37 protein-coding genes (1 of these 37 running past the window's edge) are annotated in these 57,671 nt (G+C 41.4%); 22 read left to right on the top strand and 15 right to left on the bottom strand.

All coding sequences use genetic code 11. The features are described 5' to 3' along the window. On the bottom strand, nt 1-831 hold the 5' portion of the coding sequence (locus tag AB6735_RS20580; RefSeq protein ID WP_370997935.1) for a putative sensor domain DACNV-containing protein. The gene continues 330 nt to the left of window position 1, outside the view; 831 of the gene's 1,161 nt are visible here — the first part of the coding sequence; it begins with the start codon at nt 829-831; the stop codon falls past the left edge of the window. 222 nt (nt 832-1,053) lie between these two features. On the opposite strand from AB6735_RS20580, the gene AB6735_RS20575 reads away from it, so the two are divergent. The 7 genes from AB6735_RS20575 to AB6735_RS20545 all read left to right on the top strand — a co-directional run bounded on the left by AB6735_RS20575 (nt 1,054) and on the right by AB6735_RS20545 (nt 11,898). Then, nucleotides 1,054-2,223 (top strand): MFS transporter, encoded by a 1,170-nt coding sequence (locus AB6735_RS20575; RefSeq protein ID WP_370997934.1) that lies wholly within the window; start codon nt 1,054-1,056, stop codon nt 2,221-2,223. Nucleotides 2,224-2,439: 216 nt separating this feature from the next. Further along, nucleotides 2,440-2,964: a DinB family protein gene (locus tag AB6735_RS20570; RefSeq protein WP_370997933.1), complete on the top strand. Its 525-nt coding sequence runs from the start codon at nt 2,440-2,442 to the stop codon at nt 2,962-2,964. A 191-nt stretch (nt 2,965-3,155) separates the two neighbouring features. Next, nucleotides 3,156-3,761: a TetR/AcrR family transcriptional regulator gene (locus AB6735_RS20565; RefSeq protein WP_370997932.1), complete on the top strand. Its 606-nt coding sequence runs from the start codon at nt 3,156-3,158 to the stop codon at nt 3,759-3,761. 290 nt (nt 3,762-4,051) lie between these two features. After that, nucleotides 4,052-5,194, top strand: a complete 1,143-nt coding sequence (locus AB6735_RS20560) for an efflux RND transporter periplasmic adaptor subunit (RefSeq protein WP_370997931.1) — start codon at nt 4,052-4,054, stop codon at nt 5,192-5,194. A 24-nt stretch (nt 5,195-5,218) separates the two neighbouring features. Continuing rightward, nucleotides 5,219-8,416 carry an efflux RND transporter permease subunit gene (locus tag AB6735_RS20555; RefSeq protein ID WP_370997930.1) on the top strand — a complete coding sequence of 1,066 codons (3,198 nt, stop codon included), beginning with the start codon at nt 5,219-5,221 and terminating at the stop codon, nt 8,414-8,416. A 136-nt stretch (nt 8,417-8,552) separates the two neighbouring features. Next, the gene (locus AB6735_RS20550; protein WP_370997929.1) at nt 8,553-9,974 is read left to right on the top strand and encodes an efflux transporter outer membrane subunit; all 1,422 of its coding nucleotides are present in this window, start codon (nt 8,553-8,555) and stop codon (nt 9,972-9,974) included. A 205-nt stretch (nt 9,975-10,179) separates the two neighbouring features. Next, nucleotides 10,180-11,898: a beta-N-acetylhexosaminidase gene (locus AB6735_RS20545; protein ID WP_370997928.1), complete on the top strand. Its 1,719-nt coding sequence runs from the start codon at nt 10,180-10,182 to the stop codon at nt 11,896-11,898. Between the two features lie 34 nt (nt 11,899-11,932). On the opposite strand, the gene AB6735_RS20540 is transcribed toward AB6735_RS20545, so the two are convergent. Continuing rightward, nucleotides 11,933-12,274: a hypothetical protein gene (locus AB6735_RS20540; protein ID WP_370997927.1), complete on the bottom strand. Its 342-nt coding sequence runs from the start codon at nt 12,272-12,274 to the stop codon at nt 11,933-11,935. A gap of 440 nt (nt 12,275-12,714) precedes the next feature. Here AB6735_RS20540 and AB6735_RS20535 point away from each other — a divergent pair, with 440 nt between their 5' ends. After that, complete coding sequence (locus tag AB6735_RS20535; protein ID WP_370997925.1) at nt 12,715-14,442, top strand: glycoside hydrolase family 9 protein; 1,728 nt, start codon at nt 12,715-12,717, stop codon at nt 14,440-14,442. 157 nt (nt 14,443-14,599) lie between these two features. Beyond that, entirely contained in the window at nt 14,600-14,788 is a 189-nt protein-coding gene (locus tag AB6735_RS20530; protein ID WP_370997924.1) for a hypothetical protein, read from the top strand. 51 nt (nt 14,789-14,839) lie between these two features. On the opposite strand, the gene AB6735_RS20525 is transcribed toward AB6735_RS20530, so the two are convergent. From AB6735_RS20525 to AB6735_RS20510, 4 genes are all read right to left on the bottom strand, one after another. After that, a complete protein-coding gene (locus tag AB6735_RS20525) occupies nt 14,840-15,232 on the bottom strand; it encodes an iron chaperone (RefSeq protein ID WP_370997923.1) in 393 nt (130 codons plus the stop codon). 31 nt (nt 15,233-15,263) lie between these two features. Then, nucleotides 15,264-15,740: a VOC family protein gene (locus tag AB6735_RS20520; protein WP_370997922.1), complete on the bottom strand. Its 477-nt coding sequence runs from the start codon at nt 15,738-15,740 to the stop codon at nt 15,264-15,266. Nucleotides 15,741-15,946: 206 nt separating this feature from the next. Further along, entirely contained in the window at nt 15,947-16,168 is a 222-nt protein-coding gene (locus AB6735_RS20515) for a hypothetical protein (RefSeq protein ID WP_370997921.1), read from the bottom strand. A gap of 146 nt (nt 16,169-16,314) precedes the next feature. Further along, on the bottom strand, nt 16,315-17,184 hold the full coding sequence (locus AB6735_RS20510) for an alpha/beta fold hydrolase (RefSeq protein WP_370997920.1): 870 nt from the start codon (nt 17,182-17,184) through the stop codon (nt 16,315-16,317). A gap of 179 nt (nt 17,185-17,363) precedes the next feature. Here AB6735_RS20510 and AB6735_RS20505 point away from each other — a divergent pair, with 179 nt between their 5' ends. Further along, complete coding sequence (locus AB6735_RS20505) at nt 17,364-18,218, top strand: LysR family transcriptional regulator (RefSeq protein ID WP_370997918.1); 855 nt, start codon at nt 17,364-17,366, stop codon at nt 18,216-18,218. Between the two features lie 66 nt (nt 18,219-18,284). After that, entirely contained in the window at nt 18,285-20,852 is a 2,568-nt protein-coding gene (locus AB6735_RS20500) for a M1 family metallopeptidase (RefSeq protein ID WP_370997917.1), read from the top strand. On the opposite strand, the gene AB6735_RS20495 is transcribed toward AB6735_RS20500, so the two are convergent. The 3 genes from AB6735_RS20495 to AB6735_RS20485 all read right to left on the bottom strand — a co-directional run bounded on the left by AB6735_RS20495 (nt 20,847) and on the right by AB6735_RS20485 (nt 27,306). Next, nucleotides 20,847-22,406 (bottom strand): MFS transporter, encoded by a 1,560-nt coding sequence (locus AB6735_RS20495; protein WP_370997916.1) that lies wholly within the window; start codon nt 22,404-22,406, stop codon nt 20,847-20,849. The two genes, AB6735_RS20500 and AB6735_RS20495, sit on opposite strands and share 6 nt — an antisense overlap. Nucleotides 22,407-22,524: 118 nt before the next feature. After that, entirely contained in the window at nt 22,525-24,927 is a 2,403-nt protein-coding gene (locus tag AB6735_RS20490; protein WP_370997915.1) for a glycoside hydrolase family 127 protein, read from the bottom strand. A 27-nt stretch (nt 24,928-24,954) separates the two neighbouring features. Then, nucleotides 24,955-27,306, bottom strand: a complete 2,352-nt coding sequence (locus tag AB6735_RS20485; RefSeq protein WP_370997914.1) for a beta-L-arabinofuranosidase domain-containing protein — start codon at nt 27,304-27,306, stop codon at nt 24,955-24,957. Between the two features lie 363 nt (nt 27,307-27,669). Between AB6735_RS20485 and AB6735_RS20480 the strand changes: the two genes are divergently transcribed. The 6 genes from AB6735_RS20480 (at nt 27,670) to AB6735_RS20455 (ending at nt 36,996) form a co-directional block, all read left to right on the top strand. After that, nucleotides 27,670-30,705 carry a SusC/RagA family TonB-linked outer membrane protein gene (locus tag AB6735_RS20480; RefSeq protein ID WP_370997913.1) on the top strand — a complete coding sequence of 1,012 codons (3,036 nt, stop codon included), beginning with the start codon at nt 27,670-27,672 and terminating at the stop codon, nt 30,703-30,705. A gap of 26 nt (nt 30,706-30,731) precedes the next feature. Continuing rightward, nucleotides 30,732-32,117 carry a SusD/RagB family nutrient-binding outer membrane lipoprotein gene (locus AB6735_RS20475; RefSeq protein WP_370997912.1) on the top strand — a complete coding sequence of 462 codons (1,386 nt, stop codon included), beginning with the start codon at nt 30,732-30,734 and terminating at the stop codon, nt 32,115-32,117. A 441-nt stretch (nt 32,118-32,558) separates the two neighbouring features. Next, nucleotides 32,559-33,497 carry a dihydrodipicolinate synthase family protein gene (locus AB6735_RS20470; protein ID WP_370997911.1) on the top strand — a complete coding sequence of 313 codons (939 nt, stop codon included), beginning with the start codon at nt 32,559-32,561 and terminating at the stop codon, nt 33,495-33,497. A gap of 8 nt (nt 33,498-33,505) precedes the next feature. Then, nucleotides 33,506-34,507: a 4-hydroxyproline epimerase gene (locus AB6735_RS20465; RefSeq protein WP_370997910.1), complete on the top strand. Its 1,002-nt coding sequence runs from the start codon at nt 33,506-33,508 to the stop codon at nt 34,505-34,507. Nucleotides 34,508-34,554: 47 nt separating this feature from the next. After that, complete coding sequence (locus AB6735_RS20460) at nt 34,555-35,796, top strand: NAD(P)/FAD-dependent oxidoreductase (RefSeq protein ID WP_370997909.1); 1,242 nt, start codon at nt 34,555-34,557, stop codon at nt 35,794-35,796. 297 nt (nt 35,797-36,093) lie between these two features. Then, nucleotides 36,094-36,996, top strand: coding sequence for an AraC family transcriptional regulator (locus AB6735_RS20455; protein WP_370997908.1), 903 nt, complete (start codon nt 36,094-36,096; stop codon nt 36,994-36,996). A gap of 56 nt (nt 36,997-37,052) precedes the next feature. On the opposite strand, the gene AB6735_RS20450 is transcribed toward AB6735_RS20455, so the two are convergent. From AB6735_RS20450 to AB6735_RS20440, 3 genes are all read right to left on the bottom strand, one after another. Continuing rightward, the gene (locus AB6735_RS20450) at nt 37,053-37,205 is read right to left on the bottom strand and encodes a hypothetical protein (RefSeq protein WP_370997907.1); all 153 of its coding nucleotides are present in this window, start codon (nt 37,203-37,205) and stop codon (nt 37,053-37,055) included. A 110-nt stretch (nt 37,206-37,315) separates the two neighbouring features. Then, nucleotides 37,316-39,328: a cellulase family glycosylhydrolase gene (locus AB6735_RS20445; RefSeq protein ID WP_370997906.1), complete on the bottom strand. Its 2,013-nt coding sequence runs from the start codon at nt 39,326-39,328 to the stop codon at nt 37,316-37,318. A 294-nt stretch (nt 39,329-39,622) separates the two neighbouring features. After that, nucleotides 39,623-40,408: a response regulator gene (locus AB6735_RS20440; RefSeq protein WP_370997905.1), complete on the bottom strand. Its 786-nt coding sequence runs from the start codon at nt 40,406-40,408 to the stop codon at nt 39,623-39,625. Between the two features lie 190 nt (nt 40,409-40,598). Here AB6735_RS20440 and AB6735_RS20435 point away from each other — a divergent pair, with 190 nt between their 5' ends. Beyond that, nucleotides 40,599-41,066, top strand: a complete 468-nt coding sequence (locus tag AB6735_RS20435) for a CAP domain-containing protein (protein WP_370997904.1) — start codon at nt 40,599-40,601, stop codon at nt 41,064-41,066. A gap of 185 nt (nt 41,067-41,251) precedes the next feature. Next, complete coding sequence (locus AB6735_RS20430; protein WP_370997903.1) at nt 41,252-42,007, top strand: hypothetical protein; 756 nt, start codon at nt 41,252-41,254, stop codon at nt 42,005-42,007. A 68-nt stretch (nt 42,008-42,075) separates the two neighbouring features. Here the strand turns inward: AB6735_RS20430 and AB6735_RS20425 are convergent, their stop codons facing one another. From AB6735_RS20425 to AB6735_RS20415, 3 genes are all read right to left on the bottom strand, one after another. Continuing rightward, nucleotides 42,076-43,671, bottom strand: a complete 1,596-nt coding sequence (locus tag AB6735_RS20425) for a RagB/SusD family nutrient uptake outer membrane protein (protein ID WP_370997902.1) — start codon at nt 43,669-43,671, stop codon at nt 42,076-42,078. A 26-nt stretch (nt 43,672-43,697) separates the two neighbouring features. Next, nucleotides 43,698-46,781, bottom strand: a complete 3,084-nt coding sequence (locus AB6735_RS20420; RefSeq protein ID WP_370997901.1) for a SusC/RagA family TonB-linked outer membrane protein — start codon at nt 46,779-46,781, stop codon at nt 43,698-43,700. A gap of 558 nt (nt 46,782-47,339) precedes the next feature. Beyond that, on the bottom strand, nt 47,340-48,227 hold the full coding sequence (locus tag AB6735_RS20415) for a helix-turn-helix domain-containing protein (protein WP_370997900.1): 888 nt from the start codon (nt 48,225-48,227) through the stop codon (nt 47,340-47,342). A 595-nt stretch (nt 48,228-48,822) separates the two neighbouring features. On the opposite strand from AB6735_RS20415, the gene AB6735_RS20410 reads away from it, so the two are divergent. From AB6735_RS20410 to galA, 3 genes are all read left to right on the top strand, one after another. Then, the gene (locus tag AB6735_RS20410; RefSeq protein WP_370997899.1) at nt 48,823-52,995 is read left to right on the top strand and encodes a two-component regulator propeller domain-containing protein; all 4,173 of its coding nucleotides are present in this window, start codon (nt 48,823-48,825) and stop codon (nt 52,993-52,995) included. 299 nt (nt 52,996-53,294) lie between these two features. After that, nucleotides 53,295-54,497 (top strand): glycoside hydrolase family 5 protein, encoded by a 1,203-nt coding sequence (locus tag AB6735_RS20405; RefSeq protein ID WP_370997898.1) that lies wholly within the window; start codon nt 53,295-53,297, stop codon nt 54,495-54,497. A 100-nt stretch (nt 54,498-54,597) separates the two neighbouring features. Beyond that, nucleotides 54,598-57,468: a beta-galactosidase GalA gene (galA, locus tag AB6735_RS20400; RefSeq protein ID WP_370997896.1), complete on the top strand. Its 2,871-nt coding sequence runs from the start codon at nt 54,598-54,600 to the stop codon at nt 57,466-57,468. Nucleotides 57,469-57,671 lie beyond the last annotated feature (203 nt).

The following is a 57,671-nucleotide window of genomic DNA, read 5'->3' as shown; positions in this document are numbered from 1 at the left end:
ATCTACAGCCCGGCGTAGTTTTTCCTGCCAGGAGGTATGGTATTTTTCAATCCCTTCGTGTATCATCAGATCGGTGAGACCAGAGAAGGCAGGAGATACCGGGTATGATATCGGCGTAATGATCGACTCCATCCAATCGTCGTTGCCGGAAGGAACTACCAGTAAGATCCCTCCACGACGGTGTGCCTGCATCGAAGCTGCCAATTGTACCAAAACATTCACCGGATCGTTCCAGGATGATGGTAAAGTAAAATCGAGCATAGAGGTGAGTATAGTAGGGCAGTCGGATAGGGTTGAACCTTGTTCGTCGACCACTTTAATATCATCGCCTTTTAAAATAGCGATGTTCAAAAATTTACCGAAGCCGTCAACCCTGCGGTGTTTGATCACCAGTAAGCCCGGTTCTATCACTTCCAGTACAAAGCAATAAGCAGGTATAGCCAATGTAGTACCCCAAACATAAAGCTCGCCATCCTCAATCCAAACACCTAAATGTATGCCTGGTTGTTGAACGGCAGAGGCAAACTTGGTGAGAATATTAGGTGCAAGCGGTATTTTATGACCAAATAACAGGGGTTGCCCGGCACTTTCGGGCGGCAGGAATGCCAAAGTAAACTTTGGCGAATACCCTTCTTCCCGGCGCAAACTCGCCCAAAAGGCTATATCGATTATATTTTCAATGATACTGATGTCTGGTGTGGGGGCAGCAACATCGGCATCAGCTTCGGCATTAACCAAAGAGTGAAAATGTTTAAAATGTCTTTCAATGGAGGGTGCTACAACCCGGGCAGCTTTATAAGTAGGTTCAGAAGTTGTGCTGCTGGTTTTCATTTTTCTTATACGAGGCTTGTTGTGTTACCAAAAATAACGCTATTTACCTGCTGACACAAACAAATAGGTCAAAATTGCAATTGGAGGATAATTCTGTTTTAGTAAAATATTAATTTATAATATAGGGGGGTGTTGCCTTTATATGGTTATTTGTTTACTATATACCAGGCAAAGTGCCCCCACTTATAAATTATCCATACTTTTGCCATTTTAAATACAAATATGAATCAGGTTACAGCTCCCGGGAAATTGAAATTGCGAATTGCCTGCGGGGTATTCTTTTTTATTTCGGGCTTTGGGTATTCATCCTGGGCATCACGTATACCCTCCATACAGCAACAGTTACATTTGAATGAAGGTCAGTTAGGGGCGGTGTTATTTGCTTTACCCATTGGTTTGATGCTTACCATACCTATAACCGCAAAAATGTTGAAACACTTTAGCAGCCGGAGCATTATGCTGGTGGGAGCTATAGCTTTTAATCTTTTACTCTGCTTACCTGGCTTTACTGCTTATATATGGCAACTGATTGTGCTGCTCTTCTTCTTTGGTTCGGCACGTAACATATTTAACCTTTCGGTTAATGCACAAGCCGTGAGTGTACAGGGTTTTTATGACCGGTCTATCATGGTTACGTTTCATGGTATCTGGAGTATGGCCGGCTTTGCGGGTGCTGCTGTGGGGTATTTGATGGTATCCTTAAACGTGGCTCCATCTTATCACTTACTATTTGTAGGAATCAGCATGATCATTATTACAGTGATCTTTTATCCTCATGCTTATTATGAAAAACCTGTAAATAAAATAAATCGGTCGGTTTTTACCCTGCCCGATAAACACCTGATCAAATTTTCATTGATCTGCTTTGCATCCATGGCCTGTGAGAATACCATGTATGACTGGAGCGGTATCTATTTTCAAAAAGTACTCCATGCTTCAAAACCCGCAGCTACAGCAGCATTTGTTGTATATATGGTGTCCATGACCATTGGTCGGTTTGCCGGCGATAAGCTGGTGGCATCGGCAGGTATCAAAAAGGTGCTCAGCTTTAGTGGTATTTTAATATTTACAGGATTACTGTTTTCTGTCGTTTTACCATACAGCTATACCGTGTATGTTGGTTATGCTATGGTGGGGATGGGAGTATCCTGTGTGGTGCCGTTAGTATTCAGCATGGCTGGTAAATCACAAAGTATGAACACCGGACAGGCATTAGCCGCTATATCAACCGTAGGTTATCTTGGCTTTTTGATCATTCCGCCGGCGGTAGGTTTTATAGCCCAGGCTGCCGGGCTACGTTGTGCATTCGGCATTGTAGCCGGTTTTGGGGCCCTGATCATTATCATGGTATCAAAACTTAAACCGCAGGCTGAGGCTGTGGTTACACCATAAAAGCCCAAACATTTGCTCAATATGGTCATATAAATATTGGGGTGAATAACGCTGTATAACCGGCTTTGGTGTAACCTAATATACAGATCATGGGTTTGTAAAATCTCGTGCAGAAATCAAGAACAGATGGGTAAAACTACGGAGTTAGCTTATAATTGTATCAAAATTAAAAGTCTGGCAAAAAGGCCGACCCTTAATCATCAAAACCACCACAATATGAGCAATACAATAACCGAAACCAATGCGCTATCAATGCTGAATACAGCAATTAAGGTGGCCATATCTAATTGGGAACTGCAAAATACCCGCCTTAATACTTTAGTAGATAAATTGAGCGATGAGCAACTGGTTGCACAAACAGCACCCGGTCGTAACAGCGGTGTGTACCTGTTGGGACACCTGACCGGTGTAAGCGATGGTATGTTTACTTACCTGGAGCTTGGTGAAAGGCTTCACCCCGAACTGGATGACTTGTTTCTGAAGAATCCGGAAGCTGCAGAATTGGAAAGACCATCAATTGTAGAACTGAAAGCTTATTGGAATGAAGTGAATACCCTGCTTAAACAAAAGATGGAAGCGTTACCGGCCGAAGCGTGGTTTACCAAACACAGCGCCGTATCTGCAGAGGACTTTGAGCGTGAGCCACATCGTAATAAATTAAATATTCTGATCAACAGAACGATTCACCAAGGCTATCATTTAGGGCAATTAGTTTACCTATTAAGTAAAACAAACGCTTAAAGCACTTTACCTGACAATTCAATGAAATGAATTTGACAAAAAGATGGTAAATAAAGTTTAGAACCTTTATACTTTTGCCTAACGCTGTTAAATAAATTAACAAGCGTTAAAATAAACCGGGAACTGAAATAAAACCCGGTTGTTTTTGTAAAATAATTTAACGCTGTTAAATAATTTAATTAAGTAAAAAAGTGGCAAGCAAAGAACGGATACAACGCTTAAAAGAAGAAACCAGGATCAACATCCTGGATGCTGCTCTCCATATTGTAAAAGAGGAGGGTTGGCAAGCTTTGAGCATGCGTAAAATTGCCGATGTGATTGAATATACCGCACCCATTATATACGAATATTTTGCCAACAAAGAGGCCATCCTGTTAGAACTTACCCGTAAGGGGTACCTGATATTGACCAGGGACTTACAGGAGGTGAGAGCCAAGCATGAATCGCCGGCAAAACAGTTGGAAGCCATGTGGTTGGCTTATTGGGATTTTGCGATGGAGAACAAGGAGCTTTATCAACTGATGTTCGGGGTGGAGATGAATTGCTGCTGTGATATGGTGGCAACTCTCGAGGAGTCAGAAGGCCCTTATAACGAATTCAGTCAGGCTATTATTGAACTCATGCACATTAAAAACCCAACCAAAGATATGGTATGCTTAAAATACTACACTTTTTGGTCGGTAGTACACGGATTGATCTCGATCAATATCCTGCGCCGGGGTTACTCGGACGAAATGAATCAACAGGTATTAAAGGATGCTATCGGCACAATCATTAAATCAATAGAACGGGCTTAAAATTTTGTCCGTATAAAAACAATGTTAAATCATTTAACACTGTTAAACATATAAAGTTTAAACATCTATTATCAAACATATAAATACATATATCATGGACATCAATTTTTACATACTACTCATTAACAGTATTAAGAAGCATAAGGCTGTTAATGCAAACACAGCTTGCCAGGAGGGTTAGCTGTTTATAATCAGATCATATACACATGAACATAACTCAATCAACATATATACAGACCGCAAGGTCATTTAAATCTCTATCATTTATCATCATCAAAAATTAATTATTTATGAAAAGTTTCATTTTAGCGCTTTTAGCACTTTCATTATATGGTTGCTCTTCAAAGCCTCAAACACAACAGGCTCCACCGCCACCATCTTTACCCGTAACTGCTGTTACAGCAGGCACACAAACTACTTACCAGGAATACCCTGCATCAATAGAAGGGGTTGTTAATGTAGAAATTCGTCCGCAGGTAAGCGGAACTTTAGATAAAGTTTTTGTTGACGAAGGTGCTTTTGTAAGTGCCGGTCAGCCAATCTTTAAAATTAACGAGCAACCTTACCGTGCAGCTTTAAATAACGCGATCGCTACTTTACATGCTGCCGAAGCAACCCAGCTCAATTCACAACTGGAAATTGATAAGTTAACTCCATTAGTTGAAAACAAAGTAGTTTCTGACTACCAGTTAAAAACAGCAAAAGCAACCAACCTGGTTTCCAAAGCAAATATTGAACAAGCAAAAGCAAACATTGCAGCTGCTCAAATCAATTTGGGTTATACGCTGATCAAAGCTCCGGTAAGCGGTTATATTGGCCGGTTGCTTAAAAAACAAGGTAGCCTTGTAGGTCCAACTGATGCTGAGGCACTTACCCAACTATCAGATGTACATGACGTACGTGTTTATTTCTCATTAGGCGAAAAGGATTTTATAAACTTTAAAGAACAATATCCTGGTCAAACCTTAAGTGAAAAATTAAAACAATTACCATCAGTGTCACTACTATTAGCAGATGGTACTGAATATGCCAAACAAGGTAAAATAGATATGATTGATGGCCAGTTTGATAAAAACACTGGTTCTATCACCGTACGTGCAAGTTTTGCTAACCCACAAGGTTTAATACGTTCTGGTAATACCGGTAAAGTTCGTTTAAGCCTGGAACATAAAGATGCTTTAATAATACCTGAATCAGCAACTGTTGATATGCAGGATAAGGTGTTTGTATTTACCGTAGGCGATAGCAGCAAGGTGAAAAAACAGGAAATTAATATTGTTGGCAAAAACGGCGACAATTACCTGGTTAAAGACGGCGTAAAAGTAGGCGACCAGATTGTGTTAAGCGGTGTTGATAAATTACAGGAGGGTATGGTGATCCAACCTCAAAAAGCTACAGGTAAAGTAGCCGACGCCGCTGTAACAAAAAACTAATACATACACTTAAACTTTAAAGTCATGTTTCAGAAATTTATAGAAAGACCGGTACTCTCAACTGTTATCTCCATATTATTGGTGATAGTTGGTGTGCTTGGTTTAACAAAATTGCCCTTAGAGCGGTTTCCAAATATCGCACCTCCGTCGGTATTGGTTTCAGCTGTGTATCCGGGCGCTAATGCCGAGACTATTTTACGTTCCGTGACCCCGTCATTGGAAGAAGCAATTAATGGTGTGGAAAACATGACGTACATGACTTCCACCGCCAGTAATGATGGTACATTGGGCATCACGGTTTACTTTCAACAAGGCACCAACCCCGATCAGGCAGCGGTGAACGTTCAAAACCGTGTTTCACAAGCAACAAGCCAGTTACCCGCAGAAGTTGTACAATATGGTATAACTACTACCAAACAACAAAATAGCTTTATTGGAGCTATGGGTATTTACTCAGAAGATCCAAAAAAATATGACGCGACCTTTGTAAATAACTATGCGCAGATCAATATTATTCCCGAGATCAAACGTATTCCGGGCGTAGGTTCTGCCAGTGTATTTGGTGGTATTAAGGATTACTCCATGCGTGTTTGGTTAAATCCTGCTCAATTGGCAACTTACAAAATTACACCCGCCGAAGTGATGGCAGCCATACAGGACAAAAACCTGGAAGCAGCGCCTGGTAGATTAGGTGAGCGCAGTAATGAAGCATTTGAGTATGTAATTAAATATAAAGGTAAGCTTACCACGCCAGAGGAATATCAAAATATCGCTATCCGTGCAAATGCGGATGGTTCTGTGTTACGTTTAAAAGATGTAGCACGTGTTGAACTGGGTGCATATAGCTATAGCAGTGTGAACCGTTTAAACGGGTTTGAAGGTATTACTATTGGTATTATACAATTGTCGGGTTCAAACGCCAACGAAATCCAGATTGCCATTGATAAGTTGATGGTAAAATTATCAAAGGATTTCCCGGCAGGTATCAAATACAACCAGTTTTATCGTACCAAAACCGATCTTGATGAGTCAATTGACCAGGTTGAGCATACATTGGTAGAAGCTTTTATACTGGTATTTATTGTAGTATTTATATTCCTGCAAGATTTCAGGTCAACATTGATCCCGGCTATAGCGGTTCCGGTTGCCATTATTGGTACCTTCTTCTTCATGAACCTCTTTGGTTTCTCTGTTAACCTTTTAACCTTATTCGCTCTTGTACTGGCCATCGGTATTGTGGTGGATGACGCGATTGTGGTGGTGGAGGCGGTACACGCTAAAATGGAGCATGACCCGAGCCTTACCCCAAAAGAGGCAACTACCGAGGCTATGCACGAAATTAGCGGCGCAATTATATCTATTACATTGGTTATGGCCGCTGTGTTTTTACCGGTTAGCTTTATGACCGGCTCAACGGGTATATTTTACAGGCAGTTTGCATTAACAATGGCTATCGCTATTATTATATCGGCTGTAAACGCGTTAACACTGAGCCCTGCTTTGGCTGCTTTATTTTTAAAGAATAAGCATACCGCAGATGGCCACGAAGCACCTAAGAAAAGCTTTGTTGATAAATTCTACGCAGGCTTTAACGGCGGGTTCAATTACATGACCACCAAATACGTTGGGGCTCTAAAGATCCTTATCCGTAATAAATGGATCAGTATGGCCGGACTTGCATTAATAGTTGTTGCTACAATTGTCCTGGTAAACAGAACAAAAACAGGCTTTATTCCAACCGAGGATCAGGGCTTTGTGGCTATCGCTGTTTCAACACCATCCGGAACATCATTGGCCAATACCAGCAAAATCATTAATCAGGCAGAAAAAGAGTTGAGAGCTTTGCCTTCAGCAAGATTTGTGATGGCATTATCTGGCTTTAACTTTTTAACGTTATCCAACAGTCCATCGGCAGGTCAGATCTTCCTGCTGTTAAAACCTAATAAAGACAGAGGGGCCGTTAAGAATATTGATGATATACAAAATATAATAAGAGGGAAATTAGCCGGCATACCAAGCGGTACTTTCTTCGTATTCAGTTTCCCAACTGTTCCCGGATTTAGTAACGTAGAGGCCATGGACGTACAGTTACAGGATAGAACCAATGGCAGATTGGATAAATTTAGCGGCGTAGCCAATAACTTTATTGGAAAGCTGATGGCAAAACCGGCAATTGCTTATGCCTTTACCTCCTATAAAGCCAATTATCCTCAATTACAGTTAGAAGTTAATGATGAAAAGGCTAATCAGTTAGGGGTAAGTGTCAGAGACATTTTATCAACTATGCAGGCTTACTTTGGTACAGCACAAGCTTCAGACTTTAACCGCTTTGGTAAATATTATCGTGTGATAGTTCAGGCTGATATTGCCGACAGGACCGACCCCGCATCTATTGACCGCGTGTTTGTTAAAAACAAGGCAGGAGAAACAGTACCTATTAACACACTCGTTAAATTAACCCGTGTTTACGGTTCAGAAACTGCTTCCCGTTATAACCTGTTTAACTCTATCGAGGTTCAGGCTATCCCTAAACCGGGCTTCAGCTCTGGTGATGCCATTAAGGCGATAGAGGAAACAGCTAAAGAACAATTGCCAAATGGTTATGCTTATGAGTTCTCTGGTCAAACACGTGAGGAAATTTCCTCAGGCGGACAATCAGCTGTGATATTTATGCTTTGTTTGATATTTGTATACTTCTTATTGTCAGCACAGTATGAAAGCTATATTCTGCCATTGGCGGTAATACTTTCAATCCCTACAGGTATATTTGGCGTGTTTGTGGTATTAGGTTTAACCGGTATCGAAAACAATATCTATGTACAGGTAGCCCTGATCATGCTCATTGGTCTGTTAGCCAAAAACGCCATCCTTATTGTGGAATACGCGGTACAACGGCGAAGGGCGGGTCATACTTTGGTTGAGTCGGCCATAGAAGCAGCACGCTTAAGGATAAGGCCTATCATCATGACTTCACTGGCTTTCGTGTTCGGTTTGTTCCCGATGAGTATTGCTACTGGCCCATCTGCACAAGGTAACCACTCCATCAGTATAGGTGCAGCAGGTGGTATGCTTTCAGGTGTAATCCTGGGTTTATTCATCATACCGGTACTGTTTGTGATATTCCAGTATCTGCAGGAAAAAGTTTCAGGAGCACCTAAAGCACCGGCAGGTAATAATGGTAAAGATGTTCATGTAACGGACCTTGAACTGGCAAAAAATTAATTTTAGTATCAAGTAGTGAGTATTAAGTATCAGGATTTTTTAATAACCGTGAATACGGCGCTTGAGAAATCATGATGCTTGATACTAAAAATGAAAATCATTAATTCACGAAATCACTAATTCAATAATTATTCGGATGAAACGATATATAAATCCATACTCCTTTTTAATACTAATGGCTGCCTTTATAAGCGCCTGTAAAGTATCAAAGGATGTGGCTACTCCAAAAGCAGAGCTGCCTGCTAATTTCAGAAACGCAGCCAATACCAGCGATACCAGCAGCATTGCCGATATACAATGGAAGAGCTTTTTTACCGACGCTACACTGCAAAAACTGATTGATAGCGCTATCGCTAAAAATTACGATATGCAGATAGCTGTTAAAAACATCGAAGCTTCGCAGTTACTGTTTAAGCAGGTAAAATGGAACTACGTTCCTGAGCTTAACTTAAACGTAACAGCTAATACCAACCGCCCTTCAAATAATAGTATAACAGGACTAAGTATTGCACAGTATAACATTGGTACTAAGCATGTTGAAGATTATAATGCAAACCTTGGATTAACCTGGGAAGCAGATATTTGGGGCAAGATCCGCAATCAAAGCAGATCGGCACTGGCATCGTACCTTCAAACAGCCGAAGCTAAAAAATTGCTCCAAACTAATATTGTGGCCAGTGTATCACAAGGTTATTATAACCTGCTGATGCTGGATGATCAGTTGGCTATAGCACAAAAGAATGTAAAGCTTAATGACAGCACTTTGCGAATTATCCGTTTACAGTTTGATGCAGGTCAAGCTACATTATTAGCAGTACAACAAGCTGAAGCACAACGTTTATCCGCAGCTCAATTAGTTCCAGGGTTTGAACAGAATATCGCTATTCAGGAAAATGCCATCAAAATATTAACCGGCTCACTTCCTGACAGGGTTGAACGTACTGTTCGTTTAGAAGAGGTTGCCATACCTGAAAATCTATCGGCTGGTGTGCCATCGGCTGTAGTAAGTCGCAGACCAGATGTGAAGAGTGCAGAATTAGCCTTAACCATTGCCAATGCAAACGTAGGTATAGCACAAGCTAACATGTATCCTTCGCTTACTATTACCGGTACCGGTGGTTTAAATACCTTTAAAGCCAGCAACTGGTTTACCATACCTGCCTCTTTGTTTGGTACCGTGGCTGGTGCGGTGGCTCAGCCATTATTACAGCACAGGCAATTAAAAACCCAGTACAAAGTTGCACTGGTTGATCGCGAAAAAACTGTTTTACAGTTCCGGCAGTCTGTTTTAAATGCTGTTGGTGAAGTATCTGACGCTTTGGTGAAAATTGAAAAGCTGAAAACACAACAAGGCATTATTGCTGATCGTGTGAGCACATTGCAAAAAGCTACCAGCAATGCTAACCTATTGTTTAAAAACGGACAAGCAACTTACCTGGAAGTAATCACTGCTCAAAGCAATGTATTGCAAAGCGAACTTGATCTGGCAACTGTAAAAAATGCACGTTTAAATGCTGTGTCAGACCTATACCGCTCAGTGGGCGGTGGTTGGAAATAAATACAACCCAAATATAAAATGATAAAAGGCGGCTCTCCAAAACAGAGTCGCCTTTTATTTTATAAAAGAACCTATAAAAGAACATGTACTGAAGCGCGGTTCAATAAAGTTTGCCTGAGCGCCGGTTATTGTAAATAAATTATCTTAAAATAGCCGAATTTTTACTATCATAGCGGCACCCGGATTGATTTGAACTTTTTATTGAATGAAATTTAAACTATTAATAGTCTTTCTTCTGATTGCTGCCTATGGAAGGGCTCAAAACCTGAACATCATCCCACAACCTCAGTTGGTTAACAGGCAGGAAGGTCAATTTTATTTAAATAATAGCACCACCGTCGGTACTGCTGATACTTCCTTATTAGCTTTGGTTAGTTATTTCCAAAAAGAGGTACATAAAGCAAAAAGTGTAGCGCTTGTACAAAATGTTAATGGCTCCGGAAGTTTAATCGACCTTAAATTAAGCAGCAACCAGCAAACAATCGGGGCTTATACTTTAAATATCACACCGGAGCATATTACGGTTTCATCATCAAATAAAGAGGGTGTTTTTTATGGATTAATGTCGTTACTGCAACTGATAAAAGATCAGCAGGCAGATAATGACAAAAATATCTGTTTGCAAGCATGTAAGATAACAGATGCGCCACGTTACCAATGGCGTGGGCTTATGCTTGATGAGGCAAGGCATTTTTTTGGCAAAGAGAAGGTAAAGCAACTGCTTGATTGGATGGCTTATTATAAACTAAATAAGTTTCACTGGCACCTGACTGATGTGCAGGGCTGGCGCATCGAGATAAAAAAATATCCTAAGCTGACAACCATAGGTGGTATGGGCAATTACAGCGATACATCTGCCGAAGCAGAGTATTATACCCAAAATGATATTCGCGAAATTGTGGCTTATGCAGGGCAACGGTTTATCACAGTAATACCAGAAATTGATATGCCCGGACATGCAACTGCCGCCAACAGGGCATATCCGGAATATACTGGCGGGAGTGTGGCCGGCTATCCCAATTTTACCTTTAACCCCGCCAATGAAAACACCTACCAATACCTGGCCGATATTATTAAGGAAACCAATTCATTATTCCCGGCACATATGATCCATTTGGGTGGTGATGAAGTTGCTTATGGTGTTAAGGCCTGGTCGTTGGATACCGCTATTGCGCGTATGATGCAGAAAAAGAGTTTTGATGGTGTTAACCAATTGGAGCAATACTTTTTTAAGCGGATGGCGGATACCGTTACCAGCCTGAATAGCAAAATACTGGCTTGGGATGAAGCTACGGGAGGGAGCTTGCCCCCTGATAAAACCATTATTTTTTGGTGGCGGCAAAATCTTCCCGGCCAGCTGCATCTGGCGCTTCAGAAAAATTACCAGGTAGTGCTTTGCCCACGTTTACCTCTTTATTTTGATTTTTTGCAGGACACCGGCCTTGTTGCCGGCAGGAATTGGAATGGGGTATTTAACAGGGTAACAGATGTTTATAATTTCCCAGACAGGCAAGTGCCTGCTGATGAGCTAAATTCAAAACTTATTGTAGGCGTACAGGCTAATATCTGGACAGAAACCATTGAATCGGAAAAGCGGTTGGATTTTATGCTTTTCCCGCGAATAGCCGGGCTTGCCGAGGCTGCATGGACTTTACCTGAACAAAAAAACGAACTGGTATTTGCAGATAAATTAAAGGCCGATTTTAAAAATTACGATGCTGCCGGTATTTACTATTACAATCCGTTTGAACCATCTCTTCACCCCGAGGTTGTTGATTTTGTGCCACGCATTAAGTTGGTCAAAGCGCGGTCGTACGTTCGTCATGCTTCAAAAAGAAGGCATGGGAAAATAAGCCATAATAAACATGCCAGCTCAAAAAAGGGTCATAAAAGTTCGAAAAGATCCCATAAAAAAAGGAAATAACCAACCGGTTATTTCCTTTTTGCCTATTTAAAACCTATCTGTAAGTAGAAAGATGGGTTGTTTTTATGGTCAGCATAAATGATTTGCCTACACTTATTTTAACGTTTTTATCCTGTAGTAAGGCTTTCACTGCTTCGTCGGTTCTGATGGCTTCGTACAGGTCCCGGGCTACAGGCGAGCCGCTGATGTTATTGGTCACTTTACCATTTTCCATACTGATATTAAAAGTATACCCTGTTTTGCTACGGCCACCCGCCGATTCAAAATCTGTTATATTCAATTTAAACTGCTGATCCTCATTCAGGCTTTTCTTCAAATGCAAACGAATAACCGGCATATACCTTTGCCAGGTAGCTAAAAACTTTCTTTCTTCCATACTATGCTTCTATAAAAAATGAAACCCTTGTGAGGTATTATACTACAAGGGCATTAAAACGATTATAAGAACAGGCAATATTTCCTGATCCTATTTATTTAAAACTATTGTTTGTTAAATTAAAGGTAACTGTGAGCGGCAGGCTCTCCATAATGTTACCGCATGATTTTTCAAAGCTAAGTAAATTAATGTGTAAAGGACTTATATTATTCAATAAAGTTCAGGCTCAATATTTCTCATGAAGAAAATTCAGTATGATCGGTTATTTGATATGTTGTTGGGGTATTGATTAGCCTGCTGTAGAAGTAATATAGGGGTAAATGACCTTCAATTTAAAATTCAGGGGAATATTAATTTGTAATTTGCACATATAAACTTTTGTCTTCAAAAAAATGAACTGCATCTCCAAATTCAAAGCATTATTCACTTGTTTTTTAATCGTGCTTACTTTTATTGGTAAAGCGGCACCTGTAATTTATATTAACCAGGTTGCTTTTGATGTGCGGGGAGCAAAAACAGCGGTTATCCGTAACGATATTAAATTAAGCGGGTTATCATTTAACCTGATTAATTTATCAGGGAAATCTGTTTTTACAGGTACGCTAAAAGGTCCTCAACAAATTAATGATTGGGTTAAGGGAGCCTTTTTTTATCAGGCAGATTTTTCGTCATTTAAACAAAGCGGTAAGTATAAAATAAGTATCAGCGTAAACGGTAAGTCTTATCATTCTGATGGTTTTGAGATAAGTGAGAACGCGCTTGCTGTAAATACGCTTCCATCTATCATTAATTATTATAATAAGCAAAGAGCTAATACACCCACCGAGCTTGATGTTGATAAAGCCGTGATCCTTTTTGGTAGCAACAAAACGGTGGATGTACACGGTGGCTGGTGCGATGCCTCTGGCGATGTAAGTAAATACTTTTCGCACCTGGCTTATGCCAATTATATGTCGCCGCAGCAAATTCCGCTGGTTACCTGGTCAATGGTGAACGCGGTGCAAACCGTACCAGGCTTATTACATCAGCTTCATGTTGATGACAGTATGGTCAATGAAGCCTTATGGGGCGCTGATTACATCATGCGTTCGCTATCTAAAGAAGGCTATTTTTATATGACCGTTTTTAGCTATTTTAGTAAAGACCCCAAAGCGCGCCGCATAGTAGGGTTGAGGGCTAACAGTGTAACAACCGATGAATATCAATGTGCTTTTCGCGAAGGCGGGGGCATGGGTATAGCTGCCCTGGCACGCATCTCCACTTTAAAAAAAGACGGCGACTATAAATCGGCCGAATATCTGGCCGCGGCTAAACGTGCCTTTGCCCATTTGTTGATAAATAATACCAAGTACGATGATGATGGTAAGGAAAACATTATTGACGATTATTGTGCTTTGATGGCGGCTACCGAACTTTGGATAGCTACCGATAGTTCGTTTTACCATGAAGAGGCCCGCAAACGGGCAAAGAATATCGAAAAGCGGATTAGTCCTGCCGGTTATTTTATCAGTAATGATCAGGGGCGCCCATTTTGGCATGCATCTGATGCCGGTTTACCTATAATTGCTTTATGCCGTTATCTACGTAAGGAAAAAGAGCAGACCGAAAGAACCGCAGCACTAACTGTTATTAAGAAGGCTCTCGATTACAACCTGCGGGTGACCAATGAGGTGAGTAATCCATTTGGCTATGCCCGTCAAACTTTTCGCCTGGGCGATCAAACAAAAGATGGCTTCTTTATGCCGCATGAAAACGAGACCGGCTGGTGGTGGCAGGGCGAAAATGCGCGGTTAGGATCATTAGCTACCGCCGCAATAGTAGGTGGTCGTTTGGTTTACCCGCAAAAGGGAGGCTGGGGTGTAAAAAAAGATCTTGCCGTTTACGCCTCTGATCAGTTATCCTGGATCTTAGGCTGCAACCCATATTCTATGTGTTTTATGTATCAGTTTGGTAAAAATAATGTGCCTTATATGAGCTCAAGCTTTGGTCATGGATCAGGTAAAGGCGGAATATCCAACGGGATTACCGGCAAAGAAGGTAACCCGGATGGTAGTGGTATTGATTTTAAAACAGAAGACAAGGGCAACGAATGGCGGTGGACAGAACAATGGCTGCCGCACGCGGCCTGGTTCCTGCAAGCCATTACGGCCATGGCACAGCCCGAATAACATTGAGGAACAAATTTCATAATTATTCATCATTTTTTTATCTTAGCCGTCATTAGCCAGGACTAATCAACCGCGGCTAAATATCTGCAAAGCCCAACCAATCATGTGCTTTATTATGCTGTAATGCGGCGGTTTAAGTCGTGCCAAAATCAATGTTATGCTGATAGCTATCATGAAGGTCTGCATTTTTCTCTGTATCCTGATATTACCATTCCGCGGCCCTTCCAGGCGGCGAGAAAACATACCCGATCAGCCTCAAAGCGCTAAAACTTTTTCGAAATATGGCGTAAATGAAAGGGGAGGTTTGGAAGTGATCGAAACCGATGATCAGGCCCAAGTTGATTAAGGAAAGAAAAAATATCTCTCAAGCACTGTTACAGCGCTTGAGAGAAGAAAACTACTTTTTACTTTTTTTGGATAAAGCCAATACCTCGTTCTGGATCATCCGCTCTGTTATGATCTTTTTGATGAGGTCAACAGGCAGGGGTTCGTCCGGCGCAAAATGGAGTGTTGAACCAGACACTTTTACGCCTTTAAGATTCTCCTGCATTGATTTTACCAGGCCTGGACTCATGGTATAAAAGCTGCAATACTTTTTGTTTGTACCAATCCCTACCAGCATATAATGATACTTGTAACAAGGCAACTGGTAGCTTATAACTTCTGTTGCCTGTGGTACCGTAGTTAATATGATGTGCCTTAGCTCTTCAAGCGCAGGCCTGAATGCTGCGGGTTGTTGCCCAATGTATTCATCGGCATTACGTGGTGGCGGAAAATCAGAACCTCTCATAACAGATAAATATAACGAATTGATTTATCTATCAGGCTTGCGCATAGGCGTCGCGCAATGTCTGGATATCAATTTTAACCATTTTCATCATGGCCATCATTACATTGTTTGCCTTTTTAGGGTCTTTATCGCGCAACATTTCTTCAATTTCTATAGGACTTACCTGCCATGACAGGCCGAACTTGTCTTTAAGCCAGCCGCATTGGCTCTCTTGTCCGCCATCGGCAAGTAAGGCGTCCCAGTAATAATCTATCTCTTCCTGTGTTTCGCAAGCGATAGATAGTGATATAGCCTCATTGAACTTAAACCCAGGTCCGCCGTTTAGAATCATGAATTCCTGACCAGCCAATAAAAACCGGGCAACCAGTATATCTCCATTCATTTGCGGGTGTCCTTCACCATAATAGGTGATGTCTAAGGTTTTTGAGTTTTTGAATATCGAAGTATAAAAGTTAATCGCCTCTTCAACTTTACCGTCGAACCAAAGGCATGTTGTGATCTTTTGCATAATGTACTCTCCTTAATTTGTTTTAAAATAATTTACGCTGTTGGCTTATTTTGTTATACCAAAGTTACCTGAAGCTATCCTTTTAAAAAGGGGGTGAATATGACAATATGCGGGGGGAATTGCGTATTGTGGAATATGCTTAAAAAGCAAAGGGCGGTCTGTTAATGGACCGCCCTTTGTATATCGAAAAAGAAATTTATATCCGATTAGGAATTTTTTGATTTTTCACCAGCGTATGGCAAGGTTGATATAAACATAACCATGCCAATACCAAAAGTAATAAAGCCGCCATAAACGATTCCGGCAGAAGCTTGAACGCCGCTAACAGAATCGGCAGGGTTAAAAGCGTGGTTGGGTGTGAAAACAAAGAAACCACCTATTACTAATATACCTATTGTTGTGATTAAAAGCCCTAATATTCTTTTCATGTTTTTGATGTGAAACTGTAATGCAGCAAATGTATAAACTTTAATGCAATCAACCAACACCACTTCGCTTAAAAAACTAACTTAAAGTTGATAAATTAAGCCTTTATATAGTAAACCATGTAATTGGTTATATCCTGTTGTCCTGTTTATTTAGGAAGATCTTTCATGAATTCCAAAATATCCGCACCGATTTCCTGTGCATGGGTTTCCAATGCAAAATGGCCGGTATCATAAAATTTCACTTTTGCGTTCGGGTTATCTCTTTTATAGGCTTCGGCTCCGGCAGGTAAAAAGAAGGGGTCGTTTTTGCCCCATACAGCCAGTAGCTTCGGCTTCTTATCCCTGAAATAAGCCTGGAATTTTGGATAAAGCGCCACATTGCTGCGATAATCAAGCATCAGGTCAAGCTGAATATCCAAATGCCCCGGCAGATCCAAAAAATGCTGATCAACAAGATATGCCTCCGGCTCGATCAGTGACGTATCCGCTACACCGGTCTGATATTGAAATTTAACCATTTTTGATGAGGTAAACTCTTTCAACGTGTTGCGGTTTTCAGGTGATTCATCTTTCCAATACTTTTGTATAGGGGTCCAGGCATTACCTAATCCTTCTTCATAAGCATTACCGTTTTGTGATATAATGCCGGTTATTTTTTCGGGATTAGCCAACGCTAAGCGAAGACCGGTAGGAGCGCCATAATCAAAAATATATACCGCGAAGCGTTTGAGCTTTAAATTATCTATAAAGCCTTGCATGGCTTTGGCCAGGTTGTCAAAAGTGTAATGATATTGAGCAGGATCAGGAGATTCTGTGTAACCAAAACCAGGCAGGTCTGGAGCAATTACGTGGTATTGGGCAGCCAGTACAGGTATCAGTTTACGAAACATAAATGATGATGTAGGGTACCCGTGCAGCAGCAGGATAACCGGCGCATCTTTTGGGCCGGCTTCCCGGTAAAAAATATTCAAATCGTTTGTCTTAACGTAATTGTAATGGAGGGCTGTAGTTTTCATTTGATTGTTTTTTATTGTATTCATTTGTTGAGCATGTGCGGATAAAACTCCGGACAGGAAAAGCAGTAACATTAACTGCCATTTTGTTTGAGTGATTGATTTCATAGTTCAAATTTATACCGTACATTTGATTGTTAAAAACGATTAATAATAATATAAAACATCATAAAAAGTGATTTATGAATAGTAATGACCTTAAAATATTTGAAGCGGTTGCCACGCATGGTAATTTTACCAAGGCTGCTGAGGCGATGTTCACGGTACAATCAAATGTGACCGCACGGATAAAAAGCCTGGAAGAAGAATTTAATGTGCAGTTATTAAAACGGACATCGCGCACGGTAGAACTCACGTCGGCGGGAGAGATCTTTATCCAGTACTGTAAGCGATTAAATCATTTAACCGAAACTTTAAAACAAGAATTATCGGATGTTCATAAATTGTCCGGTTCGCTTAAAATTGGTTGTATTGAAACTACAATGGCACTTAAAGTGCCGGGTGTGATAAGGGAATTTACCGATAAATACCCCGATGTGACGTTGAGTTTCAGGGCTGATAATTCTATGAGTTTGATTAATGATGTGTTGAATTATAAGCTTGATGCCGCCTTTGTGGCTGCCCCGGTTATTTCACCTGAATTGGGTGTACATCTCATTAAAGAAGAAAAGCTGGCTATCGCGACCGCCGAAAATTATCCCGATCTGCCAGAATACATCAAAAAAGGCCAGGTAAAAATTGTTGTTTTTGATGTAGGATGCAGCTATCGCCCTAAGCTGGAAGAATGGTTGAAAATCCAGGGGATCTTTAATTACCAGTGCACCGTACTCAATACGCTGGAAGGAATAGTGAATTTTGTGGAGGCAGGGATAGGTATCACCATTATGCCTGAAGAACTGTTCAGCCAGATGTATTACAACCGGAAAATAAAAACATATCCTATCGATGGTGACCAGGGCCAACTGACTACATTGATTACTTATCGAAAAGATCTGCCTCAGTCAAATGCCCTGAAAGTATTTATGGATTCGTTTTAATCATAAACAACCGGGTTCAATTTTATAAATTTGATGACCCTGCTTTCAGGCTGTTACATTTTCCCTATGATATTTAAAATATACGCTCGCGGTACTATCTTGTTTCTGCTGATTTTTAATGCTGTAATAGCTTATGCACAAGTAAGTGCGCCGGTAGTTGAACCGGGTGTGTCATTGGCATTGGCCCGGTACCGGCGCTCGGTGATCAGTAACCTTCAATACACGCTTAGTTTTGATATTCCCGCCGATAAAAATAAAGGTATTGAAGCAAGAGAGTCAATTAGCCTGGTTTTAAAGCATATCGATCAGCCTTTACAGCTTGATTTGAAGCAAAATTCGGGTAAAGTTCATGCTATACAGGTGAATAACAAACAGATTCCTGTTAAGCAGGAACAGGAACATTTACTGATAGCACCGGCATTCCTTCGTAAAGGTAAAAATATGATTTCGCTTCAGTTTACTACCGGCGATCAATCCCTTAACCGCAACGACGATTATTTGTACGCTTTATTTGTACCCGACCGAGCCCGAACAGTTTTTGCCTGCTTTGATCAACCCGATCTGAAGGCTAATTACCTGCTCACGCTCACCGTGCCGGCAGGATGGAAGGCATTAGCCAATGGGATTATTATTGATTCTCTAAGCCGGAGTGGGAGAACAACGTACAGATTTAACAAGTCGGACAAGCTGAGCACTTATCTGTTTTCATTTGCGGCGGGGAGATTCAATGTTGTTAAACAGCTTATAGGCGATAGAAAGGCAGAGTTTTTATACCGTGAAACGGATACCGCCAAGATCAAACTAAGTATTGCCCCAACTTTTACAGCCCATAAAGATGCGATTGACTTTTTACAAACCTGGACGGGCATTCCATTCCCCTTTCAAAAAATAGGTTTTATAGCCATACCCGATTTTCAATTTGGCGGCATGGAACACCCGGGCGAGGTGCAGTATAAAGCTTCGGCGGTATTTCTGGATGATGGGGCAACAAAAGATATGATCATTGCGCGATCAAATCTGTTCTCGCATGAAACCGCGCATATGTGGTTTGGTGATATGGTAACTATGCAATGGTTCAATGATGTATGGATGAAAGAGGTATTTGCCAATTTTATGGCCGATAAGATAACCGAAAAACTGATGGGCAGTGAAACCTTTGATCTGAAATTCCTGCAGGATCATTACCCGGCGGCTTATAGTATCGATCGAACACAAGGCGCCAACCCCATCCGGCAGGATCTGGATAATTTGAAAGACGCGGGTTCGCTGTATGGGAATATCATTTATCACAAGGCACCTATCATGATGCAGCAACTGGAACTGCTGATGGGAAAAGAAAAATTCAGACAGGGCATACAAGAGTATCTTAAAAAATATGCCTATAGCAATGCCACCTGGAATGATCTGATCGCCATTTTAAGCAAGCATACTACTGCCGACCTGTACACCTGGAATAAAGTTTGGGTAAATCAGCCCGGCCGACCTGTGTTTGACGAAAAGATCAATTATACAGGCGATAAGATTAGCTCGTTTAAGATCACCCAGTACCCGGAGTTTGGCGCAATGCGTGTTTGGCCGCAATCGTTCAATGTAATCCTGGTTTACCCATCCCATACTAAAAATATAACTGTGAATATGAAAGGCGCCAGTATCGACCTGAAAGAAGCGGTAGGCCTTGATAAGCCATTGTACACGATATTTAATTCAAACGGGATAGGATATGGCTTGTTCCCGGTAGATAAGCGGATTGCTGATAGTTTATTCCGGATCAATAACCCTTTACAAAGGGCCTCGTTATATATATCAGCTTATGAAAACATGTTAGCCGGCCGCTACTTTAAATCACAAGAATTGCTGAACATTTTTTCGAAAGGATTAGCTTTAGAAAAGGAAGAGACCAATCTGAGGCTACTAACTGGTTACATAGGTAATATTTACTGGGAATTTATCAAGCCTGCCGTTCGTAATGCTATGGCTGCTGAACTGGAGAATAGTTTATGGTCGGCATTACAACAGCAGGAAAAACCTAATAATAAAAAAGTGTTGTTCCGTGCCTATCAGGATGTTTATTTAACGGGAGCTGCTAATAAGAATATCTATACCATTTGGCAGCAGCAAAAACCACCGGTAGGTGTAAAGTTAAATGAAGACGATTATACCTCCCTGGCGCTAAGTATAGCCTTAAAAAGTGACTCGGTAGCTGGTGTATTACAGATGCAGGAGACAAGGATAACCAATGCAGACCGTAAAAAACGATTGGAGTTTTTAATTCCGGCCCTCTCACAAGATGAGCAGGAAAGAGACCGTTTTTTCAATAGTTTACAGGACATTAAGAACCGGCAAAAAGAGGCTTGGGTAACCACGGCTTTGGTGTATCTGCATCATCCGCTAAGGCAAAAAACATCAGAGAAATACCTGTCGAAAAGCCTGGAGATGGTGGAGGAGATCCAAAGAACCGGGGATATCTTTTTCCCACAATCATGGTTGCAGGCTGTGTTTGGTTACTATCAGGATAAGCAGGCCGCTAAAGTTGTCAATGATTTTTTAAACGCGCACCCCAACTACAATCCAAAGCTAAAAGCAAAAATACTCCAGAATACCGATAACTTGTTAAGGGCGCAAAAGTTGTTATGAAGCATCGGGTGATTTACCTTTTTTTACCGTATTATTCTTGATAAACAGGAATGACATTAAGGCGCCTAAAAAAGCAAGTAAGGCGGATAGCTGCATCACCCTGGCATAAACACTGATAAAACCGTCGCGGTATAGCTTTTTTATAATTTGCTGATCATGATCATTGAAACCCGCCGGCACTTTAGCATCGCCCAGATTGGTGGCTTGTGCCATAACCACTTGCTTTTGTTTCCCATTTAAGGGAATGTGCTGGATGTCCTGCTGCAATGCCCCCGTGAAAAACAGAACCGCCAACGCGCCCAAAATCGCATTAGCGAAGACATTGGCGATACGCGAGGTGGCATTGTTTACCCCGGATGCTGTTCCCGAAAAATGGTCACTTACCGAACCCATAACCGCGGCTGTAAGCGGAGCCACGGTAAATGACATGCCTGTACCGAAAACAATGACGCCCGGAAAAAAAGTGGTCCAGTAATCTGCCGGGCCATTAGTTTGTTTCACAAAGGATAAGATGAGCAAACCAACACCAGTTGTGGCAGGGCCGCCTATCAATAACAAGCGTGGCCCGTGTTTATCTGCGATACCTCCCGCAATGCGGGCCATCACGATCATCAGTATTGTAAATGGCAGAAAGGTAAGTCCGGATTGCAGCTGACTATAACCCTGCGCCTGCACCAGGTTCAGCGAAAGAAACAACATGGCCGCGCTAAGACCGGCATACAGGAAAAAGGTAAGCAGGTTAACACCACTGAACGTCATATTACTGAACAATTTTAAAGGCATCATCGGGTGACTGCTTTTACTTTCAATAAGCAGAAAAGCGGCCAGTAATAGGGTACCTGCGGTTAAAGAGACATAAACCTGCCAGTGAACAAAACCCATTACCGGTGCCCGCAAAAAACCAAAGGTAAGCGCAGCCAGACCCAATGCGATAGAAACAGCTCCTGGAAAATCAATGGCGTGATCGGCATCTTCATCGCGGCTTTCCTTTACCTTAAGCCACAAGATCAAAAGCGCCACAATGCCAATCGGAACGTTGATGAAAAATATATAGCGCCACAAACCGGCATCGCCAAAAGTTCCTCCTAAAATTGGCCCGCCCAAAGTAACCACTGTAGTAAAAGCCGACCACGTACCGATAGCTTTGCCCCGTTCTTTTTCATCAATAGATGACGAGATCAGGGATAAACTACCGGGTATCATCAGCGCGCCGCCGATACCTTGCAACATCCGGCAGGCGATCAACACTTTAACATCAGGCGCAAAGCCACAGGTAGCCGAGCCGACGATAAAAATGAAAATCCCAACCATGAAGATCTTTTTTCGACCAAGTTTGTCGCCCAGGGCCCCACCGATCATGATAAGCGCGGCCAGCATCAACAAATAAGCATTCAGAATCCAAAAAAGATCAGTACCAGTTGCATTCAGGCTTTGCTGCAACGATGGCAACACTACATTTAGTGCCGTACCATCAATAAAAGCCATAGCCGAAGCCATAATCGACGATACCATGATCCATTTGCCTGCAGAACTGCCCAGGGATACTGTTGACATAAAATAGGTTAATGTATATGTAAATGTAACAAATGGCAATTACAAAACGCCCGTATTATAAATAGAAAAGCCTTTAGAATATGACTAAAGGCTTTTGTGTTTTGTAGCAAGATGATCGTTATTTAACAGCCCATTCATGTATGCCGGAAGAATTATCCACCGGTAGCTGAATTTCCATTCTTAAGGCCGTGGTATTAACCGGTTCAAAAGTTACTGTGTTAAAGCCATCTTTACTAACGGTGTAAGGTGTAGTGTTTTTTACCGGTATCCATTGACCATCTTTCAGGTAAAGTACTTTGTAAGATGCCGGTATGCGGCAGCCGCCCCATGGACCATCATCAAACCAGTAAACTTTTGATTCACTAACCGTATGCGCGGTATCAAAATCGTATTGAACATACTCGCTGGTGTTTTTGGCCGGCCACCAATGCAAGTAAGGGTAGCTGTTGTCCTTGGAGTCGGCAGGTTCATATTGATCTTTGATGGATGCGTACATCCGTGTGTTTTTTAAGGATGATGTTACCTTGCTGGTGCTCGCGATGGTTGGCGCAGGTTTAGGCCGTGCAGCCGAAGCCTCGTAAGGGATCCACACGGTCATTTCACTTGGGCCACGGTTTGCCCAGGCATAGTAGGGGATGGCTTTTACCTGTTGGTTAGCTTCAATCAGTTGATCGCTGTTTAACTGGCGTTTTGTGCTTTTGCCATCTGCGCTTATTACATCTACGCCGTTAAGCAAATCGGCATGATAATTTGCATTGGCAATGGCGTTGGTATCAACCATTATATTTTGTACCAGGCTGTCTTTGTTATCAGGGCCTTCTAAACAGTATACAACAGGGCCGCGTTCAAATGCAAAACGACTTTTATCATCTTTTACCAGTGGGTTTGCTAATACTTTTTCTGTTTTCATTGGCAGCAGGAGGGATACTTTATCGCCCTTTTTCCAGGTGCGTTTTAATACCGCATAGCCTTTTTCGGTAACAAATGATTGCGGCTGACCATTGATAGATAACATAACCGGCAATGCTTTTTTATCCATAAAAGTGTACAAATTGCCTGGTACCGGCTGTTGTTTGGCCCAGCCTGGTATGCGTATCCTTAAAGTAAATTCACTGTTTTTTTCGGGATTAACGGTAATATCGACTTTACCTTTCCATGGATAATCCGTTGCTTGCACAATATTTACATTACCCGAAGTGAGTTTGATATTGCTGGAGTTGCCCATGAACAGATTGATGTACAGATCATTTTTGTTTTTAGCATAAACGTAACCAGGCAACGATGGCAAAAAGCGGGTCATGTTGCTGATACAGCAGGCACAGCTGATCCAGGCGCTGCGCTGGTGTTGCGACATAGATGCCAGTGGATTGGGGTAAAAGAAACGGTCGCCGCTTAAAGAAACGCCTGAAAGCAGGCCATTGTAAAGCGTTCTCTCCAGTACATCGATATATTTTGAATCGCCATGCAACAAAAACATCCGGCTATTCCAGTACACATTACCAATAGCCGCGCAGGTTTCGGCATATGCCGACATGTTTGGCAGCTGATATGCATCACCAAAAGCTTCGCCATCAGAGGTCGCGCCAATACCGCCCGTGATATATAGTTTTTTGTTAACTACATCACCCCAGATATCATCAATAGCGGTTAAATATTTGGTATCACCGGTTAAGGCAGCGATATCTGCCATGCCGGTATACATGTAAGCCGCTCTTACGGCATGCCCTTCAGCCTCGTGTTGGTCAACTACTTTTTTGTTGGCTTGATTATAGGCGTCGCCCTTGGGGCCGCGTACATCCAGAAAAAACTTAGCCAGATCAAGGTATTGCTTATTGCCCGTAACCCGGTACATTTTCGAAAGCCCAATTTCTACTATCTGATGACCTGGATATTCCTCCAACTTACCCGGACCGAACACCTTAACCAGCAGATCGGCATTTTTTATGGCGATGTTAAGTAGTGTCCGTTTGCCGGTGGCCTGGTAATGGGCAACGGCGGCTTCATACAAATGCCCGCAATCATACAGCTCGTGGCTCAATACTTCCTCTTGTACCCAGCGTTTGGCGCCAATCCATTCATGCGGTTTTTTTGCATTTACCGTGCGGAAAGTATACAGGTAACCATCGGGTTCCTGGGCAGCACCAATGATACTGATCAGGGTATCAATATATTTATCCAGTTTGGGATTTGCCTTATTTTGCATAGAGTACGAGGCTCCTTCAATAGCTTTATACACATCGGTATCATCAAAGGGGAATACGCTTAGCTTATCGCCATCCAGTTTTTTGGCAGCCCTTAAAAAGTTATCCATGCGACCGTTTGCCTTACATTGGGCCAATACATAAGGAATGGTTACATTGGCGTTAACCTCCATTTTTGGTTGCCAGAAATTATCGCTTACATGGACACTGGTAAACGCCACAGGTTGTATAGGATAATCTTTTTGCTGCGAAAATACCTGCCCTGTAAATGCCATCATGGATAGTGATAGCATGCTGACCGTTTTTCTTGTACTGATCATATATTTAGTTTCTTGTAATTGGTTCATTTAATTTTTTACCATCCTGCTCCCATAAACCGGACCCGCGCTGTTATCCTTTTTGGGCAGTAGCTTAATAGTTACCTTTTGTTTGCCCTTGGTAAGCTCCATCGGAATGGTATAGCTGATATCGTAAAAACGGCTTTCTTTGTACTGGTTCAAATCTTCGGTAGCCAGTTTTATACCATCAATCAATATCTCGAAAGTACGGCCGCGGTTATCCATTCCCCAATAAGTATTGATCAGAGTGTTTTGGGTGTTGGCATCAACTTTCATCTCGTATTGAAGATAACCGCCGTTTTCTGTCGACCTCCATTTTTTCTGATGGTCTTCGCCGGTAGTCGCATTTTCACCGCTGAAATTATGATCGCGCTCGGGCTGCATTTCGCCTACACGTAAAATATCGGTAGTGCGGGCTTCCAGTTCCTGTTGTTTTTTCTTTTGTTCGTCATAAGCCTTTTGCTGTACTGCCCATGCTTCGGGCGTGAATACATCCCAGTAAACCGAGTAATATTGGTTTTGGGTCTGATAAAAAGGGATGAGCTTAACTTCATTTGGTTGGGCAATATTTACTGTGCTAAAACTTAACTGGTTTTTATCAACCATTTGCAGCCAGTTGTTGGGATTGGTTTCGTTAGTCACAAAAACGGGTACACCCTTCAACGGATCGGGCTCGGTATTGCCAAAAACGCCGGCAAACAATACCGGGCCATAAAATATGGCGCGCCGGTTCGCGTTATCGGGCATCGCTTCCGTGTAGATATTTTCAGGGGTATTTAATTCTATTTTATCGTTTTTGCCCCATTTATGAGTTAAAACAAAGTAGCCTTGTGCATTAGAGATAAGCTGCTGTTGTTTGCCATTGATGCGGATGCTTACATGGCTGCTCCATTTAGGTTTACGGATGCGGATGGAGAAAGTAGCGGGCTTAGCTGCGTTAACGGTAAAGTTAATGTGGTCGCTGGTGGGTAAATTACTTTCTTGTTTAACCGTAATGCCTTTATCTTTCCAGTTTAATACAGAAGGAATAAATAAGTTAACATAAAGACTTCCGTCGGTACCCCTGAAATATATGCTTTCGTTATATTTTACATGGTTTTCCATCCCCGAGCCCACGCAGCAGGTAAAATCATCAAATGGAGTGCTGTAGTGTTTTGTTCCGCCCATTCTAAGAGGTATAAAATAACACATCATACCATCCTTATGGTTTTGCGAAGCAAGGATGTGGTTATATAACGCCTTCTCGTAATAATCCATCAATGCAGCTGATGGCGCAACCGCGAATAAGTGGCGGGTGAGCTTAAGCATGTTATAGGTATTACAGGTTTCGGTGGTATTATCTGTCAGTTTATCATTCAGCTTATCCGGGTCGCTCAGATACTCATAGTTGCTGTTGCCACCGGTAGCATAGGAGTGATGACCCGTTACCGTTTCCCAAAAGAAACCAGCAATGGTTTGGTCTTTTTTATCGCCGGTAAGTTCGTACCGCCGGGCGCTGGCAATTATTTTGGGTATTTGGGTATTGGAGTGCTTGCCAGGTAAAATATCCTGTTTTTGAGCCAGCGGATCTAAAATATGCTTATCATAAAACTTGTACGACAGATCGAGGTATTTTCTGTTGCCTGTTATTGCATATAAGTTTGCCAGCGTTTCTGCCATGCCGCCATATTCGCACAGCAGCATCTTTTGCAGTTTGTCATCGTCCAGGTTTTTAATGGTTTCGCCCGTCCAATCGGCTATACCCTGGCATATTTTAAGCGCCTGGATATTACGGCCATATAAATAGGCATCCAAAAGTCCGGCCATCACTTTATGCACCGTGTACCAGGGCGACCATCCTCCGTTTAGATCAAAGCCATGGGAGCGAATATCGCCTTTGGCAACTTCAGCCCATATCGTGTCTTCTTTCGGGATAGCGCCAACGTAGCCTGTTTTACGTGCGGCTTGGCATTCATTAAGTTCGGCAACTATATAGTTTATCCGTTTTAAAAATTGAGGGTCACGGGTTGATGCGTAATGCATGGAAATGGCCGACAGGTAATGCCCCAGCGTGTGGCCTGCCAAGCCCGATGATTCCCAGCCTTCATATATTTTACCTTTAGGCTTTAACCCGGAATGGGAGCGAAATCCGGACAGTAGGCGGTCGGGCTGAATAGATAATAAATAAGCGGCATCTGCCTGCATGGCCTGTTTAAATGGGCTTTCCAGCAGCTGAACATCTTTCAGATCAAATGAATAGGCTTGTATCGCTACAACGGGTTTTATTTTTATCCGGCTATCCTTCCACTCAGGCACATATGATTGAGCCTTTAAGCTTATTGCAGCTGTAAAGCAAATGATAAATGATAAAGTAAATTTCATTAACAAAGCTGCAAAATTCGTGTGATTATAACAATTAAACATACAGTAAAGTTACACGGGTATCCTGAATAATTATTGATGATATTTTGCTGGTGATAATCAGATTTTAACCGATTTAGGATACTACACTGTTAGTTAACGAGCTATTTAATAATAAGAGCAGTATTTAAAGGTGTAAACTGATCTTCTGCTGATATTTTGTTTGAAATGTTTGTGGTTTTTATGGGATTTTGTTTTAATAATGATAATATGTAGGTAGTTGTGGTGAATTTTTGCTAAAAAATTAGCTATTGGGGTAAATATTTTTACATGATCTGAAAGATCAGACTTAATTAATAATTTTTTAACCCCAAAAATTAATTTATGAAGCTAAAACGATTATTCAAAAGGCTTGTTTTGCTCTTTTTAGGCATTTTTGTATTTGGTTATAATGCCAAAGCGCAAATAATTACATTAAAAGGGAAAGTATCAGACGAAAAAGGCCTGTCTATACCAGGTGCGTCTGTTAAAATAAAAGGTACGCGTAAAGGTACCATTACCAATAGCGAAGGGATATTTACTATTGATAGTAATGGCCCGGTTATTCTCAGCGTATCTGCTATTGGTTATACCGCGAAGGAAGTTAAGGTTAGCAATATCAGCAACGTTAACATTATTTTAGAGGAAGATAATAAAACACTCAGCGAGGTAGTGGTTACCGCGTTGGGTATTAAGCGCGACAAAAAAGTATTAACCTACAGCAGCCAGGAAATTAAGGGCACAGACCTGGTGCAGGGTAAAGACCCCAACCTGGTTAATGATATAGCCGGAAAAGTATCCGGTGTACAGATCACCAGCTCATCTGGCAGCCCAGGTAGTTCAACACGTATAGTCGTTCGTGGTGCATCATCGTTTTACGGAAATAACGATGCTTTAATGGTTGTTGATGGTATCCCGATAGATAACAGTGAAACCGGAAACCTCAATTCAGGGCCCGGCTCCAGCAGGGTAGCCGACATTGATCCTTCCATAATTGAAAATATCAACGTGCTAAAAGGCGCCGCGGCTACAGCTTTATATGGTTCGTTGGGTGCAAATGGTGTTATTATTATTACTACCAAAACGGGCTCAGCCAATAAAAAACCGACCATTAATTTTACTTCTGATTTCTCCTTCGAAAACCCGCTGCTGCCGCAGATACAAAGCAAATATGCCCAGGGTACCAATGGTATTTATTATAATGGTGATGATCAGAAAACCAGCACTTCCTGGGGACCTTTAATGGATACCTTAAAAATCAACGGGCAGCCTGCAAAAAAATATAACCAGTCCGATCTGTTTTTTAAAACGGGGCATACTTATAATAATGTGTTTAGTGTAAACGGTGGTGGGGCGGCTTCTAACTATTATATATCTTATTCTAATTTTAATCAGCAGGGTACGGTGCCCAATACTAAGTTTCTGCGGAACTCGGTATTTGCCAAATACAGCGCCCAGATCCTTCCAAATTTAACTACCACATTCCAGTTAAATTATACCAATTCGCAAAATGATCGCTTGCCCGAAGGTTATGCACTGGAGAGCCCTGTATGGACTATTTTTACAGCCCCGATATCATATAACCTGCTGCCTTATGAAAATGCAGACGGCACCCAGCGCTTGTATCGTTATTCCAGGAACAATCCTTACTGGGTATTGGATAATATTTCCAATAAATCGGGCGTAAACCGTTTTCTGCCAACATTTACAGCCGATTATAAACCATTAACATGGCTAACCGTGACTGAAAGATTTGGCGCAGATGTATATACTGAGCAGGATAGATACCATGAATCGGCCGAGTCAGTATCTAACCCTACCGGGCGTATCGTGGTTAACAATACCAATTTCAGGCAATTTAATAATGACCTGCTTATAAGCGCTAATCATCAGTTTGGTGATTTTAATATTGATGGCGTTATCGGGAACAATATTTATTCTCAATATTCAGAAACTGCTTATGCCAATGGTGTTGGGCTTTCGGTAGCCGATCTGGATAATATCAGTTCGGCTTCGACTGTTACTTTTATTGAAAACCAATACAATACACGAAGGATCGGTTTTTACGCGCAGTCCAATATTGAGTATAAAAAATTCCTGATCCTGTCTTTAACCGGCAGGTATGACGGAAGCTCTGTACTATCAACAGCGCATAATTTTTACCCTTATGGGTCTGTAGCTACCAGCTTTATATTTTCTGAGTTTTTCTCCAAAGAATTTCAGGATATCATGAACCTGGGCAAATTCAGAATATCCTATGCTACGATTGGCGGCAGTAATGTGGTTCCTTATTCACTTACTACTCCGTATCTCACTCAAAGTAAAGATAACATTATTCGTAACATTTCGTTCCCTTACAACGGCCAGGCAGGATTTTTACTGAGCCCCACGCTGGGTAATCCTAACTTGAAAAATGAGCGGATAAATGAATTTGAAGCAGGGTTTGAAACCGGGTTTTTTAATAACAGGATAAGTTTAGAGGCTTCTTATTTTGCTAAAAAGACGACAGATGGCTTAATCCCGGGCGTGAGTATTGCACCATCAACAGGTTATGACGGTACTACTGTAAACACCGGGATAATGCAAAACCGGGGTATTGAACTGTTATTGAACGTAGTGCCAGTGAAAACAAAGGACTTTACCTGGAACATGACCATCAACTACAGCCGTATCCGGAATAAGGTTCTGGCAATTGATGGCGATCTGCAACAGATCGGAAATGGCTTTACTACAATTATTGTAGGTCAGCCTTACGGAACCATATATGGAACACGCTATGCACGTACCGCACAAGGGCAGTTACGCATTGATGCCAGCGGATTACCTTATGCTGATGCCGATCAGGGTGTTATAGGTAATATTAACCCGGATTGGACGGGCGGAATTGCCAATAATATCAGGTATAAGCAGTTTAATTTCAGTTTCTTCTTTGACGTTAAAAAAGGCGGCGATATCCAGAATAACGTGGATGGGTACGGATATTTTTACGGAACACCTAAAGTAACCGAAAACAGAGGGTTAAGGGTGGTTCCGGGAGTAAGTGATGCAACAGGACAAGCTAATACCGTGGCTGTTGACGGACAGGCTTATTATCAGCGTATAAACGGCGTAACCGAGTCTGTAATACAGGATGGTACCTATATCAAATTAAGAAATGTAAGTGTAGGTTATACTGTAAAACCATCATGGTTGAGGGGTAGTCCTTTCAAAGCAGTTAATTTTAGCGTAACCGGGCGTAACCTGTGGATCTACGCACCACACTTTACTGGCGGCGACCCTGAGGTAAGTTCGTTCGGTTCATCAAATGGTTCGCAAGGTATTTATTCCTTTTCTGTACCCACATCCAGGTCTATCGATTTTAGCATGAAGCTTACCCTTTAATCATCATTTATCAATTAAAAAATATCATGAAAAAAATATCAATGATTTTAATGTCATGTATCCTGATAAGTGTTTCAGGTTGTAAAAAATATATTGACGTAAATACTAACCCCAATCAGCCCCTTGATGTGGCGGAAGCCCAGATACTTGCCCCGGTTGAAGTAGCTATATCATCAAAACTATATGCAGGCAACGTAGCCGTAATTGTACAGGAATATATGCAGGTGGCCGCGCTAAACCAGGTAGCGCCCAATGCAGGCACTTATTTAATGTATAATACCGATATGAATGATGATTGGAGGACGCTTTATGTGAACTGCTTAAATAACCTGGTAACCCTAAATGCAAAGGCCGTTGCCGACGGAAAAACCAACTATGCCGGCATTGCCAAGATCCTGACGGCCTATTGCCTGGGCACTGGAACAGATCTTTGGGGTGATATTCCGTACTCGCAAGCTTTTAAAGGAACTGCTAATTTTACACCAGTATATGATACCCAAAAAGATATTTATACTACTATACAAAGCTTGCTGGATGCTGGTATTGCTGACATTGCCAAAAACGGCATTATAAGTCCGGGTGGAGATGATTTCTTTTACGCAGGTGATATGAGTAAATGGACAAAGCTGGCTTATACCTTAAAAGCCCGTTATTATATGCATTTGACTAAAGCGCCTGGATATACAGCTGCCACACAAGCGCAGTTGGCACTTACTGCTCTTCAAAACGGAATGCAATCAAATGATGATGATTTTAAAATGGCCTACGGTGGCGCTGCCGGTGCAGAAAATCCGTGGCAACAGAATTTTATATCAGCCAGCACTATTGTAATGGCCAGCACCGCGGTTAATGGTTTTAAAACACGTAATGATCCACGCTTAACCATCATGGTGGCCCCGGCACTTGCTACGAGTTTATATACGGGATTGGATCAGGGCTTGAGTACCATTGGTCAGCTGGAAGAATACTCGCGCCCAGGAAGCTTTTATGGTGCTGCAGGGGCAAGTAATTACATTGTAAACTACTCCGAAGCCTTGTTTATAAAAGCCGAAGCCACGCTCATCCTTTCCGGTTTTAGTAGTGCTCAGGCTATTTATCAAAGTGCCATATCATCGCATATGACCAAACTGGGCGTGAGCACAGCTAACGCGAATACTTATATAGCTTCAAGGCCATTAACTAACGCCAACGCAGAGCAGCTGATCATCGAAGAAAAGGGGATAGCGAATTTTCTTTCATTAGAGAACTTTACCGATTTCAGGCGTACAGGCTTCCCGATATTGCCCGCGGTTAAAAATGCCTTATCAGCTATACCACGCAGGGTGCTATATCCGCAAACCGAGATTATATCAAACCCGCAACCACAACAAAGCGCCAAACTAACCGACAGGGTTTGGTGGGATGCGCAGTAGGTATCGCTAAAACAAAAACGGGCCTTTTATTCCGCTAATTAATTTAGTATATTTGTATAGGTAACGGCCCGGTTGTATGTAAAAAATGCAACCGGGCCGTTTTAGTTAAGCTCCGCAAGGCTCCAGAAATCTGTTTTAATGTAGTTATCTGATGGTTATTATTTTAATACTTTTTAAAGTAAAAAAAACATGTCAAAATTTGTTAAAAATTGTTAAAATTGATGGTTTTGAATAAGTTTTTGACAGTTTTGAAGCTGTTTTTACCTCAATTATAGCACAAAAAGTGTTAAAATTGAAGCTTTAAAAAGTTTTATGCATCATGATTTGTCATGGTAGCGGTATTAATAATGGTTTTGTTTGATAAAATATGGTTAGTACCTGTTAAATTACTGGCCTATTAATACTTGCTACAACGCTAATTTTGTAAAAAAACATTTAAAAATGATAGCATTTGATTGGAAAGGCGTACTACCCGCCGTAACTACCAAATTTACTGATAATGATGAACTGGACTTTGACGCTTTTGACATCAACTTAAATGCCCAACTGGAAGCCGGTGTTGACGGATTTATACTGGGAGGGTCTTTAGGCGAAGCCAGCGTGCTGAGCGATCAGGAAAAGTATGACCTGCTTGCCCATACAGTATCTTTTGTGGAAGGTAAAGTACCTGTGATATTGAATATCGCGGAGCAAACAACCAAAGCGGCTGTTACCTGCGCGCAAAAAGCATTAGATAATGGCGCTGATGGCTTAATGTTGTTGCCACCAATGCGCTACAACAGCGAAGAGCGCGAAACCATAACTTATATCACTACTATTGCAAAAAGCACGGAATTACCTATCATGATCTACAATAATCCTGTTGATTATAAGGTAGAGATTACCCTGGATATGTTTGAACAACTTGCAGCCTATGATAATATACAGGCGGTAAAGGAATCAACCCGTGATGTTTCAAACGTTACCCGGATGATCAACCGCTTTGGCGACAGGTTTAAAATATTAACCGGTGTTGATCCCTTAGCTATGGAAAGCATAGTGATGGGTGCCAATGGCTGGGTAGCCGGTCTGGTTGATGCTTTCCCTAAAGAAACTGTGGCCATATACCGTTTGGTTAAAGCCAAAAGATATGATGAAGCATTGGCTATTTACCGTTGGTTTTTACCGGTGTTGGAGCTGGATATCCACCCTAAACTGGTACAATACATTAAACTGGCAGAAGTGGCAACCGGTATAGGTACCGAAAATGTACGCGCTCCACGTTTACCTTTAGTAGGGGCAGAGCGTGAAAAAGTTCAAAAGATCATCAGCGACGCACTTGCTGTTCGTCCGGTATTGCCTGTAGGCAGCTGGGGTAAAATAAGTGAGGCTGTGATATAATACAACATATGGGCAGTAAAACTTTTTTTTGTATAGATGCGCATACCTGTGGCAACCCCGTAAGGTTGGTGGCTGGGGGAGGTCCAACTTTGAAAGGCGACAATATGAGCCAAAAGCGCCAGCATTTTTTAAAGGAATACGATTGGATCAGGACGGGCTTAATGTTTGAGCCAAGGGGCCATGATATGATGTCTGGGAGTATCCTGTATCCACCTCATGATCCCGGAAACGATGTGGCGGTTTTATTTATTGAAACCAGTGGATGCTTGCCCATGTGTGGCCATGGCACCATCGGCACCATTACCATTGCTGTAGAAGAAGGCCTGATACAACCCAAAGTACCTGGTATAATCCGTATGGAAGCACCAGCAGGCCTGGTGTTAATTGAGTATAAACAGGAGGGAAAAAAGGTTACCTCTGTAAAGCTTAAAAATGTGGCAGCTTATCTTGCGGCAACAGATCTGCAGGTAGAGTGCCCTGATCTGGGAATGCTCACTATTGATGTTTCCTACGGTGGAAATTACTACGCCATAGTTGATCCGCAGCCCAACTTCGGCGGGATCGAACATTATACCGCCGGGCAATTGATTGCCTGGAGCCAGGTATTACGCAAGCGCATCAACGAAAAATATACGTTTGTTCATCCGCAGGATCCTACCATCAATACCTGCACACACATCCTTTGGGCAGGGGCCACATTATCCGATGATGCCACAGCAAGGAATGCCGTATTTTATGGCGATAAAGCTATCGACAGGTCGCCTTGCGGTACCGGTACATCTGCCCGTATGGCGCAATGGCACGCCAAAGGTAAACTACAGGTTGGCCAGCCATTTATACATGAAAGCATCATTGGCAGTAAATTTACGGGCAGGGTGGAAGAGGTGGTCAAGATCAATGATATAGATGCCATTATTCCGAGTGTAGAAGGCTGGGCCAAAGTTTATGGCTACAACACCATCAAGATTGATGATGATGATCCTTATGCACATGGTTTCCAGGTGATATAACCTGTTTTATTTAAAAAATCTAATATTTCAATAGTTCAAAATATATTATGGCTAAAGTGCTGATTATTGGCGGCGGGATTGTTGGCTTGAGCTCTGCATATTACTTACATAAAGCAGGGCACCAGGTTACTGTGGTTGATAAAGGGGATATGACCGATAATTGCTCCTATGGAAATGCCGGTATGATTGTACCAAGCCATTTTATTCCTTTGGCCACACCCGGTATGGTAAGCCAGGGTATCCGCTGGATGTTTAGCAGTAAAAGTCCGTTTTATGTGAAACCCTCGCTAAATCCGGAATTAATATCATGGGGGCTTAAATTTCTGAAAAAGGCTAATGCAACGCATGTAGAAAAGTCCGCTATACCTTTAACAGAACTATCCTTACTCAGTAAAAAACTTTATCAGGAATTGAGCAAGGAGCCTGATTTTGAATTTGATCTGGTTGAAAAAGGTATCCTGATGTTTTATAAAACCGAAAAAGCCGAGGAGGAAGAAGCTCACATGGCTGAAAAGGGACGACAGTTAGGTTTGGATATGAAGGTGCTTAGCCCTGCTGATTGCATGAAGCTGCAACCCAAACTTAAGCTGGATGTATTAGGTGCCGTACATTATGGTTGCGATGCGCATCTTTCGCCCAATAAGTTAATGGCTGCTTTGTTAAGGTATTTACGAACTGTAGGCGTTAACCTGGTTACCAATAAAGAGGTTACAAAAATTGAGACTTTCAATGGCAAAGTAAGCCGTGTACTATCATTCGGGGAAGAATTTATTGCCGATGAATATGTAGTAGCTGGTGGTTCATGGTCGTCCTCGATAGGCAAATTGTTGGGACTAAAAATTCTGCTGATGCCAGGCAAGGGATACTCCTTCAATGTTCAGGATAATACGGAAATAATGCAGATCCCAGCTTTACTGGCCGAAGCCAGGGTTGCCATTACACCCATGAACGGCGGCTTGCGTTACGGCGGGACCATGGAGCTTGACCGGATCAACAACCGGGTAAACATGAGCAGGGTAAAAGGGATAGTGGAATCTGTACCGCAGTACTTTCCCGAACTTAAACCGGCAGTTCCACAGCAAAAAGATATCTGGTTTGGCTTCAGACCGGCATCAGCTGATGGGTTACCCTACATTGGTCGCAGTAATAAATACGCAAACCTTACCATAGCCACCGGGCATGGCATGATGGGTTTAAGTTTGGGTGCAGCCACAGGTTTACTAGTGACAGAAGTTATTTCGGGCAAACCAACATCTATCAATATCAATGAATTTGCTCCCGAACGGTAGGGTAAATTCAAAATATCCGTACTATTTATACTTTTATTGAGGAAGTATCCACTAATAGTATATTTACAATTGTTTAATGTACAATTATAAATATGCATATTTGATATTCATTATTGTATATTTTAAAATTGTTTATTTAACAATAAAAAATGGATTGATCATTCATTTTTAAAGCAATTTTTATCTGCCTATCACAATAAATTATCAAATAGTAACCAAATATTATCCTATTATTCCAAATTATTAGTTTTTTAAGTTAAGTAAATGTAAATTCAGGAAGAATTAATTCATATCAAGATGAAAGTTTTACAATTTACCATCCCGTTGCCCCACGATAAAAGTGTGATAGTAGAAAAAGTTTGCCTGCCCCATCATTACCCATATCTGCACCGGCATAAGGAGATCCAGATCACCTGGATACGGCAGGGGGAGGGTACTTTGATAGCTGGAAACAATATGCATGATTATTCGGCGGGTGATGTATTTTTATTAGGAGCAAACTTGCCACATGTATTTAAAAGCAATCCTGAATACTTTGTTCAAAATGTCCATAAGCAAGTAGAAGCCTTAACCATATTTTTTGACCCGGAAGGGGCGCTGGCCTCCTTGTTTGATCTGCCGGAGATGGCTCAAGGCAGGATATTTATGCAACAACATCAGCAAGGGTTTAAAATTCCGGTTGACAGTACTGATGAGATAACAAAAATAATGATCAACTTAAAAAATGCTTCAGGCTCCGATCAGCTTGTGCAGTTTTTATATCTGTTGAAGGGTTTAACAAATCTAAAAGACAAATTAGATCCACTATCTTCCTACGGCAATTTACCCGGTATTACCGAAAACGAGGGTATACGCATAGGGAAGATATATAATTTTATTATGCAGCATTACAGCGATCCCATTACGCTGGAAGATGTAGCCAAAGTTGCTTATATGACGCCAGAGTCATTTTGCCGCTATTTTAAAAAGCATACCGGTCATACTTTTATTTCATTTTTAAATGAGATCAGGATTAATGAAGCTTGCAAAAAATTGATCGCTCATAAATTTGAAAGCATCAATTCCATTGCCTATAAATGTGGATTTAACAGCATAACCAATTTTAACCGGGTGTTTAAATACGTTATAGGCAGTTCGCCGCGCGGCTATCTGGATACCTATCACAGCAATTTGGTAAACCTGAACAGGGCCGCCAGCTAAAACATAGCAGTAGGAGAGGATATTCAGGGCATGCAGATACTTCGAAAGAAATATTATTAGAGGCGATTTCTCAGATTAGTGAGGGAGTAAAAATTGCTGATATTGGAAAATGGATAGAAACTAAGGCCGAAAAAGTGGGGTATACGGTTATCCGGGATTAAGGTGGTCATGGAGTTGGCCGAAGTTTTAGCCAGTACGTATTCTGCCATGCGATTAAATAATGGAACAGTAGTATAACAATGTAAAATCTCTAATGCCTTATTTGAAATAAAGGCATTAGAGATTTTATTTTTGTAAAATAATATAGTTGTATTTTAATTTAGATTTTCACAAACGCCCACTGTTGGTTGCGGCCTCCGGAGTAAGTCCATTGGTCTATTGCAACACCGTTATTGAGCGATGATCCCGAAACATCCAAAGCTTTTCCGCTATTTGCGTTAATGATCTTATAATATCCATTATCGGTTATCTGAATAGACCATTTTTGATTTGCACCACCGCTGTAATCCCATAGATCCACCTGTCCGCCATTAGCGGTGCTCCAGCCATAAACTTCCAAACACTTTCCGGTGGCATGCATAGGGGTTAATCTATAATAGCCTCCTCCTGCATCTTCTACTTTAAATTGCTGGTTTGCTCCCGCCAAATATTCCCATTGGTCGGCCTGTGTTTGATTAGCCGTTCCAAAGCCAGCGAATTCCAGAGCCTTAAAACTGTTTCTGCTGTAAATCTGATAAACTTGTCCAACCTGAATGGTTGAAGATGTTCCATTTTGCATTCCCTGTACTACAGCGGCTAAACCTTGTTGATCGGCTACTCCGTTAGCCTGCCTGTTAATGAGTCTGAACGCATTGTTTCCTGTCGATCCATCATCAAAATAAAATGGGCGTAAGCCGTATTGTAATGCCTGATGGGTAATATAGTTAAGATAGTACGCCCTGCCGGCAAGATGTAGTGTTAATGCATCTCCGGAAAGCGTTGTTAGCCGGCGGATCGCTCCATACTCTCCCAATATAACCGGAATGCCTTTATCAATGAACTTGGTCTTCATTAATGGAAACTCAGCAGGTGCATCTGACTCTTCACCCCAGGTGGCATTTCGTGAACCATCGGTTGTAGAATGATATCCACTGCCCCAATAATAAAACATATTCCCCCAACTTGCATCAGCGCTTAAACCAGCAAAGTTAAAGGGAGTATAATAGTGTACTTCAACCATCAGGCGATTGGATGCCGGATCTGTGGGAAGAGTGTTCATTAAAGTGTTCGAGTAATCTATATTGGTAGAGGGCCCCTGAATAATCAGCACCCGGTAACTGTTGTGGCCACCGGTTGACCTAACCGCATTAACAAACGTTTGATGATAAGAAAGCAGTACATTCATCCCTGTGGCGTCTGATACAGCAGGTTCGTTAGCACTGGCAAAGATCACATGTTCATCAAAACCACGCATTTGCGTGGCTATTTGCTCCCAAAAGGCCTTTTGTTTGGCATTAACTGCTGCCTGTGCGCTGGTGGTGCAATTGTTCTCCAGCCATCCGCCGTCCCAGTGGATGTTTAGTATAACATACAAACCGTCGTTAACGCAGTACTGAACAACCTGCTTAACTCTATCAAGCCATGTTTGCTGAATTTGGGCCGAGGTTTGATTTGCATACTGGTCCCAACTACAGGGGATACGGACGGCAGTAAAACCACTTTTTTTAACCTGATCGATAAGGGCCTGGGTCACCGTAGGATTACCCCATGCTGTTTCACCTCCTGTTGCCTCAAGTGTGTTGCCAATATTCCATCCTAACTGGAATTTTGTGGCGAGCTGAGCCGCCGTACTGCTTACCCCCGTTTGATCAGGCGGAAGAGGAGATGTGTTGTAACTTGGATAGCTGGTTATATCCAATGTCTTAACTGTTTTGGGAACAGGTTGCTTAACACCCTGGTCAACGATTGCCTGCTTCTTGCATCTTGTTAAGGTAAGAATTGCAAGGATGCACATAAAATAATTTAAAGTTCTCTTCATAAAAAATTGGTTTAATGACGACGTATAAATTTGTCGCGGTGAATAATTGGTTAAATGATTGGTTAATAGCGTTTTATGTGTCTGATAATCCTGGCGGATGAGCGTGTGTGTCTCGTTATTGCCCAGGTTTATACAAATGATATGATGTGCAGTTTTGTTGATAATAGCCTTCAGACAGGCAGTTGCTACAGAGACGGCATTTACTGCTTTCTGCAAAGTATAATGACCGCCTTTTACAACGGTTGTACTTATTAAAAAGGTCAATAATGAGGCAGTTGCTACTCCGCGTGGCGCAGAGTCTAACATTAGTTCCATTTTTCGATATGTATTACAGGCCTGAGCCGGTTTAATTGGTTAGATTTTATTTTCGCAAGGCAGGATAATTAATAAAACAAGGCATGTTTTTGATGAGTACCGGGTTTACTAATTGGTTGATAAAATTATTGAAGAAACAAATAACCGGTGAGGCACAAAGGTTAGAAAATAGGGTCTGAAATGTTAAAATTGTATAAAAATTATCAAATCTGTGCGGATTTTTATGTAGATAGCGGCGTCTGTACCGTTGATTATTTCTTAGGAAGGCTAAATAATCATAGGACTATGAAACAATTACTTGCTTTTGTTTAGAATAACATAGCGGGTCGGCGAAATTTTGAAGTAATGACTAAATGAAGATGAGAAATAAGCTCCGGAACTAAATCCAACCTTATAAGCGATCTCCGAGATATTATGATCACCGATTAGGAGCAATCCCGCCGCTTTTTTTAAACGGGTGATTCGAATAAACTCTTTAACTGACAGGCCCGTAACCACTTTTATTTTTCGGTAAGTTTGTGCCCGACTCATACCCATGGCTCGGGCAAAGTCATTAGCTTCAAAGGTAGAGTTACTTATATTTTGGTCAATAATTTCGTAAGCTTTTTTTAAGAGCATATCGTGGCTGCTAACAGATCCTGACTTAATTTGTGATTGATGAGATTCATTTAAGAATTTATTCAATAATAATTGTCGTGTTTTAACCAGGTTATTTACCCGCGCCCTTAAAATGCCAAAGCTAAAAGGTTTGGTTACATAATCGTCGGCGCCGTTTTTCAAGCCAATAAGTTGGCCTTTTTCGTCATCATAGCCTGTAATCAATACAATGGGTATGTGGTTTGTGCGCTCGTCTTTCTTTAATAATTTACACAATTCGATCCCATTAATTCCTGGCATTTGTATGTCGCTTATTATAATATCAGGTATCGATGCGATGCTCTTTTCGAACCCGACTAAGCCATTCTCTGAATCAATAACACGATAATCGCTCTTAAATTCATCCCTTATTTCCATCCGCATATCATAATTATCTTCAATAACATGCACCAGAGGTCTTTCCTCATCATAAGATGTTTTCAATAAAGAGTTATCCCTCAATGGGATATTGGCATTAATTTGAACACTCATAGGTAGGTTTACAGGCAGGACGCCTTGTTATTTATAAAGATAAAAATATTTCAGGTGTATTAAATACAATTATTTTAAGAATAATTTTTTAACTTAATTTTCTTTTAGCGGCCATCTGGTAATCGCATCATTCGCAATTTATATGAAAAAGATCGTCAAGTTCAGTATACTGCTTTATCTGATGTTTTGTGGCTGCAAAAAAGATCAGGTCGCAGCAGAGGATCTCCGGCAGGAAATGCTTAATGCTGTTAATACATTGAGGACTACAGGCTGCAACTGTGGTACTATTCATATGCCCCCTGTTCCGGTTGTTATATGGAATGATAAGCTACAGGTTGCCGCCCAGGCGCATGCAAAAGATATGGCCGTTAATCATTACTTTGATCATATAGCTCCAACAGGTTCGTCTCCAATCCAGAGAGCGCAGGAGGCCGGTTATACAGGCATGTATATCGGTGAAAATATTGGCAGCGGTTATAACAATGTTCAACAGGTAATTGATGCCTGGAAAAAAAGCGAAGACCATTGCAGGGCGATGATGGACAGTATGTACAGGGAATTAGGAGCTGCAAGGTATAGTACACTATGGGTTCAGGAGTTTGGAAGGTAAATGCCCTGATGTTATCAAAAGATCTGAGGTATACTAAGGATGTGGATGTTTATTATCTTGATGTTAAGTATAAGTTATAATTTGTTTGATCTGAGAAATTAGTGAAAGAAATTGAGTAATTAGTGAAAGTCTTTTGAATAACTATGGGTTTAATTTGGGAAACCAATAAACAAAAATCTAAAGTTATGAAAAAAGTATTTTTATTCCCGGTTATGGTCCTTGCAATGGTCGCATGCCGAAAAGAAGCTCAGTCTCCAACCCCAGACCCGGTTAGCACCAATGCCGAAGTGAAAGCCAATTGGTCGTCATCGGCACAATATGGTTCCTGGAATGCCGGCAGTGGTTATTATATCGAAAATAATATATGGGGAAGCGGAGCTGGTCCGCAAAGCATCTGGGCAAATTCATATAGTAACTGGGGCGTATGGGCAAATCATCCGAATACCAATGGTGTAAAATCCTATCCCAATGTAGATTATCCTGTTAATAGAACCTTTAGTGCCTTAAATACGGTGAAAAGTAGCTTTAACGTAACCGTACCCAGTAGTGGAAATTTTGAAAGTGCATATGATATATGGTGCAATAACTATGCTTATGAAATTATGATATGGGAAAATTGGCGTGGCGGCGCAAAACCAATTGCAGCCAGTTATGATGCCAATGGTAATCCGGTAGCGACTTATACCAATGTAACACCAACTTCGGGTGGCCCTACTTATACCGTGTATAAAGGCTCAAACGGATCAAATGCCGTATATTCCTTTTTAGATAATAGTCAAAAAACATCTGGAACAGTGAATATAAAGGATATATTGAATTTTATAAAAAGTAAAGGTGTGAATTTTACAACCCTTGATAAAGTTCAGTTTGGTTTTGAAATTACCTCATCAAGCGGCGGTCTTAATTTTACTTCTAATAGTTATTCGGCCACGGTGAATTAAATTACCTTATGGCGCAATAAAAAAGACCGGTATCATTACCGGTCTTTTTTTATATATAACTATCATTATTAGTTCCAGTCGCCACTAATGTCTTTTGCTACATTAGGATTGGCATTTTTTTCGGAAAAAGGAATGGGCAATAAAATATTCTTATCCTGGAAAGGTTGGGTGCCGTCTTCTGTTTGTCTTTCCGTATTGATCGTCTGTTTGGCAATTCCCCAGCGTATCAGGTCAAAATAACGAGATTGTTCGCCTGTTAATTCCAATTGTCTTTCACGCATCAGGATGGCCATCGCAGCTGATTGCCCACCCAATGAACTATATAATGGAGCGTTTACACTTGGTCTGCTACGCACCTGGTTAATCAGAGCCAAGGGCTGGCTACCTGTATTACCCTGCTGTATATAAGCCTCTGCAAGCATAAGCAGTACATCTGCATAACGGATCACCTGCCCGTTAATACCGCTTTGCGGACCGCCGTAACTTGCTACCTTATTGTAGTATTCATATTTTAAATATTTATACCCTGTTGTAGCGTATGGAAAGGCTACCGGCCCGGTTGAGCATTGCTGACAGTATTGTGTTTCACCACCACTGGCTGCATCGCCATAAAAAGTATAAGCTGCCCTTGGGTCAACATAGGTAGCATTGGTTTGGGGATTGGGGTATGTAAAAGCTTTAACAGCTGTAGTTGTAATGTACGTATTATTCCAGTCGTTAAAGCCGTATTCCTGCGCCCGGGCAGAATGGGTTGCTTTTCCTCCCCATGTTTCCTGGCCACCAAAGGGAGCATACTGGTTACCGATACCCCAATCGGTCCAGGCTTGATTCATTACCTGGAAAATGGTTTCCGGATTTTTGCCAGGGTCATTTTGATTAGGATCGTCAAACAGATCATTATATTGAGCCGCCAATGAATAACTAAACGGGGCCTGAGTCAGTTTCGTTAGTTCAGTAACCGCATCGCTCCATTTTTTTTCATACAGGTATGATTTACCAAGCAGTGCAACAGCAGTTCCCCTGGTAGCGCGACCGAAACTGGCCGTGGGGTAAGAAACAGGGAGATCAGTTTCCGCATCTTTCAGATCCTGTTCAACAAAGGCCCATATATCGGCAGTAGCAGCACGGGGCAGATTGATCTGGTCTGGCGTTGGCAGCGGAATGTATTCTTTACGCAAGGGCACCCGGCCATACAAATTAACCAGATTAAAATAAGCATAAGCCCTTAAAAATTTAGCTTCGGCAATGTATTGCTTTTGGTTTGCTTGTTCGGTTGTGTTAGCCGGTTTCCAGGCTTGAGCGCGGTTAATCACCACATTTGATCGCATGATGAGGCGGTACAGCGACGACCACATGGCATCCAACTGCGGTTGATTAGGGGCGAAGTTATATTGTGCAAGGGCCAAAAGATCACCTTGCAGTGGTTGTGCATTTTTGGCATCATAGCCTAGCAAATCAAAAATATAATACCATTCACGGGCCCATAAACCGGTATGTAATAAGGTAGCATAGCTGGCTATAACGGCTTGATTTATAGCTGCATCACTGGTGAAATAGGTATCATAAGTAAATGCGCTTTTATTTTGTAAATTCAAATCCTTCTTACATCCCCCGGTCGCGATCATTAAAATCACAACTATCAGATACTTAATATATTTTTTCATAATTATATCTTTAATATTTTTCATCATTAAAACCCAACTTGTATACCCGCTAAAAATGTACGTGGCTGTGGTATCTGCCCGTCATCAATGCCCCGGTTAAATATATAGTCGGTAGCTGCACCGTTAACGCCACCATTGGTTTGCGTACTTACTTCTGGGTCATATCCTTTATATCCGGTTATAGTAAATAAGTTTTGCGCAGCAATATAAACCCGCAACCTGCTCAATACATTACCCGAGAATGACTTCAGGGCTGCTTTGGTAAAAGTATAACCTAAAGTAATGTTGCGTGCCCGCAGGTAGGAGCCATTTTCAACAAAAAAGTCAGAAGGTCTCAAATTGCCAGTTGCCGTAACATTCTGGCCTGCCCGTGGCAAGGAGGCAACATCGCCCGGTTTTTCCCATCTGTTTAAAATTGCTGTAGAAGCGTTATGCCCGGTTGAGGCGTTTTCGGTGAAGAATTTAAGCGAGTTAACTAATTGAACTCCCTGAACGCCGGAGATAACGATGTTCAGATCGAAGTTTTTGTAGGAAGCGCCTGCATTAAAACCATATATAAACTTGGGAATGGAACTGCCCAGTACTTTTTGGTCTTTACTATCAACGGTACCGTCGTTGTTCAGGTCTTTGAATATAAAGTCGCCGGGTAATAAACCTGCCTGATATACGGCATTTGGATCACCTGTTTTTTGCCTGGCAGTGGCATTCAACGCGTCAATTTCTGCCTGATTCCTGGCTACATGATCCATCTTGTACCCGTAAAAAGCGCCAATAGGCGAGCCTGGTTGTGTTAAGGTGATGCCATTTAAGTTGTCAAAGTATCCCCCGATGATTGGCGTTGGCGATTGGGTACCCAGTGATAAGGTTTTGTTTTGGTTATAAGCACCATTTACACTGACATTGTAATTGAAGTCGTTAACCTTGCCCCGGTAAGCCACCTGAAATTCGAAGCCTTTATTTTGGGCATTAGCAGCATTGGTAACTAACCTGCTGTCAATTCCATTCAATCCACCTATACCGACACTTGTTGGTATTGGAATAGCAACCAATAAGCCACTGCTTTTCCGGTTATAATAATCAAGAGCCACAGTAAGTTGATTGTTCAGGAAACCAAGATCAAGCCCGATATCTGTTTGATCTGTTTGTTCCCATCTTAATAACGGGTTTGCAATGGTGGCTACTGTTGTTCCGTTTACAAATGCTTCATTCTGACCAAGCGAATAAACCAGGTTGCCGGTTGGAGTACCACTAAAGGTGAATACTTGTGTAGTGGTTAAACCAAACTTGTTATTACCAGTACGGCCCCAGCCTATACGTAATTTACCGTCGCTGATAAATGGAAGTGCCGATTTTACGAAATCCTCTTCGGTAAAGCGCCATGCAAAGCCTGCTCCCGGGAAGTTACCATAGCGGCTTTGAGGACCAAAGTTTGATGAGCCATCACGACGGATGCTACCTGACAGTATATAACGATCATTAAATGTATATATCAAACGACCATAATAGGAGATAGCCCGGCCAAATTGTGTATAATAACCTGATGTATTAGCCTGGCTGGTGATGGTTGGTGCTACGCCTATATCTTTGACGTTATCATTTAACATTCCAGTACCTAATACGCTCAGGTATTTACTTGATCCCGCATCAATATAACTGGTACCGGCTGTTGCCGATATATTGTGCTTTCCAAAAGTACGGTTATACGACAGATAGTTTTCAAAAGTATAATTATTGTAACTGTTAAATGCACGACCCGCCTGGCGGCTATAGGCCAGGTTGTTTGAAGTTACATAAGGTATCTGGTATGAATCATTTGTGGAATTGCCATATACCCCTGCCAACTGCGACCTGAGCGTTAAGCCTTTGATAATATTTACTTCGCCAAAAAACTGTGGATATAAGACCAGATCGTTGCTTGATAGTGTTTGAACGCCCAATGATTGTAATGGATTGACAGCGTTACTGTTGTCATCAACGTTGGTGAGGATGGAGTAGCCCCCTAAAATAGATGGATCATATATAGGCTGGTATGGTGCATATGTAATTGCATTAAGTATGCTGGCTGTTTGGCCATTGGTATTGGTATAACGCACATTAAGACTTTGGCCGAAATGGAAACGCCCGAGCTTTTCGTCTAACGAAAAACGGCTGTTTAATCTTTTCAGATTATAATCCTTAACAATAGCTTCCTGGGTTAGATAGCCTATCGACAGATTATATGTCACTTTATCACTGCCGCCATTAACGCTTACATTATTTTGGGTAGATAAAGCCGTTTTGAAAATAGCTTTTTGCCAGTCGGTACGATCAACCGATACAAAAGGGGTACTTAGTTTGGCCGGAGGCGTAAGGTTATTAGTAGCGGCTATATCTTTTAGGAGAGCAACATAATCGTTTGCTTTAAGCAGATCGAGTTGCTTCCAGGCCGATGAAGTACCGACCTGCGAGTCAAATGATATTTGCGGAGTACCACTTTTCCCTTTTTTTGTAGTCACTATAACTACACCATTTGCGGCGGCTACACCATAAATAGCAGTAGATGCCGCATCTTTTAAAATGGTAATATTCTCAATGTCCTGTGGATTGATGGTGTTAAAAAGATTGGCATCGCCTTGTATGCCATCAATTACATACAATGGCTCCACATTAGTAAATGAGCCTGTACCGCGTACAATGATCTGGGCATTTGAGCCTGGGGTGCCGTTTGAATTTAACACCTGAACACCAGAGGCTTTACCAATAAGCAACTGTGCTGCACTTGTATTGGTATTGGCACCCGCATCTTTAGCGGCTACTACATTTACTGATCCTATTAAATCCTTTTTCCGGGCCGTACCATAACCAATAACCACTACTTCATTAAGGGCTTTACTGTCACTCTGGAGCTTTACATTAATTACTGTTTTTCCGTTTAATTTAATTTCCTGCCTGGTGAAGCCTATAAAGGAAAACACCAGGGTAGCATCTTCGGGTACATTAAGGGAGTAAGAACCATCAACACCGGTAATGATGCCATTCTGTTTTCCTTTTTCGACTATTGTAACACCGGGAAGCGGGCTATTATCATCGGCCGATGTAACTATTCCTTTAATGGTGGTAGTTTGGGCCATAACAGGCAGAGCGCTAATGGACACCAGTAGTAGAAGCAAGTGCCGCAATCTTGCTGGTCTTAACAATCTTGTTAAATTGGTAATTTTAATTCTCATAATTTGATTTTGACTTGATATTTATAAATTGTTTAAATAACAATAATAAAAGCGAACAATGAACGCAATCGATTGTAATGTAAGGCCGATAGGACTCCTCACGATTGTACATTTTGAGAAATGGATTGTTGGCTTATTATTGACCGCTAAAAATAATCTTTATGAAGTAAGCTTAAAGGGCATTTTTGTTAATAAATAGGGATACAAATGTTTCCCAAGTAATCACTAGCAGCCATTTTTTGCTTTTTTACAGATGAAAGCATTATCATCGATGCTGCACTTTAGACTTAATTAATTGTTTTAATAACATTTATAAAAATGCAGTATGATGTATAATTGAAGCACTGATTATGCCGATGATGGTATTTATAAATACTGATTCATTTTATGCCATTCTTAATTGAGTTTCCATGTACCGGAGGAATCGGCGGCCTGTCGTTAATATGGCATAACGGTTTTGCGCTAATGATTAAAGCCAACCTGGAATATTTGTTTTTTATAGGTACTGGGCGACATGCTGGTTAACTTTTTGAAGGCTTTAGAAAAATAAGATAAATTATCAAACCCCGTTTGTGTGCAGATTTCCGAATAAGACATTCTGCTCGTCGCCATCAGGTACTGAGCACGCTCAATACGCTTTTCGTTAATATAATTCAAGGGCCTGGTTCCCGTATGCTGTTTAAACTGCCTTGAAAAATAATCAACATTTTGATTAACGCGGGAAGCGAGATGACGAACGGAAAGATCCATGTGCAAATTGACAAGAATATAATTTAAGGTTTCCGCGATTTTTAGCGGGATAATTTTACGCTCCGGATGTTTGAATAGCTGGGGATTCAGGAATTTGGCGGTTAACATCATCAGAATACCCTGTGTTTCCAGGTATGCCGAAGTGTTTTGTTGATTATTAAGCTCTTGGTATTCTTTGTAATAAATGTCTTTCTCATAAACTTTAGGGTTGTCAGACCTGTTAATTCCCCTTCCGGGATTAATTTGAAGCAATCTGTTAAAAAGGTTAACATCCATTTCGGTGGCCTCTGTTTTCAATAAAGTCCTGTTATTAGCAAAAAGTGAACTTCCGTCGATCGAATCCTCGAAAAATTGAACAAAGTACTGCCCAAGATAATGATTACAGGTTAGGTTACATAAGGTGAAGCTCGGAATGATATACAGATAGCCAGGTTCAAGTTTTAATGAGCTGTCTGCATCTGATATTTCACCCCCGCCATCGTCGATATAATAAATCCGGTAATAGGGGCTGATAACATTCCTGTAATTCCATTTCGAGTCAAGCTTTACATAGTCAACGTTAAGAAGTGAAAATGTATGCTGTAGGTTTCTTTTGATCATTTGGATTGCAAATATGCAAATTGCCAGAATATATATAAATGTATATGAATGATTTAAATGTAGTAAAGTCGGGTTTTTACAAAAAAAAGTCCATTTCAGTCAAGTTTTAAAAGATCTGTTACTGTAGGTTTGAATCAACCAATATAAAGAAGTAGCCCTCTGAATAATTCATTTGATGACCTTACATTTTGCAGGCCATGCTGTTTGGCATTGATAGGATTCGTTAAGACAGCTAAAGGGAGGTGATAGATATATATGGAAAGAAGAGCTTCGATCAAATGGGGCAGATCTTAATTCTACCGTTATGCTTTTCAATAGGGGCCGTCCGCATCCGGGAGCTGCCTGAATTAGTGATGCCGGTTTAGGTACTATCAAGACTATGATTGAAAAGTCATCAATGATAATAATTGTAATGGTTGGCTTAGCTATTTTAATAGTTGTAAATCAATTACAACCATACTCATATATAAAGTATTTTGGATTTATATATCTAAAATTTGATATTTACCGAATCCATATCTGAAAAAACTTCCGTAAATTACCGAAAGCCTATTCTATTAATTGAGTTTATGAATACCCCGACCGTCCAAAATCCATGAGATATAAAATACCCTTAGGCGTTTTAGTCCTCCTATTTACCATTTCTGCTGTTTTTGCACAAAATAGCAAATATCAGTTTTCGCAATTGAACAGAAGCAGTGGTTTGTCACATAATCAGGTTAACTGTATTTTTAAGGATTCTGAGGGTTTTATGTGGTTTGGTACCGCATCTGGTCTTAATCGCTACGATGGTTACACCTTTAAAGTATTTAAGCACGATGCTAATGATAAAAAATCTCTTCTTGATGATTTTATAACCAATATTTTTGAAGGACCGGACAAAAAGCTATGGGTATCAACCCGCAGTGGATTAAGTTTTTATGATTCCGAAACAGAACAGTTCAACAATGACCCGTCGTTGATGACCAAATCTCTAAAGCTCCCCAGTTATCCCAATGTTTCTAAAATAATCCACGGCGGAAAAGGCGACTTTTGGTTTGTGTGTCCAGATTCTGGTCTTTACCGGTATAGTGAATTAAGCAAAACAACCAGGCGGTATGATCATCGTTCCAGTACATCTTTATATTCAAATCATGTGTCGGATATTACGCAAGATGTGGCCGGTAATATCTGGATAGCTTACCGCGACGGTGTGGTAGAGAAGTTTGATGTCAAGCGCAAGGCAATTACTTATCGTGCCAATATCGTTAATAAAGCCGCCAACAATAAGGATGGTTACTATGCCATAACAGTTGATAAGGATAACGATCTATGGTTGTATAGCCCTAATTTAGATTCGGGTGTCTATTATTATAGCCCTTCCACTGGAGTATTCCGACATATTACAAAAGAATCGGAAGGGGCAAAACTAAAATCTAACATTGTCAATAATATTGTTCAGGCGGATGACGGCCTGATATGGATAGCCACAGATCATGGTGGGATAAGCATATTAGATAAAAAAAGTTCCAGGATCACTTACTTATTAAACAGGGAAGATGATGCCAAATCATTAAGACAAAATAGTGTGATCCTTTATAAAGATGATACTGGTATTATGTGGACAGGCACTTTCAAGGAAGGAGTAAGTTATTATCATAAAAATATAATCAGGTTTCCACTCTACAGACACTTTGCTTCGGATCCTGGAAGTTTGCCTTTTGAGGATGTCGATACGTTTGTTGAAGATAAGAATGGCAATCTGTGGATCGGCACAAATGGAGGGGGGCTGATCTACTTTAATCGTAAAATAGGCAGCTTTAAGCAATATAAATACGATGCGGCGAACTCAAACAGCCTCAGTAATGATATTATTGTTAGTTTATGCATTGATCATGAGCAGAAACTATGGATAGGAACGTACTTTGGCGGACTGGACTGTTTTGACGGAAAAAACTTTACCCACTATAAGCATGACGATAAGGTAGTGACCAGCCTTGCTGATAACCGGGTATGGAATATTCTTGAAGATTCTTCTCACCGGTTATGGATAGGCACATTTGCAGGCGGACTTCAATTATTTGACCGGTTGAAAAAAACGTTCTCTCTTCCATTTAAACAAACGGATATCAGGAGCCCGTACATATCTTCTATCCTTGAGGACAGAAAAGGCAATATTTGGGTAGGGGGATATTTTGGCGTAGATGTGATCTTGAAAAATACAGGCCACATAACTCATTACAGCAATAGTCCCAGGAGCACAAACCATTTAATTAGCAATAATGTAAATCGTATCTGCGAGGACAGTCGCGGCCTGATCTGGATAACAACGCGTGAAGGATTGAGCATTCTGAATCCAGCAACAAACGTTTTTATTTCACTTACTAAGAAAAACGGACTGCCCGACAATTCTATATTGGATATACTGGAGGACAATCAGGGGAGGATTTGGTCAAGCACCGCGAACGGATTGAGTAGGATAACACCTACACTATTTAAGGATACGTACACCTTTAGATTTGAAAACTTTGATGAAACCGACGGACTGCAAGGCCAGGAGTTTAATATACACGCGGCCCTGAAAACCAGCAAAGGCGAGTTAATATTCGGAGGAGGGCATGGCTTTAATATTTTCAACCCTTTAAGTATACATGCCAACGTCAATAAACCGAAATTGATTTTTACCGACTTTCTGCTCTTTAATAAAAGCATAAAGGCTAACGAAGAGCTTAATGGACATATCGTATTGTCAAAAGCAATTTCGGCAACACGGGAATTGACACTAAATCATAGCGAGAATGTTTTTACCATTGAATTTGCCGCGCTGAATTTTTTCAATCCGAATAAGGTAAAGCACCAATATATGATGGAAGGTTTTGATAAGGACTGGCTGGATGCAGATAATGCTACACGTAAGGCTACCTATACCAATCTTGACGGCGGCGATTATATTTTTAAAGTAAGGGCTATAAGTCAGGAGGGGAGATGGGATCCGGATTATGTATCGTTAAAAATTAAAGTGTTGCCGCCTTTCTGGAAATCTACGTTAGCTTATATTATTTATTTATTACTCTTCATTGGAATTCTTTTTTTGATGCGTCAGCGAGGAATACAAAAAATAAGAAGGCAATTTGCGGTTGAAAAGGAAAAACAAGAAGCAAAGCTGTTGATTGAGCATGAGCGCCAGGAAGCCAGGCGTATGCACGAACTTGATATGATGAAAATCAAGTTTTTTACCAATGTAAGTCATGAATTCAGAACCCCCTTATCGTTAATCATGGCCCCGGTTGATAAAATTTTGAAGTATACGGAAGATGTTGAACAAAAGAATCAGCTGCAACTGGTAAACCGTAATGCCAAACGCTTATTAAACCTGGTTAACCAGTTGCTTGATTTCCGAAAAATGGAAGTGCAGGAGCTCCGGTTGCATGCCCGGAGCGGGGATATTATCGGTTTCATTAAGGAAATGGCATACTCCTTCTCTGACATTGCAGAGAAAAAACAGATCCGGTTTATGTTTGATTCGGAAGTTGAAAAGCTGGTGATCAACTTTGATCATGATAAGATAGAGCGGATCATCTTTAACCTGCTTTCCAACGCATTTAAATTTACACCAGAGGGCGGGTATGTAAGCGTTTTACTGGCAGTGCTTGAAAAAACACCGGAAAAGCACTTGCTGGAGATAAAGATTATTGATACTGGTATTGGGATCCCATTGGATAAGCAGGAAAAGATATTTGAACGCTTTTTTCAGAATGAAGTACCCGACTCTATGGTTAATCAGGGCAGTGGCATAGGTTTGTCAATCACCAGGGAGTTTGTAAATTTGCATAATGGCCAAATATCAGTAGAAAGCGAACCGGGACAGGGCAGCTATTTTACTATCCTGCTGCCTGTTGATTTAATCACAGAAGCAGCGGAACAAATACCTTATAATCAAGTGGATATACCAGAGTTGTCCAAAACCGGAGATGAAGGATGGGCTCAACCCGCCACTGGTCTGGCTAAAAAACTCACTGTTTTACTGGTTGAGGATAATGAAGACTTCCGTTTTTATTTGAAGGACAATTTAAATGAGACTTTTCAAATTATTGAGGCTGCTAATGGCAAGGAAGGCTGGCAAAAAACCTTAGCCCTGCATCCTAACCTCGTAGTTACCGATATCAGCATGCCCGAAATGAGCGGCATCGACCTTTGCCGAAAAATACGAAATGATAAACGGACATCGCATATCCCCGTTGTACTGCTTACCGCAATAACCGGCGAGGAGCAGCAATTGGAGGGGCTTGAAACCGGTGCCAATGACTACCTGACCAAGCCTTTCAATTTCGAGATCCTCTTATCGAAACTGAAAAATATACTGGCCATACAGGAGGATATGCGCAAGACTTATCAAAAACAGCTCGATGTTAAGCCAACGGATGTAGAGACCGAATCGTTTGATGAAGTATTTATCAAAAGGGCATTACAGCTTATTGAGAAGAATATTGACAATGCCGATTTTTCGGTAGAAGAACTGAGCAGTGAATTGTGTGTTAGCCGGGTTACGCTTTATAAAAGAGCCCTGGCATTAACAGGAAAATCACCGGTAGAACTCATCCGGTCTATTCGCCTCAAACGTGCAGCTCAATTGCTGGAGAGTTCACAACTAACCATATCGCAGATATCGTACAAGGTTGGCTTTAAAAGCCAGAAATATTTTGTGCGATCTTTTAAAGCCGAATTTAATTGCCTCCCGTCAGCATATGTCAGTAATAAAAATAATCAGCACCCAAATGAAGCCCGGTAACGGAAGCTGATATAGCAAATCAGTCTTTGACTTCACCATAGTTTAGGCCATATTTGTTAACGCTTTCAATTGGGTTTTAAGCCGCTATGTTAATTTAATTTCAAGTTTTGCGTATTAATAAACTGTAAATCAATCTGTTGATTTGGATTAACATTTGTGCCCCCATTTCTAAACAATCGATTGCGTATCGATATCTTAATTTTAAACTCATAAAACCAATACCGAATCTTTATCACCTCATGCCATGAGGTGTTAGATCATTGGTCAAGATCAATTTATAAACCTGTTTAATTAATACTATGTTAAAACGAGTACTACTAAGTACGTACGCTATTTTTTTGGCTGCTTTTGTTATGCCTGCTGATGCCCGACACATTGGTGAAAAGGTAATGAAGGATACAGCTAAGATCAGCAGCATTTATCCCTCGTATAATACGTCACCCAAAGCACCTGATAAAACAGGAATGGGCAATACGGCAGTGCAGCAGGCTGAAAATATAAAGCTGGGTTGGAACATTGGAAACACGATGGAAGCCACTGGCGGAGAAATGGGTTGGGGTAACCCTTTAATTACAGAAGACTATATTAAATTTGTAAAGCGGAGCGGGTTTAACGCTATTCGCATCCCTTGTGCATGGGATCAATATGCAGATAAAAAAAGCGCCAAAATACAGGATGCATGGCTAAAACGGGTGAAACAGGTGGTTGGGTATTGTGTAAAAAATGATATCTATGTTTTACTTAATATTCATTGGGATGGCGGCTGGTTGGAAAATAACTGCACGCTTCTTAAAAGGGATTCTGTCAATGCCAGGCAAAAAGCATTTTGGGAACAGATAGCAACAACTATGCGCGATTTCGATGGGCATCTGATGTTTGCAAGTGCCAATGAACCCAGCACGAATGATCCGGTTCAAATGGCAGTATTGCTTTCCTATCATCAAACGTTTATTAATGCAGTAAGGTCAACCGGGGGTAGGAATAGTTATCGGGTATTGATTGTTCAGGGCCCCGGTACTGATATTACCAAAACAAACAAGCTGATGTCTGCCCTGCCGGCTGATCAGATTGCCGGTCGGTTGATGGTAGAGGTACATTATTATTCTCCTTTTAATTTTTGCCTGATGGAGAAAGACGAATCATGGGGTCATATGTTTTATTATTGGGGAAGTGGTCATCATTCGCTATCAGATACTACCAGAAATCCGACCTATGGAGAAGAAGCAGAGGTAAAGAGTGCGTTCCAATTAATGAAGGCAAAATTTGTGGATAAAGGCATCCCCGTTTTAATGGGGGAATACGGCGCCTACAGACGAACTACCCCTAAAGATCTGACGGCCCATCATAACGCAGTGGATTATTGGATAAAATTTACAACTCAACAAGCCATAACCAATGGCCTTAAACCATTTTTTTGGGACACCGGTGTTGCCATCGATAGACGTAATAATAAAGTGCTTGATCAACGCACCATTAAAGCTATTATAGCTGGCGCCAATTAAAGATTTACCAGGATAATCATATCCGCGAACGATCAGATACCCGCGGATCTGCTATCAATATTCGTATTAAATAATCTTATTCAAATTCATGTTTACAGAAATGAAGTCTACCCATTTTTTTTATTTTTTGATATTGTTTTTTGCAGTTTTTTCGGAACCCACCATGGCCGGGAATAAGGAACCACTTGCCGTAAAACGCGAACATCTATCCATGGATAACGATTGGCGGTTTGCTTTGGGCCATGCTTATGATCCCTCCAAAGATTTTTACAATGGTACCGGTGGTTTCTCTTACTTAGCTAAAACAGGGTACGGAGACGGTGCCGCATCACCGGAATTTGATGACCGGGGCTGGCGTAAGATAAATTTGCCGCATGATTGGGCCGTTGAACAGCCCTTTAGTCCAAAGGGTACTTTAAGCCATGGTTCAAAGGCAATAGGCCGTAACTTTCCAGAGGCCAGCGTGGGCTGGTATCGTAAAACTTTTGTTGTCCCGGCTGCTGATTTGGGTAAGCATATCTCCATCGCATTCGATGGTGTTTTTCGTAACAGCATAGTTTGGATTAACGGTCATTATTTGGGTACAGAACCCAGCGGTTATAATAGCTTTGAATATGATATCTCGGAATATTTAAACTATGGGGGGAATAACGTTATCGCTGTACGTGCTGATGTAACCATCGAAGAAGGTTGGTTTTATGAAGGCGCCGGGATATATCGCCATGTTTGGCTCAATAAAACAGACCAATTACATATTGCTACTAATGGAACGTTTGTTACCAGCCAGGTGAAAAACAATACCGCCGATGTTACAGCAACAGCCAACATTGTTAATGCCGATAAAGAAACGAGAAGTTTTAGCATAACACAAACTATTGTTGATGCTGATGGGAAGACCCTTGCGACAAACAAGGTCACTGGGCTCACTTTAAAGCCCTTTTCATCGCAGGATGTGAAAAGCATTTTAACAGTTAACGATCCTCGGCTATGGTCGATAGAAACGCCTTACCTCCATCGGCTGGTGACTACGGTTGAGGAGAACGGAACAGTTACTGATCGTTATGCAACAGCTTTTGGGATACGTACCATCAGGTTTGATGCAAACGAGGGCTTTTTTCTGAATGGGAAGCATGTTAAAATAAAAGGAACCAATAATCACCAGGATCATGCCGGTGTGGGCGCTGCTTTGCCCGATGCTTTACAGGAATTTCGGATTCGTACGTTGAAAAGTATGGGTTGCAATGCTTATCGTTGCTCGCATAATCCACCAACACCCGAACTGTTGGACGCCTGCGATAGGTTAGGTATGTTGGTTATCGATGAAAACCGCTTAATGGGTGTAGCCTCAACCGAGTTGAATGATGTGAAGCGGATGATCCTGCGAGATCGAAACCATCCCAGTATCATCAGCTGGTCAATAGGGAACGAAGAGTGGGGCATTGAAGGGAATATTACCGGGGCGCGTATAGCCGCTACAATGCAGGCCTTTGCCAAATCTATTGATTCGAGCCGTTATATCACTGCGGCAATAAGTGGTGGCATTGGCAATGGAATATCAACAGTAATAGATGTGCTGGGCTATAATTATGTAGCAACTAAAAATACCGACGAACAACATAAAAAGTATCCCAACCAGTTTAGCTGGGGTACCGAGGAAGGATCGACAGTGGCCTCACGAGGGATTTATGAAGATGATATGGGCAAGCAGCAACTTGTTGCATACGACAGAAAGCAAAACGACTTTTTTTATAGCCTGGAGCAAGGTTGGAAACATTATGCGGCGCGGCCTTACCTGGCGGGAATGTTTATATGGTCGGGTTTTGATTACCGCGGCGAGCCTACACCGTTTGGATGGCCTTCGGTAGTATCCTATTTTGGTATGGTTGATGCCTGTGGCTTTCCTAAAGACGATTACTATTATTTAAAATCATGGTGGACGGATCAAACCGTAGTACATCTGCTGCCACACTGGAACTGGCAAGGTAAGGAAGGCCAGGAAATAAGGGTATGTGCTTATAGTAATTGTGACGAGGTGGAACTTTTATTAAATAAAAAAAGCCTGGGTAAAAAAACAATGGAGCCAAACGGACATTTGGAATGGCAGGTTAAATATCAGCCTGGAACACTGGAAGCCATTGGCTATAAAAAAGGTGTAAGAGTAGGGCAGGACGTTGTTAAAACTACCTTATTACCCACTCAGGTGAAATTGCTGGCTGACCGGCAGGTGATCAAAGCCGACGGAAGGGATATTACCGTTATTACCGTACAAGCTACGGATAAAAACAAACTGAATGTGCCAACGGCCGAAAATGAGATCGGTTTTTCCATCAATGGCCCTGGTAAAATTATAGGTGTAGGAAATGGAAATCAAACCTCACTTGAGCCGGATCAATATGTGGAACAGATCAACCTGGTTAACATCAGTAATTTAAAGGAAAAGTTTGTCGAAGAATTAAATGTGAAGACCGAAGTAGCGGCGGACTATGATGACACTGGCTGGCAAGCCGCTTTTAAAGATACCCGGGATGATGAATTTGGCCGAAAGGTAAAAGCGATAGTTTACAGGGCTGGCTTCACTATGCCCGCTGATTTTGCTACCGCAACCACTACCTTTTTTAGTAAAAATATTGGCAAGCTGCAAAGCATTTATATTAACGGTAAAGAAATTGGGCATGAAATCAAAGAAAGTGATGGAAAACAGGAGTTTAAGCTTGATGCCTCATTGCTGCACCCTGGCACCAATACGATAGCTATTGTGGCTACGCCATTGCTTAAAGCAAATATCTGGGCGAGTGTTAATACAGATCCCGGTTTAATTCAACTGGTTTATCCTCCGGCACCATATAAACGGAAATTGTTTAACGGGTATGCCCAGGTTATCGTACAATCGACCGGGCAGCCGGGAACTATAATTTTAAAAGCAGGGTCGCCGGGGTTAAAAGAATCAGTTGTGGAGATTTCAACTAAATAATGTTAAAACCTAAAGAAATGAATATTATGAAATATACGATTGCCTGTATAATGGTGTTTTTGGTGGCTGGCGGAGTTTCGGCACAAAGCAAAAGCGAGGCGGCGCTTACCACGAAGATCAACCGCGTCATCAGGAAAATGACGCTGGAAGAAAAAATAGGGATGCTGCATGGCAACGCTTTGTTTTCTTCAGGGGGCGTACCA

The sequence above is a fragment of the Mucilaginibacter sp. RCC_168 genome, assembly GCF_041355315.1.
GTDB lineage: Bacteria > Bacteroidota > Bacteroidia > Sphingobacteriales > Sphingobacteriaceae > Mucilaginibacter.
This window is presented reverse-complemented; position numbering and strand designations above follow the sequence as displayed.

Coding starts and splice junctions, on each gene's coding strand:
- AB6735_RS20575 (WP_370997934.1), top strand. CDS start 1,054: ATGAATCAGGTTACAGCTCCCGGGAAATTGAAATTGCGAATTGCCTGC.
- AB6735_RS20570 (WP_370997933.1), top strand. CDS start 2,440: ATGAGCAATACAATAACCGAAACCAATGCGCTATCAATGCTGAATACA.
- AB6735_RS20560 (WP_370997931.1), top strand. CDS start 4,052: ATGAAAAGTTTCATTTTAGCGCTTTTAGCACTTTCATTATATGGTTGC.
- AB6735_RS20555 (WP_370997930.1), top strand. CDS start 5,219: ATGTTTCAGAAATTTATAGAAAGACCGGTACTCTCAACTGTTATCTCC.
- AB6735_RS20550 (WP_370997929.1), top strand. CDS start 8,553: ATGAAACGATATATAAATCCATACTCCTTTTTAATACTAATGGCTGCC.
- AB6735_RS20545 (WP_370997928.1), top strand. CDS start 10,180: ATGAAATTTAAACTATTAATAGTCTTTCTTCTGATTGCTGCCTATGGA.
- AB6735_RS20540 (WP_370997927.1), bottom strand. CDS start 12,274: ATGGAAGAAAGAAAGTTTTTAGCTACCTGGCAAAGGTATATGCCGGTT.
- AB6735_RS20530 (WP_370997924.1), top strand. CDS start 14,600: ATGCTGATAGCTATCATGAAGGTCTGCATTTTTCTCTGTATCCTGATA.
- AB6735_RS20525 (WP_370997923.1), bottom strand. CDS start 15,232: ATGAGAGGTTCTGATTTTCCGCCACCACGTAATGCCGATGAATACATT.
- AB6735_RS20520 (WP_370997922.1), bottom strand. CDS start 15,740: ATGCAAAAGATCACAACATGCCTTTGGTTCGACGGTAAAGTTGAAGAG.
- AB6735_RS20515 (WP_370997921.1), bottom strand. CDS start 16,168: ATGAAAAGAATATTAGGGCTTTTAATCACAACAATAGGTATATTAGTA.
- AB6735_RS20510 (WP_370997920.1), bottom strand. CDS start 17,184: ATGAAAACTACAGCCCTCCATTACAATTACGTTAAGACAAACGATTTG.
- AB6735_RS20505 (WP_370997918.1), top strand. CDS start 17,364: ATGAATAGTAATGACCTTAAAATATTTGAAGCGGTTGCCACGCATGGT.
- AB6735_RS20500 (WP_370997917.1), top strand. CDS start 18,285: ATGATATTTAAAATATACGCTCGCGGTACTATCTTGTTTCTGCTGATT.
- AB6735_RS20495 (WP_370997916.1), bottom strand. CDS start 22,406: ATGTCAACAGTATCCCTGGGCAGTTCTGCAGGCAAATGGATCATGGTA.
- AB6735_RS20490 (WP_370997915.1), bottom strand. CDS start 24,927: ATGATCAGTACAAGAAAAACGGTCAGCATGCTATCACTATCCATGATG.
- AB6735_RS20485 (WP_370997914.1), bottom strand. CDS start 27,306: ATGAAATTTACTTTATCATTTATCATTTGCTTTACAGCTGCAATAAGC.
- AB6735_RS20480 (WP_370997913.1), top strand. CDS start 27,670: ATGAAGCTAAAACGATTATTCAAAAGGCTTGTTTTGCTCTTTTTAGGC.
- AB6735_RS20475 (WP_370997912.1), top strand. CDS start 30,732: ATGAAAAAAATATCAATGATTTTAATGTCATGTATCCTGATAAGTGTT.
- AB6735_RS20470 (WP_370997911.1), top strand. CDS start 32,559: ATGATAGCATTTGATTGGAAAGGCGTACTACCCGCCGTAACTACCAAA.
- AB6735_RS20465 (WP_370997910.1), top strand. CDS start 33,506: ATGGGCAGTAAAACTTTTTTTTGTATAGATGCGCATACCTGTGGCAAC.
- AB6735_RS20460 (WP_370997909.1), top strand. CDS start 34,555: ATGGCTAAAGTGCTGATTATTGGCGGCGGGATTGTTGGCTTGAGCTCT.
- AB6735_RS20455 (WP_370997908.1), top strand. CDS start 36,094: ATGAAAGTTTTACAATTTACCATCCCGTTGCCCCACGATAAAAGTGTG.
- AB6735_RS20450 (WP_370997907.1), bottom strand. CDS start 37,205: ATGGCAGAATACGTACTGGCTAAAACTTCGGCCAACTCCATGACCACC.
- AB6735_RS20445 (WP_370997906.1), bottom strand. CDS start 39,328: ATGGAACTAATGTTAGACTCTGCGCCACGCGGAGTAGCAACTGCCTCA.
- AB6735_RS20435 (WP_370997904.1), top strand. CDS start 40,599: ATGAAAAAGATCGTCAAGTTCAGTATACTGCTTTATCTGATGTTTTGT.
- AB6735_RS20430 (WP_370997903.1), top strand. CDS start 41,252: ATGAAAAAAGTATTTTTATTCCCGGTTATGGTCCTTGCAATGGTCGCA.
- AB6735_RS20425 (WP_370997902.1), bottom strand. CDS start 43,671: ATGAAAAAATATATTAAGTATCTGATAGTTGTGATTTTAATGATCGCG.
- AB6735_RS20420 (WP_370997901.1), bottom strand. CDS start 46,781: ATGGCCCAAACTACCACCATTAAAGGAATAGTTACATCGGCCGATGAT.
- AB6735_RS20415 (WP_370997900.1), bottom strand. CDS start 48,227: ATGATCAAAAGAAACCTACAGCATACATTTTCACTTCTTAACGTTGAC.
- AB6735_RS20410 (WP_370997899.1), top strand. CDS start 48,823: ATGAGATATAAAATACCCTTAGGCGTTTTAGTCCTCCTATTTACCATT.
- AB6735_RS20405 (WP_370997898.1), top strand. CDS start 53,295: ATGTTAAAACGAGTACTACTAAGTACGTACGCTATTTTTTTGGCTGCT.
- galA (WP_370997896.1), top strand. CDS start 54,598: ATGAAGTCTACCCATTTTTTTTATTTTTTGATATTGTTTTTTGCAGTT.